Origin of the sequence: Micromonospora sp. NPDC049175 (assembly GCF_043197345.1) — a bacterium.
GTDB lineage: Bacteria > Actinomycetota > Actinomycetes > Mycobacteriales > Micromonosporaceae > Micromonospora.
The window spans coordinates 1-49,370 of the sequence record NZ_JBICSY010000017.1; the positions used below are offsets into that span (position 1 = coordinate 1).

The 49,370-nt window shown below is 73.2% G+C and carries 44 protein-coding genes and 5 tRNA genes; 22 read left to right on the forward strand and 27 right to left on the reverse strand.

Features of this window, described 5'->3' with window-relative positions:
• Positions 1–377 precede the first annotated feature (377 nt).
• Entirely contained in the window at positions 378–2,876 is a 2,499-nt protein-coding gene (locus ACGFH8_RS34735) for a non-reducing end alpha-L-arabinofuranosidase family hydrolase (protein WP_393375854.1), read from the forward strand.
• Positions 2,877–2,933: 57 nt separating this feature from the next.
• Here ACGFH8_RS34735 and ACGFH8_RS34740 read toward each other — a convergent pair whose 3' ends face one another.
• The 8 genes from ACGFH8_RS34740 to bioB form a co-directional block, all read right to left on the reverse strand.
• Positions 2,934–3,446: a GNAT family N-acetyltransferase gene (locus ACGFH8_RS34740; RefSeq protein ID WP_393375857.1), complete on the reverse strand. Its 513-nt coding sequence runs from the start codon at positions 3,444–3,446 to the stop codon at positions 2,934–2,936.
• Positions 3,443–3,850, reverse strand: coding sequence for a hypothetical protein (locus ACGFH8_RS34745; RefSeq protein WP_393375860.1), 408 nt, complete (start codon positions 3,848–3,850; stop codon positions 3,443–3,445). Before ACGFH8_RS34745 ends, ACGFH8_RS34740 begins: the two co-directional genes overlap by 4 nt.
• On the reverse strand, positions 3,847–4,419 hold the full coding sequence (locus ACGFH8_RS34750; protein WP_393375862.1) for a hypothetical protein: 573 nt from the start codon (positions 4,417–4,419) through the stop codon (positions 3,847–3,849). Before ACGFH8_RS34750 ends, ACGFH8_RS34745 begins: the two co-directional genes overlap by 4 nt.
• Positions 4,403–5,509 (reverse strand): WXG100 family type VII secretion target, encoded by a 1,107-nt coding sequence (locus tag ACGFH8_RS34755; RefSeq protein WP_393375864.1) that lies wholly within the window; start codon positions 5,507–5,509, stop codon positions 4,403–4,405. The genes ACGFH8_RS34750 and ACGFH8_RS34755 overlap by 17 nt, the downstream gene beginning before the upstream one ends.
• Positions 5,506–5,835, reverse strand: coding sequence for a hypothetical protein (locus ACGFH8_RS34760; protein WP_393375867.1), 330 nt, complete (start codon positions 5,833–5,835; stop codon positions 5,506–5,508). Before ACGFH8_RS34760 ends, ACGFH8_RS34755 begins: the two co-directional genes overlap by 4 nt.
• Positions 5,828–6,550, reverse strand: a complete 723-nt coding sequence (locus ACGFH8_RS34765) for a YbaB/EbfC family nucleoid-associated protein (RefSeq protein ID WP_393375870.1) — start codon at positions 6,548–6,550, stop codon at positions 5,828–5,830. Before ACGFH8_RS34765 ends, ACGFH8_RS34760 begins: the two co-directional genes overlap by 8 nt.
• Before the next feature lie 107 nt (positions 6,551–6,657).
• Complete coding sequence (locus tag ACGFH8_RS34770; RefSeq protein ID WP_393375873.1) at positions 6,658–6,846, reverse strand: hypothetical protein; 189 nt, start codon at positions 6,844–6,846, stop codon at positions 6,658–6,660.
• A 5-nt stretch (positions 6,847–6,851) separates the two neighbouring features.
• On the reverse strand, positions 6,852–7,847 hold the full coding sequence (gene bioB / locus ACGFH8_RS34775) for a biotin synthase BioB (RefSeq protein WP_393375876.1): 996 nt from the start codon (positions 7,845–7,847) through the stop codon (positions 6,852–6,854).
• Between the two features lie 155 nt (positions 7,848–8,002).
• Here bioB and ACGFH8_RS34780 point away from each other — a divergent pair, with 155 nt between their 5' ends.
• The 4 genes from ACGFH8_RS34780 (at position 8,003) to ACGFH8_RS34795 (ending at position 12,291) form a co-directional block, all read left to right on the forward strand.
• Positions 8,003–9,163: an 8-amino-7-oxononanoate synthase gene (locus tag ACGFH8_RS34780; RefSeq protein ID WP_393375879.1), complete on the forward strand. Its 1,161-nt coding sequence runs from the start codon at positions 8,003–8,005 to the stop codon at positions 9,161–9,163.
• Between the two features lie 114 nt (positions 9,164–9,277).
• Complete coding sequence (bioD, locus tag ACGFH8_RS34785; protein WP_393375882.1) at positions 9,278–10,003, forward strand: dethiobiotin synthase; 726 nt, start codon at positions 9,278–9,280, stop codon at positions 10,001–10,003.
• A gap of 54 nt (positions 10,004–10,057) precedes the next feature.
• Positions 10,058–11,614 carry a sensor histidine kinase gene (locus ACGFH8_RS34790; protein ID WP_393375884.1) on the forward strand — a complete coding sequence of 519 codons (1,557 nt, stop codon included), beginning with the start codon at positions 10,058–10,060 and terminating at the stop codon, positions 11,612–11,614.
• Complete coding sequence (locus ACGFH8_RS34795) at positions 11,614–12,291, forward strand: response regulator (RefSeq protein WP_393375886.1); 678 nt, start codon at positions 11,614–11,616, stop codon at positions 12,289–12,291. The genes ACGFH8_RS34790 and ACGFH8_RS34795 overlap by 1 nt, the downstream gene beginning before the upstream one ends.
• A 30-nt stretch (positions 12,292–12,321) precedes the next feature.
• Here the strand turns inward: ACGFH8_RS34795 and ACGFH8_RS34800 are convergent, their stop codons facing one another.
• The 5 genes from ACGFH8_RS34800 to ACGFH8_RS34820 all read right to left on the reverse strand — a co-directional run bounded on the left by ACGFH8_RS34800 (position 12,322) and on the right by ACGFH8_RS34820 (position 16,880).
• Entirely contained in the window at positions 12,322–13,143 is an 822-nt protein-coding gene (locus ACGFH8_RS34800; protein ID WP_393375888.1) for an ABC transporter permease subunit, read from the reverse strand.
• A complete protein-coding gene (locus ACGFH8_RS34805) occupies positions 13,140–14,072 on the reverse strand; it encodes an ATP-binding cassette domain-containing protein (RefSeq protein ID WP_393375889.1) in 933 nt (310 codons plus the stop codon). Before ACGFH8_RS34805 ends, ACGFH8_RS34800 begins: the two co-directional genes overlap by 4 nt.
• Before the next feature lie 78 nt (positions 14,073–14,150).
• A complete protein-coding gene (locus ACGFH8_RS34810; protein ID WP_393375891.1) occupies positions 14,151–14,999 on the reverse strand; it encodes a polysaccharide deacetylase family protein in 849 nt (282 codons plus the stop codon).
• Between the two features lie 24 nt (positions 15,000–15,023).
• Complete coding sequence (locus ACGFH8_RS34815; RefSeq protein WP_393375894.1) at positions 15,024–16,202, reverse strand: cytochrome P450; 1,179 nt, start codon at positions 16,200–16,202, stop codon at positions 15,024–15,026.
• 9 nt (positions 16,203–16,211) lie between these two features.
• The gene (locus tag ACGFH8_RS34820; RefSeq protein WP_393375897.1) at positions 16,212–16,880 is read right to left on the reverse strand and encodes a class I SAM-dependent methyltransferase; all 669 of its coding nucleotides are present in this window, start codon (positions 16,878–16,880) and stop codon (positions 16,212–16,214) included.
• A 162-nt stretch (positions 16,881–17,042) separates the two neighbouring features.
• Between ACGFH8_RS34820 and ACGFH8_RS34825 the strand changes: the two genes are divergently transcribed.
• Positions 17,043–17,912: a hypothetical protein gene (locus ACGFH8_RS34825; protein WP_393375899.1), complete on the forward strand. Its 870-nt coding sequence runs from the start codon at positions 17,043–17,045 to the stop codon at positions 17,910–17,912.
• Positions 17,913–17,958: 46 nt separating this feature from the next.
• Here ACGFH8_RS34825 and ACGFH8_RS34830 read toward each other — a convergent pair whose 3' ends face one another.
• The 3 genes from ACGFH8_RS34830 to ACGFH8_RS34840 form a co-directional block, all read right to left on the reverse strand.
• Entirely contained in the window at positions 17,959–20,862 is a 2,904-nt protein-coding gene (locus ACGFH8_RS34830) for a M36 family metallopeptidase (protein ID WP_393375902.1), read from the reverse strand.
• A gap of 235 nt (positions 20,863–21,097) precedes the next feature.
• A complete protein-coding gene (locus ACGFH8_RS34835; protein ID WP_393375903.1) occupies positions 21,098–21,679 on the reverse strand; it encodes a TIGR03086 family metal-binding protein in 582 nt (193 codons plus the stop codon).
• A gap of 80 nt (positions 21,680–21,759) precedes the next feature.
• Positions 21,760–22,362: a TetR/AcrR family transcriptional regulator gene (locus ACGFH8_RS34840; RefSeq protein WP_393375905.1), complete on the reverse strand. Its 603-nt coding sequence runs from the start codon at positions 22,360–22,362 to the stop codon at positions 21,760–21,762.
• 431 nt (positions 22,363–22,793) lie between these two features.
• Here ACGFH8_RS34840 and ACGFH8_RS34845 point away from each other — a divergent pair.
• The 5 genes from ACGFH8_RS34845 (at position 22,794) to ACGFH8_RS34865 (ending at position 24,942) form a co-directional block, all read left to right on the forward strand.
• Positions 22,794–22,866 (forward strand) — tRNA-Gly (locus ACGFH8_RS34845).
• A gap of 34 nt (positions 22,867–22,900) precedes the next feature.
• Positions 22,901–22,971: transfer RNA gene (locus ACGFH8_RS34850), tRNA-Cys, on the forward strand.
• Positions 22,972–22,984: 13 nt separating this feature from the next.
• Positions 22,985–23,056: transfer RNA gene (locus tag ACGFH8_RS34855), tRNA-Val, on the forward strand.
• A 195-nt stretch (positions 23,057–23,251) separates the two neighbouring features.
• Positions 23,252–24,223 (forward strand): glycosyltransferase, encoded by a 972-nt coding sequence (locus ACGFH8_RS34860; protein WP_393375908.1) that lies wholly within the window; start codon positions 23,252–23,254, stop codon positions 24,221–24,223.
• A gap of 137 nt (positions 24,224–24,360) precedes the next feature.
• On the forward strand, positions 24,361–24,942 hold the full coding sequence (locus tag ACGFH8_RS34865; RefSeq protein ID WP_393375910.1) for a TetR/AcrR family transcriptional regulator: 582 nt from the start codon (positions 24,361–24,363) through the stop codon (positions 24,940–24,942).
• 111 nt (positions 24,943–25,053) lie between these two features.
• Here the strand turns inward: ACGFH8_RS34865 and ACGFH8_RS34870 are convergent, their stop codons facing one another.
• Complete coding sequence (locus ACGFH8_RS34870) at positions 25,054–25,296, reverse strand: DUF6458 family protein (protein ID WP_357070106.1); 243 nt, start codon at positions 25,294–25,296, stop codon at positions 25,054–25,056.
• Between the two features lie 147 nt (positions 25,297–25,443).
• Between ACGFH8_RS34870 and ACGFH8_RS34875 the strand changes: the two genes are divergently transcribed.
• A tRNA-Gly gene (locus tag ACGFH8_RS34875) sits at positions 25,444–25,516 on the forward strand.
• Between the two features lie 26 nt (positions 25,517–25,542).
• A tRNA-Val gene (locus ACGFH8_RS34880) sits at positions 25,543–25,617 on the forward strand.
• Positions 25,618–25,701: 84 nt separating this feature from the next.
• Here the strand turns inward: ACGFH8_RS34880 and ACGFH8_RS34885 are convergent.
• From ACGFH8_RS34885 to ACGFH8_RS34900, 4 genes are read right to left on the reverse strand one after another with little or no spacing between them, the layout of a single operon-like run.
• Positions 25,702–28,449 carry an FtsX-like permease family protein gene (locus ACGFH8_RS34885; RefSeq protein WP_393375913.1) on the reverse strand — a complete coding sequence of 916 codons (2,748 nt, stop codon included), beginning with the start codon at positions 28,447–28,449 and terminating at the stop codon, positions 25,702–25,704.
• On the reverse strand, positions 28,446–31,613 hold the full coding sequence (locus ACGFH8_RS34890) for a permease (protein ID WP_393375915.1): 3,168 nt from the start codon (positions 31,611–31,613) through the stop codon (positions 28,446–28,448). The genes ACGFH8_RS34885 and ACGFH8_RS34890 overlap by 4 nt, the downstream gene beginning before the upstream one ends.
• Positions 31,614–31,620: 7 nt before the next feature.
• The gene (locus ACGFH8_RS34895; protein ID WP_393375918.1) at positions 31,621–32,343 is read right to left on the reverse strand and encodes an ABC transporter ATP-binding protein; all 723 of its coding nucleotides are present in this window, start codon (positions 32,341–32,343) and stop codon (positions 31,621–31,623) included.
• Entirely contained in the window at positions 32,340–33,272 is a 933-nt protein-coding gene (locus ACGFH8_RS34900) for an ABC transporter ATP-binding protein (RefSeq protein ID WP_393375921.1), read from the reverse strand. The genes ACGFH8_RS34895 and ACGFH8_RS34900 overlap by 4 nt, the downstream gene beginning before the upstream one ends.
• A gap of 308 nt (positions 33,273–33,580) precedes the next feature.
• On the opposite strand from ACGFH8_RS34900, the gene ACGFH8_RS34905 reads away from it, so the two are divergent.
• Positions 33,581–34,228, forward strand: coding sequence for a TOPRIM nucleotidyl transferase/hydrolase domain-containing protein (locus tag ACGFH8_RS34905; protein ID WP_393375923.1), 648 nt, complete (start codon positions 33,581–33,583; stop codon positions 34,226–34,228).
• A 10-nt stretch (positions 34,229–34,238) separates the two neighbouring features.
• Here ACGFH8_RS34905 and ACGFH8_RS34910 read toward each other — a convergent pair whose 3' ends face one another.
• From ACGFH8_RS34910 to ACGFH8_RS34920, 3 genes are read right to left on the reverse strand one after another with little or no spacing between them, the layout of a single operon-like run.
• Complete coding sequence (locus tag ACGFH8_RS34910; RefSeq protein ID WP_393375926.1) at positions 34,239–35,084, reverse strand: universal stress protein; 846 nt, start codon at positions 35,082–35,084, stop codon at positions 34,239–34,241.
• Positions 35,085–35,094: 10 nt separating this feature from the next.
• Complete coding sequence (locus ACGFH8_RS34915) at positions 35,095–37,488, reverse strand: phosphoketolase (RefSeq protein WP_393375929.1); 2,394 nt, start codon at positions 37,486–37,488, stop codon at positions 35,095–35,097.
• A 60-nt stretch (positions 37,489–37,548) separates the two neighbouring features.
• Positions 37,549–38,400 carry a universal stress protein gene (locus tag ACGFH8_RS34920; RefSeq protein WP_393375931.1) on the reverse strand — a complete coding sequence of 284 codons (852 nt, stop codon included), beginning with the start codon at positions 38,398–38,400 and terminating at the stop codon, positions 37,549–37,551.
• A 149-nt stretch (positions 38,401–38,549) separates the two neighbouring features.
• Here ACGFH8_RS34920 and ACGFH8_RS34925 point away from each other — a divergent pair, with 149 nt between their 5' ends.
• The 7 genes from ACGFH8_RS34925 to ACGFH8_RS34955 all read left to right on the forward strand — a co-directional run bounded on the left by ACGFH8_RS34925 (position 38,550) and on the right by ACGFH8_RS34955 (position 44,956).
• Positions 38,550–38,786 carry a helix-turn-helix domain-containing protein gene (locus ACGFH8_RS34925; protein ID WP_272616519.1) on the forward strand — a complete coding sequence of 79 codons (237 nt, stop codon included), beginning with the start codon at positions 38,550–38,552 and terminating at the stop codon, positions 38,784–38,786.
• The gene (locus ACGFH8_RS34930) at positions 38,786–39,364 is read left to right on the forward strand and encodes a Clp protease N-terminal domain-containing protein (RefSeq protein WP_393375956.1); all 579 of its coding nucleotides are present in this window, start codon (positions 38,786–38,788) and stop codon (positions 39,362–39,364) included. Before ACGFH8_RS34925 ends, ACGFH8_RS34930 begins: the two co-directional genes overlap by 1 nt.
• 94 nt (positions 39,365–39,458) lie before the next feature.
• On the forward strand, positions 39,459–40,463 hold the full coding sequence (locus ACGFH8_RS34935) for a diacylglycerol/lipid kinase family protein (protein ID WP_393375934.1): 1,005 nt from the start codon (positions 39,459–39,461) through the stop codon (positions 40,461–40,463).
• Positions 40,456–41,457, forward strand: coding sequence for a YihY/virulence factor BrkB family protein (locus tag ACGFH8_RS34940; protein ID WP_393375937.1), 1,002 nt, complete (start codon positions 40,456–40,458; stop codon positions 41,455–41,457). Before ACGFH8_RS34935 ends, ACGFH8_RS34940 begins: the two co-directional genes overlap by 8 nt.
• A 71-nt stretch (positions 41,458–41,528) precedes the next feature.
• The gene (locus ACGFH8_RS34945; RefSeq protein ID WP_393375939.1) at positions 41,529–43,019 is read left to right on the forward strand and encodes a phosphatase PAP2 family protein; all 1,491 of its coding nucleotides are present in this window, start codon (positions 41,529–41,531) and stop codon (positions 43,017–43,019) included.
• Positions 43,020–43,038: 19 nt separating this feature from the next.
• Entirely contained in the window at positions 43,039–43,848 is an 810-nt protein-coding gene (locus tag ACGFH8_RS34950; RefSeq protein WP_393375942.1) for an endonuclease/exonuclease/phosphatase family protein, read from the forward strand.
• Positions 43,849–43,879: 31 nt separating this feature from the next.
• Complete coding sequence (locus tag ACGFH8_RS34955) at positions 43,880–44,956, forward strand: hypothetical protein (RefSeq protein ID WP_393375945.1); 1,077 nt, start codon at positions 43,880–43,882, stop codon at positions 44,954–44,956.
• 178 nt (positions 44,957–45,134) lie between these two features.
• On the opposite strand, the gene ACGFH8_RS34960 is transcribed toward ACGFH8_RS34955, so the two are convergent.
• Together ACGFH8_RS34960 and ACGFH8_RS34965 are read right to left on the reverse strand one after the other, a co-directional pair.
• Complete coding sequence (locus tag ACGFH8_RS34960) at positions 45,135–45,974, reverse strand: alpha/beta fold hydrolase (RefSeq protein ID WP_393375947.1); 840 nt, start codon at positions 45,972–45,974, stop codon at positions 45,135–45,137.
• Positions 45,971–46,933 carry a TIGR03557 family F420-dependent LLM class oxidoreductase gene (locus ACGFH8_RS34965; protein ID WP_393375950.1) on the reverse strand — a complete coding sequence of 321 codons (963 nt, stop codon included), beginning with the start codon at positions 46,931–46,933 and terminating at the stop codon, positions 45,971–45,973. Before ACGFH8_RS34965 ends, ACGFH8_RS34960 begins: the two co-directional genes overlap by 4 nt.
• Positions 46,934–47,309: 376 nt before the next feature.
• On the opposite strand from ACGFH8_RS34965, the gene ACGFH8_RS34970 reads away from it, so the two are divergent.
• The gene (locus ACGFH8_RS34970) at positions 47,310–48,728 is read left to right on the forward strand and encodes a cellulase family glycosylhydrolase (RefSeq protein WP_393375953.1); all 1,419 of its coding nucleotides are present in this window, start codon (positions 47,310–47,312) and stop codon (positions 48,726–48,728) included.
• Between the two features lie 83 nt (positions 48,729–48,811).
• Here ACGFH8_RS34970 and ACGFH8_RS34975 read toward each other — a convergent pair whose 3' ends face one another.
• The gene (locus ACGFH8_RS34975) at positions 48,812–49,132 is read right to left on the reverse strand and encodes a multidrug efflux SMR transporter (RefSeq protein WP_234581628.1); all 321 of its coding nucleotides are present in this window, start codon (positions 49,130–49,132) and stop codon (positions 48,812–48,814) included.
• Positions 49,133–49,370 lie beyond the last annotated feature (238 nt).

Below are 49,370 nucleotides of genomic sequence, written 5' to 3' on the forward strand. Positions count from 1 at the left end.
CCGATCTGCTCCCGCTCCAGCGGGCTCAACCTCGACGCCATAACCACCCCAACGAAGATCACGGAAGGGTGTTGCAACCACCAGTTGAGCCCGCCTGCTGAACGGAAACTGTCCAAGATCTGTGACCGGAGTACGCGGATCGCCATACCGGTCAGCTCAGAAGGCGGCGGACATTGCCTTCACCGGCATCTTCAGCTCGTCGAGCAGGTCCAGGTCGGCGGTCGCCGGTCCGCCGAGCGTGGTTCCGAAACTTTTTCGAAACATCAGTGTCCGGACCCGCGCGTGTGCAAGCATCGACTGAGTTAGATTTCCCCCCCACCGAGACCTCCGGTCGTCCCGCCTCGACGGCCTGGGTGTTGGCCAATAAGGAGGCCGAGATGGCAATGAGCCCAACCGTTTGTCGCGGCGGGACTCGGCGACGGCGATCGCCCGCCGTCCGAGCGCTGCTCGCCGGCGCGTTCAGCGTCGTGACCGTAGCCGCCGTAGCGGTGATGATGCCCTCGGCGAACGCCGCCGCGACCACGCTCGGCGCGGCCGCCGCGCAGTCGGGCCGGTACTTCGGCACCGCCATCGCGGCTGGCCGGCTCGGCGACTCGACGTACAGCACGATCGCCGGGCGCGAGTTCAACATGATCACGGCCGAGAACGAGATGAAGCCGGACGCGACGGAGCCCCAGCGGGGCCAGTTCAACTTCAACTCCGGTGACCAGATCTACAACTGGGCGACCCAGCGCGGCCTGAAGGTCCGTGGGCACACCCTGGCCTGGCACGGGCAACAGCCGGGGTGGATGCAGAGCCTGAACGGCAGCAGCCTGCGGCAGGCGATGATCGACCACATCAACGGCGTGATGGGCCACTACCGGGGCAAGCTCGCCGCGTGGGACGTGGTGAACGAGGCGTTCAACGAGGACGGCAGCCGTCGTTCGTCGAACCTCCAGGGCACCGGCAACGACTGGATCGAGGTGGCGTTCCGCACCGCGCGGGCGGCCGACCCGTCGGTCAAGCTCTGCTACAACGACTACAACATCGAGAACTGGTCGTACGGCAAGACGCAGGGCGTCTACCGCATGATCCAGGACTTCAAGTCCCGTGGCGTGCCGATCGACTGCGTCGGGTTGCAGACCCACTTCACCGGCGGCAGCTCGCTGCCGAGCAACTTCCAGACCACGCTGTCCAGCTTCGCCGCGCTCGGCGTGGACGTGGCACTGACCGAGGTCGACGTCACCAACTCCTCCACCACCCAGTACGCCGGGCTGACCCAGGCCTGCCTGAACGTGCCGCGCTGCATCGGCATCACCGTCTGGGGCGTACGCGACAGCGACTCCTGGCGCTCCAACGAGAGCCCGCTGCTCTTCGACGGCGGCGGTAACAAGAAGGCCGCCTACAACTCCGTCCTCAACGCGCTCAACGCGGCCCCTCCGACCTCGGGGCCGACCGTGACCCCGACCGTGAGCCCGACCGTGACCCCGACCGTGACCCCGACCACGAGCCCGCCGCCGAGTGGCGGCTCCGGCCGGATCACCGGGGTGCAGTCGGGCCGTTGCATCGACGTGCCCAACTCCACGCAGACCAACGGCACCCGGGTCCAGCTCTACGACTGCAACGGTCAGTCGAACCAGCAGTGGACGTACACCACCGGCAAGCAGTTGCGGGTCTACGGCAGCAAGTGCCTGGACGCGAACGGCGCGGGCACCGCGAACGGCACCGGAGTCATCATCTGGGACTGCAACGGTCAGTCGAACCAGCAGTGGAACCTCAACTCCAACGGCACCATCAGCGGCGTCCAGTCGGGTCGGTGCCTGGACGTCTGGGGCACCGGCAACGGCCAGCAGGTCCAGCTGTACGACTGCCACGGGCAGACCAACCAGCAGTGGCGGACCGACTTCGGTGGCGGCACCACCACGCCGCCGCCGACCACCACGCCGCCGCCGACCACGCCGCCGCCGACCACCCCGCCGCCGGGCGGCTGCGCGCTCCCGTCGACCTACCGGTGGTCCTCGACCGGCGCGCTGACGAGCCCGCAGAACGGCTGGCTCTCGCTCAAGGACTTCACAAACGTGGTCTACAACGGCAAGCACCTGGTCTACGCGTCGAACGTCAACAGCAGCGGCTCGTACGGCTCGATGAACTTCAGCCTGTTCACCAACTGGTCCGACATGGCCTCGGCCGGCCAGACCGGAATGAGTCAGGGCACGGTGGCGCCGACGCTGCTGTACTTCGCCCCGAAGAACATCTGGGTGCTGGCGTACCAGTGGGGACCGACCTCGTTCAGTTACAAGACGTCGAGCGACCCGACCAACGCCAACGGCTGGTCCTCGGCACAGACGCTCTCCACCGCCAGCCTCCCCGACGCCCCGTACGGCGTGATCGACCAGACCCTCATCGGCGACGACCAGAACATGTACCTGTTCTTCGCGGGGGACAACGGCAAGATCTACCGGTCGAGCATGCCGCTCGGGAACTTCCCGGGCAGCTTCGGCTCGAGCTACACGACGGTCATGACCGACTCGACGAACAACCTGTTCGAGGGCGTCGAGGTCTACAAGGTGCAGGGCCAGAACCAGTACCTCATGATCGTCGAGGCGATCGGAAGCCAGGGGCAACGCTACTTCCGGTCGTTCACGTCCAGCAGCCTGGGCGGCTCGTGGGCCCCGCAGGCCGCCAGCGAGAGCAACCCCTTCGCCGGCAGGGCCAACAGCGGCGCGACGTGGACCAACGACATCAGCCACGGTGACCTGGTCCGCACCAACCCCGACCAGACCAAGACCGTCGACGCCTGCAACCTGCAGTTGCTGTACCAGGGCAAGGACCCCAACGCGAGCGGCGACTACAACCGGCTGCCGTGGCGGCCGGGTGTGCTGACCCTCCAGCGCTAGTTCGCGGAGAACCGGGGCGTGCCCGGCACCGTGCGGTGCCGGGCACGCTTGTCCGATTCAGCCGGGTAGGTCCTCGGCGAGCAGGTCCATCAGCAGGGCGTCGTGCCAGCGGCCGTCCTCGCCCCGCTCGTAGCGGCGCATGATGCCCACGGGACGGAAACCGACCTTCGCGTACGCCCGGATCGCGGCGCTGTTCGCCGCCGCCGGGTCGATGGTGAACCGGTGGTGGCCGTACTCGTCGATCAGGTGCCGGGCCAGGGTGCGGATCGCGTCGACGCCCAGCCCGGCGCCGCGCACCGCCGGGTCGAGGAAGACGTCCATGCTGGCGTGCCGGTAGTCCGGGTCCGGTTCGGCGTGCCACTGGATCGCGCCGATCACCCGGCCGTCGTGCTCGATGGCGTACAGGTGCAGGTCGCCGTCGCCGAGGTCGGCGCGGACGGAGTCGGCCAGGTCGTCGTCGCCACGCCACCAGCGGCGCACCTCGGGCGTGGCCCGGATGTCGGCCAACGCGGCGACGTCCGTCTCCTCGGCGGGGCGCAGCGTCACCACCCGGCCCGACAACGTGCTCACGAGCCGCTCCCCAGCGTCGCGCTGGTGTCCCAGCGCAGGACGTGCGTGTCGGTGTGGTCCTTGCGGATCGTGATCGCGGCCTCGTACCGCAACCGCGCCACACCGTCGACGACCACGTCGAGCTGCTGCCGTGCCGCCGCCGGTTCGCGGACCTCCACCTGGTGTGCGCCGACCGGCAGCGGATAGAACCAGCTCGACCAACTGGCCCGCGCGGGCGCACCGTCGATCAGCAGCACCGGCGGGGGGATCCAGATGTCCCAGTTGGGACGGTCGTCGACGAGCACGTCGCCACGGTACAGCTGGACCTGGCTGGTGAAGAAGAAGGTGAGCAGCACTCCGGCCTGCCCGCCCGGAGGCGTCGGCGGATCGGTGTCCGCTCCGACGAAGAGCGCCGCCGCGCTCACCGACGCCGCCTCGTGCGGCGCCGGAACACCAGGATGCCGACGACGATGCCCAGCACCGGCGGGACCAGCAGCAGCGCGGTCGGGGCGTCGTCCACCAGCAGGAACGGCAGGAACCCCAGGTACGCGGCACCCAGGCCGAGGACCAGGCTGAACGTCAACGCGGCGGCGATCGGCATCCGCCCGCCGGGTCGCTGCTCGCCGCGCCCCAACGCACCGGCGCCGAACGCCTCGTAGGAGGCGGCGTACTCCAGTGGCACGACCTCTCCCTCGCCCACGGTGACAAGTGCGCTGCGCTGCGGTGACACGTACTGCACCTCGACCAGTCGCTCGCCGACCGGCACCACGATGAGGGCGCGGCCGAAGCCGTAGGTCGCCGGCCGGCCGTCCACACCCACCATCGGGGCGAGCGTGAACCGCGCCGACTGCGGGGGGCACCAGGTGTGCACGGCGATCCCGCCGTGCCCCGGCGGCAGCTGTGGTGGCGGGCCGGTCGGGTCGTACCGCTCGATCTGGTACGCGCCCTGCGGGTGGGTGAGGTCACCGCCCGAGGGGTCATCGACCTGGGTCAAGGTATTGCTCCGTCCGGGAGTCGGAGAGCTCGGCGTCGTCGCCGAAGTAGTCGGTCGCCCGTTTGCCCTCGTTGGCGGCCGTCGCCGCGAGCTTGTCGGCCGGGCCCAGCCAGGTCCGGAAGTCCTTCGCCGAGTCGACGAGCACCGCCGACGAACCGCGCCAACCCGACGCGAACGTGCCGTTGGCCCCCCGAAGCTGGAACGACGCCTTGACCGAGGCCATCGTCCTCGGGTGCATCCTGGTGAGGACGGTGCGCAGCCGCTGGAGCAACGCGACGACCTTGCTGATGAACGTGGTCGCCCGGGTGGTGACCACCGCGCCCTGCACGGTCGTGGCCGCTCCCGCCGCGGCGGTGGACGCACCCATCGTCGGCACCGCGCTGGCCAACGCCGCCGTCCAGGTGAAGACCATCCACTCCACGAAGGTGGCGATCAGACCGAGCACGAAACCCTGCGCCACCTCCATCAGCAGCTTCGCCGCGTTCAGCGTCATCACCAGTTTTCGGGCGTCGTTGCCGAGACCGGCCACCCCCTGGGCGAACTCGTCCATCCGCTGGCGCGCGGCGTCGGCGGCCAGCCCCTGCCAGCCCACCAGCCCCTCCTGGACCGCCGCACGGATCTCCGCGGCCAGCGGGTCGAGCGCGTTGCCGACCCGCTCCCACTTGGCGATCTCCCCCTCCATCCGCTCGGCATTGCCGGTGACCAGCCCGAGCAGGTCCTCCAGCGGCTGCACCACGTCCACCAGAAACGTGAGCCCGGCGGAGATCAGGAAGTTGAGCGGGTCCACCGCGTAGGCGAAGACGTTGACACCCAGGTCGCCGACGCTGCCGGCGATGTTGAACAGCTCCGACCAGTCGCCGTCGCCGCCGGCCCACTTGGCGCCCGCCGAGACGGCCTGCGGGATTCCGGAGAGCCCCGGCACGTCCTTGACCGGGTCGAAACGGAGCACGTCGTAACCGCCGACGTCCACCGACCCGGCCCCGCCGTACCCGTCCCAGGTGGTGTCCGCGCCGACCGGGCCGGTCGCCCACTCCTGCCGGGTGACGTCGTTCGTGACGTCGCTGTCGGTGAGGTCGCGCTCGTCGCTCATTCGGGGTGGCCCTCGGCCAGCCGCTGATGCAACCTGCGCATCCGCTCGTCGATGTCCTGCTCGGTGCGCCGGTACGCCTCGGCGGTGCAGTCCAACGCCTCGACCCGGTCGGTGAGCGCCTCCCCCATCAGACCCAGGTGCTCGTAGAACTCACCGGCGAAGCGCCAGTACAGCGCGGCGAACGGCGCCCCCAGGGCACCCCAGATGTGCCACTCGGGGTTGGCGTCCTCGGCCAGGTCGGCGATCGCCGCCGCCCGCTGCTGGATGTCCGCCAGGCGCGTCCGGCAGGTCAGGATCTCGTCCACGTTCGCTTCGAAGTCAGCCACCTCGGCCCTCCTCGTCGTCGGTGTCGGACGGTCGATAGGCGGCCACCAACGACACCAGGTCCAGGCGGGGGCCGGCAACACGCTGGACCCGCTCGGCGAGCAGCGCGGCGGCGTCCGCGGTGGCCCGGCGGACGGTGTCGAGCACCAGCGCCGCCAGGTGGGTCGGGTCCAGGCGGGGCGCGGCGTCCGCCAGCTCGACCCGCCGCAGCTCGCCCGTGGCGCCCACCTCGGCGACGACCCCGCCCTGGGTCGCGTGGGCGGTGGCGGTCAGGTCGGCCACGTCGGCCCGCGTCGTCGCCCAGGCGTCAAGTTGCCGTCGCGCCTCGTCGCGCAGACGGCGTACGAGCGGGTCGGTCTCGTCGTCGGCGGTATCGTCGGCCGGGGGTGGGGGCGGCTCGGGCAGCGCGGTGGCGAGGGGGTCGGGCAGGTCGGCGCGGCCGGGCACCAACTCGCGGGCCCGTTCGGTGAGCAACTCGTCGGCCCGCTCGGTGGCAGCGCGCACGGTGGCGACCAGCAGCGCGCCGAGGGCTCGGCCGTCGTGGTGTCGGATCCGGCGGGTCAGCGTGAGGTCGAGCAGGGCGTTGCGCGGCCCGGCCGTCACCACCACCGCACCGTCCGGCGACTCGACGGTCGCCGTGGTCTCCCCGACCGCGACGCGCAGCTCGGCCGCCGTGCTCAGGATTCGCCGCTCCCGGGCGGCGCGGTCAGCGTCCACCTTGGTCCCCCCGCGGGTTGTCGCCCCAGCCGTGGGTCGGAACCTACCACCGCACCCGGCGTCGGCGGGGTCCCCGCCGACGCCGCCGGTGGGTCAGGTGGAGTGGATCAGCCCCGGATCTCGCCGTGCTCGACGCAGACCGCCGACCAGCCGACCGGCAGCACCTGCACCTTCATCCGGCGGCGGCACCTGTGGCAGAACCGGGGCGGCTCCAACTGGCGGGCCGAGGCGCAGCCCGGATGGGCGGCGGTCGCCGACTCACCGCACCTGTCGCACCACACCTCGGTCGTCGTCATCGTCGTCACAGCGTGGCGGAGAGGGCCTTGACCGGCATCTTCAGCTCGTCCAGCAGGTCGAGGTCCGCGGTCGCCGGGCGACCCAGCGTGGTCAGGTAGTTGCCGACGATCACCGCGTTGATGCCACCGAGCAGACCGTCCCGGGTGCCCAGGTCACCGAGGGTGATCTCCCGACCACCCGCGTACCGGAGGATGGTGCGGGGCATGGCCAGCCGGAACGCGGCGATGGCCCGCAGCGCGTCCTTGCCCTCCACCACCGGACGGTCGCCCAGCGGCGTGCCCGGTCGGGGGTTGAGGAAGTTGAGCGGCACCTCGTGCGGGTTCAGCTCGGCGAGCTGCGCGGCGAACTCGGCCCGCTGCTCGACGGTCTCGCCGAGGCCGAGGATGCCACCGCAGCACACCTCCATGCCGGAGTCGCGCACCATCCGCAGCGTCTCCCAGCGTTCCTCCCAGGAGTGCGTGGTGACCACGTTGGGGAAGTACGACCGGCAGGTCTCCAGGTTGTGGTTGTAGCGGTGCACACCCATGTCGACGAGGTCGTCGACCTGCTCCTGGGTGAGCATGCCCAGCGACGCGGCGACCTGGATCTCGACCTCGGCCTTGATCGCGGCGACGCCCTCGCGCATCTGCTTCATCAGGCGGGCGTCCGGGCCGCGCACGGCGGCGACGATGCAGAACTCCGTCGCCCCGGTCTTGGCGGTCTGCTTCGCCGCCTCGACAAGCGACGGGATGTCCAGCCAGACCGACCGCACCGGGGAGGTGAACAGGCCCGACTGGGAGCAGAAGTGGCAGTCCTCCGGGCAGCCGCCGGTCTTCAGCGAGACGATGCCCTCGACCTCGACCTCGGGACCGCACCAGCGCATCCGCACGTCGTGGGCGAGTTGCAGGGCGGCGGGCAGGTGCTCGTCGGGCAGGTTCAGCACCGCGAGGATGCCGGCCTGGTCGAGGCCGACACCGTCACCCAGCACCTGGGTCCGGGCCTGGTCGAGGATCTCTGGCATGGCTCGTACCCTACAAGGCCCCCCGTCAGCCGGAATGGCCTGGCAGCCCGGTGGGCGCTCGCGTCGAGTGGATCCGTCGGGCTGACGGTGGCGGGTGGTAATTTCGCCCGGCGGGTGTCGGGCTGACCGGCGCGGACGGCGGCGAAGGGGTGACGGTGGCGGACTGGCTGGCGGCACTCGACCGGCGCGCGCAGTTGCGGGCGAAGGCCGGGCTGACCCGGCGACTGCACCCGCGACCCGCCGGCGACGGGGTGACCGATCTGGCCGGCAACGACTACCTCGGCCTGGCCACCCACCCGGAGGTCACCGCCGCGGCCGTGGCGGCGCTGTCGGCGTACGGGCTGGGGGCCACCGGGTCGCGCCTCGTGCGGGGTTCCACCGACGCGCACCAGGCGCTGGAGGACGAGCTGGCGCAGTGGCTGGGCACCGATCGCGCACTGGTCTTCTCCTCCGGCTACCTGGCCAACCTCGGCGCGCTGCGGGCGCTCGTCCAACCTCGGACGCTGCTCGTCTCCGACGCGCACAACCACGCGTCCCTGATCGACGGCTGCCGGATCTCCGGTGCTGAGACGGTGGTCACCCCGCACGCTGACGTGGACGCCGTGGCCGCCGCGCTCGCGGCCGCTCCGGGCCGCCCGGCGGTGGTGGTGACCGAGTCGATCTTCTCGGTCGACGGTGACCTCGCGCCGCTGGCCCGGTTGCACGCGGTGGCCCGCCGGCACGGCGCGCTCCTGCTGATCGACGACGCGCACGCACTCGGCGTGACAGGTCCGGCCGGCGCGGGTGCGGTGGCCGCCGCAGGGCTCGCCGGCGAGCCGGACGTGGTGATCACCGCCACCCTGTCCAAGGCGCTCGGTGGCGCCGGCGGTGTGGTCGCGGGCCCGGCCGAGTTCGTCAGGCATCTGGTCGAGACCGGGCGTACGTTCATCTTCGACACGGCGCTGCCACCGGCGGTCGCCGCCGGCGTGCACGCCGCGCTGCGGCTGGCTCGGGCCGGTGACGACGGGCGCGCGGAGCTGTCCGACCGGGTGCGGGTGGCGGTCGGTCGACTGCGCGCGGCCGGGCTGACCGTCTCCGCGCCGGACGCGGCGGTGATCTCGGTGACCGCCCCCGGGCCGGAGGCGGCGACCGCCTGGGCCGCCGACTGCCGGGATCGGGGTGTCGCGGTGGGGTGCTTCCGGCCACCGTCCACCCCGGACAGCCGTTCCCGTCTGCGCCTCACGGTCAGTGCTGGGGTGCCCCGGGCGGATTTCGAGCGGGCCCTGGAGGTCATCGTGGAGTGTGCCCCGCAGTCGCGAGCAGAGGTGGCGCCGTGAGCGCGAGGAGTGAGCCGGGTTTGCGAGCCCCGCAGTCGCGAGCAGAGGTGACGCCGTGAGCGCGAGGAGTGAGCCGGGTTTGCGAGCCCCGCAGTCGCGAGCAGAGGTGACGCCGTGAGCGGGTGGGAGGGGTCGGTCCTGGTCACCGGGACCGACACCGAGGTCGGTAAGACGGTGGCGACGGCGGCGATCGCGGCGGCGGCGCAGGCCGCCGGGCTGCGGGTGGCGGTGGTCAAGCCGGCCCAGACGGGTACGGCCGGCGGTGAGCCGGGCGACGTGGACGCGGTGAACCGGCTGGCCGCCCCGTTGACCGGCCGCACCCTGGCCAGTTATCCCGATCCGCTCGCCCCGCTGGCGGCCGCCCGGGTGGCCGACCTGCCGCCGTTGGAGCTGTACGAGGCGGTGGACGCGGTCCGTGCGGAGGCGGACACACACGACCTGGTGTTGATCGAGGGCGCGGGTGGGTTGCTGGTTCCGATGGGGCTGCGTCCGTCGGGGGAGCCGTGGACGATGGCGGACCTGGCGGTGTCGCTCGGCGCGCCGGCGGTGGTGGTGGCCCGCGCCGGGTTGGGCACGCTCAACCACACCGCGCTGACCCTGGAGGCGCTCGACCGGCGGGCGGTGCCGGCCGGCGTGGTGATCGGGGCCTGGCCGAGCCGGCCGGAGCTGGTGCACTGGACCAATCTCACCGATCTGGTGCCGAATCTGCTCGGCGCGCTGCCCGACGGCGCCGGGGCGATGGACCCGGGCGTGTTCCGGCGTTCCGCGCCGGGCTGGCTCACCCCGGCCCTGCACGGTGTGCTCGACGACTGGCGGGTCTGGGCCGAGGAGAGCGGCTGACCACCTGACTTTCGTCGGTGTTCGCGCAGGTCGAGCGTAGGTAGCCTGGCCGCCGTGCGGATCCTCGACTTCGCGCTGCCAGGTCCGCTGGATCGGCGGCGTCGCCTGCTGCTGGACGCGCTGCTCTGGGCTGTGGTCGCGGCCCCGGTCGGCTACGCCGGGGTCAGCCCGCCCTACCCGCGGTACGCGGTGCCGCTGCTGGTCGGCAAGTTGTCGCTGCTCGGCGCGGCCGCGGTGGCGAGTCGACGCCGACCGTTGGTCGCCCTGGTGCTTGTGGTGCTCGGGTCGGTCGTCGATGGCAATTTCGTCTTCGCCATTCCGGTCTTCAGCTATCTCACCGGGCGGCGCAGCGTCTCGGCGGGCCCGGTGGCCGGGGTGTTCGTGCTGATCGTGGCCGGCGGGACGGCGCTCAACCTGGGTCTGCTCGGCACCGGCGAGGCCACCTGGTTCCTGCTGGCCTCGGTGTTGCTCTTCGCCGCGGTGTTCCCCTGGCTGGTGGGCCGGTACCGGCGTCAGCAGCAGGAGTTGGCCGCCGCGGGTCATCGTCACGTGGAGGCGCTGATCCGCGAGGAGCGGGGTGCCGCCGAGCGCATCCGGCTGCGGGAACGGGCCCGGATCGCGGGGGAGATGCACGACTCGCTGGGTCACGACCTCAGCCTCATCGCGTTGCGCGCCGCCGCGCTCGAGGTCGCCGCCGACCTCGACCACAGGCATCGGGTCGCGGCGGGGGAGCTGCGGGCGAGCGTCTCCGCCGCCACCGAGCGACTGCACGAGATCATCGGGGTGCTCCGCGAAGAGGGTGGCGCGTCGGTGCGTCCGAGTGGGGAGACGGTCGCCGACCTGGTCGACAACGCCCGGGAGGCGGGGATGGCGGTCCGGCTGGACGCCTCCTCGGTGGTGGCGGAGCTGCCGGCGATGACCGGCCACGCGGCCCACCGGGTGGTCCGTGAGGCGCTGACGAACGCGGCCCGGTACGCGCCGGGGGCCCCGGTCGACGTGCGTCTTACCCGCGACGGTGAACGGGTCGAGGTGTGCGTGGTCAACGGTGCTCCGCCGGTGGAGCCGCTCCCCGCGCCGCCGTCGCAGGGCAGCGGGTTGCTCGCGCTCGCCGAGCGGGTCCGCCTCGCCGGCGGGACGCTCGATGCCGGACCCCGTACCGGGGGCGGGTTCGTCGTCCGGGCGGTGTTGCCGGCGACCGCGCCGCCGGTGGAGGCGATCGAGAGCGACCCGGCGCCGTCCGGCGGCCGGCCCGGCCCGGTGGAGCGGCCGGTGGACGCGGCGCGGCGGCTGCACGACGCCCGCCGCCGAGTCCGGCGCAGTCTGCTGGTGGCACTCCTGGCGCCTGCCGGTTTCGCCCTGGTGCTCTCCCTCGTCTACTACCCGGTGGCGACCGCCGGGACGGTGCTGGACCGGGCCACCTTCGACAAGATGCGCGTCGGCGTGGCCAGGTCGGAGCTGGAGGGTCTGCCCCGGCGGCAGTTGGAAAGCCCCGTCGGCGTCGACCGGGCCGGTTGCGAGTACTACACCGACGGCAACTTTCCCCTGGCCGAGCCGACGTGGCGGCTCTGCTTCACCGACGGCCGGTTGGCCAGCAAGGAGTGGATCGCGTAGTGGACGCCGACAGGGCCGGGGCAGCTCCGGTGCGGGTGGTGCTGGCCGACGACGAGGCGATGATCCGGGCCGGTGTCCGGGCCATCCTCGCCAGCGACCCCGGCATCGAGGTGGTCGGCGAGGCCGGCGACGGGCACGCGGCGGTGGAGTTGGTACGCGCGCACCGACCTCGGGTCGCGCTGCTGGACATCCGGATGCCGCGGCTGGACGGGTTGGCCGCCGCCGCCGAGATCCGCCGGATCGTGCCGGAGACCGCGACGATCATGCTGACCACGTTCGGCGAGGACGACCATGTGGCCCGCGCGCTCGGGCACGGCGCCAACGGGTTCCTGCTCAAGGCCGGCGACCCGCGGGAGTTGATCGCCGGTGTGCACGCCGTCGCCGAGGGCGGCGCGTACCTGTCGCCGCGGGTGGCCCGTCGGGTGCTCGAGCTGGGTGCGGGGCGGTTGGCCCGCCGGCCCGCCGCGCGGGACCGTACGGCCGGGCTGACCGAGCGGGAACGGGAGGTGCTGGCCCTGGTCGGGGCGGGGCTGTCCAACGCCGAGATCGCCCGCCGACTGCACCTGGTGGAGGGCACCGTGAAGAGTTACCTGACGAGCATCTTCACCCGCCTGGACGTGCGGAACCGGGTGCAGGCGGCGATCCTCGCGTACGAGGCGGGGCTCGTCGACGGCTGAGCGGGGGCCGGGAAGCCCCCGCTCAGCTCGTCAGGCGTCGCGTCGGCGCAGTGCGCCCCGGCCCAGCAGCAGTGCGGCGCCGGCCCAGCCGGCGAGCAGGAGCAGCCCGACCAGACTCGGGTACGGCTCGGTGTCGCCGGCCAGGAAGTGCCCGCCGGCCACGCCGGGGAGCGCGTCGGCGATCCGGTTCAACACGTCGATGTCCGGGTTCTGCAGGGACAGCGGCACGATCATCAGGGTGGCGAGGAGCGCGGTGATCGTGAGCACCGCACTGCGCAGTGCCGCGCCGAGACCCAGGGCGAACACGCCGATCAGCGCCAGGTAGACCGCCACCGCCACGATGTCGCCGATCGTCTCGGCGGCCGGGGCGCTGCCCCACTCGCCGAGCACCGGCCGGGCGACCAGGGCGCCGACGCCGCCGAGCAGCAACCCGAGGGCGAAGGTGACCGCGCCGGTGACCACGGCCTTGGCCAGCAGCACGCGACCACGGGACGGGGTGCACTGCAACGTGGTCCGGATGGTGCCGCTCGTGAACTCGGCGGTGATCGCCAGCAGGCCGAGGGCGAGCACCACGAACTGGGTCAGCTCGACCGAGTCGATCAGCACGCTGCCGACGGTGACGATCCCCGGGTCGTCGGCGGGGTCGTCGTTGGTGTTGGCGTTCGCCGCGTAGATGGCGAGTTGGCCGGCGCTCGCGGCCATCACCAGCAGCCCGGCCAGCGCCGTCCACCAGGTGCTGCGCACCGAGGAGAGCTTGGTCCACTCGGCGGCCACCGCCCCTCGGAGGGTGGCCGGCGCACCGGCGGCCGGCGTGCTGGCGGGGCGGGTGCCCGCGTCGGTCCGGATGCTCATCGTTGCCCACCTTCGGTCGGGCCGCCGGCGTACTCGACGCTGTCGGCGGTCAGCTCCATGAACGCCTGTTCCAGGGTCGCGGCCTGCGCGGTCAGCTCGTGCAGCCGTACCCCCAGCTCGTAGGCCAGGTCACCGACCCGGTCCGCGGTGACGCCGGTGACGGTCAGCTCGTCGCGGTCGGCCGCCACCACGCTCGCCCCGGTGGCCGTGAGGCGCTCGGCCAGGGCGGCCAGCCCGTCGGAGTGCGGGCTGCGCACCCGGACGGCGACAGTGCTGCCGGCGATCACGTCGCCGATCGGCGCGTCGGCGAGCAGTCGGCCCCGCCCGATCACCACGAGTTGGTCGGCGGTGAGCTGCATCTCGCTCATCAGGTGGCTGGAGACGAAGACGGTCCGCCCCTGGTCGGCGAGCGAGCGCGTCAGGTGTCGTACCCAGCGCACCCCGTCCGGGTCGAGGCCGTTCACCGGCTCGTCGAACATCAGCACCGGCGGGTCGCCGAGCAGCGCGCCGGCGATGCCGAGCCGCTGGCCCATGCCCAGGGAGAGGGTCCGACCCGGTTTGCCGGCGGCCCGCGCGTCCAGCCCGACGGTGTCCAGCACCTCGTCGACGCGGCGGGCGGGAATGCCGTTGCTGCGGGCCATGGCCAGCAGGTGTGCCCGGCCGGACCGGGCCGGGTGGATGGCGCGGGCGTCGAGCAGCGCGCCCACCTCGTGCAGCGGGCGGCGCAGGTCCCGGTACGCGCGCCCGCCGATGAGGGCCTGTCCGGCGGTGGGGCGGTCCAGCCCGAGGATCATCCGCATGGTGGTGGACTTGCCGGCGCCGTTGGGGCCGAGGAAGCCGGTGACCCGGCCGGGCGCGACGTCGACGGTCAGCGCGTCGACCGCGACGGTCGCCCCGAACCGTTTCGTCAACCCACGTAATGTGATCATGCGCTGACGCTAGGCGCGCAGCCCGCTGCTCCACCGCGCCCGAAGGGCAGCACCGGGCCCTGACTTTCGTCAGGTCGGTCAGCGGACGTAGTCCTCCAGCAGCGCCGGCGTGAGCCCGGCCCGGTGGATCGCCTTGAGCGCGGCGAGCAGGTCGTCCATCAGCGCCGGCCGGAAGTGCATCAGCAGCACGTCGCCGGGCCGCACCACCTTCTCCGGGGTCTGGTAGCGCACCTTCCCCTCGTGCACGGTCTCGGTCCAGTGCAGGACCGCCTTCGCGCCGCAGTCGTGCGCCGCCTTCAACGTGGTGCTGTCATGTTCGCCGAACGGTGGCCGGAACAGGGTCGGTCGCTTGCCGTACAGCGCCTCAAGCGTGTCCGCCGCCCCGCAGATCTCGTGCTTCTGTCGGTCGTACGACCGGCCGGCCAGCGAGGTGTGCGTGATGGTGTGGTTCTCGACGACCCCGCCCGCCACCATGATCTGCCGGAAGTAGTCGGTGTGCTCCTCCGCCGCCGGTGAGTTGAGGAACATGGTGACCGGGATGTGCGCCCGCCAGACGAAGTCGGCGACCTCGGGCGGTCGGGCCAACCCACCGTCGTCGATGGTGATGAAGGCGACCTTCTGGTCGGTCGGCAGGCGGTGCCAGAACTGGGCCGCGCCGGTCGCGGGCAGCGGCACCGGTTGCGGGGGCGGCGCCTCGGGGAAGGTCGGCACCTGGGACACGTACCAGTCCAGACTTCCCGGTCTGGGCCGCACCGTCACCGACGGCGAGACCGACGGTGCGGCCGACGGCGAGGCGGACGGGACCGGCTGGTGGGCCACGGTGATCTGCCGTGCGTGCGGCGTGCGCCCGGCTGTGCAGGCGCTCAGCACCAGCAGGGCCACAACTGGTACGACGGCGAGGATCCGACGTGCGGGGGTCGCTGACACGCCCGGAAACCTACCGAAGCGAGATCAGGATTTCGTCAGGCCGGTGCCCCGGACCACGAAGGCGTCCGGCATCCGGAAGGTGAGATTGTCCGGGCACCAGGGCGGGCGGACGACAGTCACCCCGTCCAGCAGCGGCGCTGCCTCCGCGACGACCACTGCCGCCTCCATCCGGGCCAGCACGTCACCGACACAGCGGTGGGCGCCCGCCCCGAACGACAGGTGGCGGCGGGATCCACGCTGGCCCGGCCGGAACTCGTCGGGCGTCTCGACGACCGCCGGGTCGCGGCCGGCGCGACCCAGCCAGAGCACGAGGCTGCTGCCCGCCGGCACCGCCGTACCGCCGAGGGTGCTGTCCGCCGCCGCCACCCGCCGCCAGGTGACGATCGGCGGCTCCAGCCGCAACCCCTCCTCCACCACGTCGGCCACCGCGACCTCGCCGGTGCGCAGGCCGGCCCGCACCGCCGGCTCGCCGGCCAGCCGGTGCAGCAGCAGGGTGAGGAACTGCGAGGTGGTCTCCTGGCCGGCGACCAGCAGGAAGAAGAGCGCGCCGACCACCACGTCCGACGAGTGACCGGCCGCGCGCAACTCGCCGGCCAACCCGCCGCCGGTGGCCGCGAAGTCGCGCAGGACGCGGTGGAACCGGCCCACCTCGGCGGCGAGCGCCAGTTGCCGATCGGTGTCCAGCGGCGCCCAGAACAACTCCAGCGCGGCGCGGGCGAACTCCTTCACCGCGCCGACGGGCGTGTCCGGCAGCTCGACCAGCCGGGCCAGCACCAGCAGCGGGAGGTCGGCGGCGAGGTCCGCGTACAGGTCGACCGGCTCGCCGGTGTCGAGGCGGGCGCCGAGCCGGGCGACCCGGTCCCGGACCAGCGCGGTGAGCCAGGGCCGCTGCGCGGCGACCCGCTCGGGGCGCAACGCCGCCGCGACGATCGCCCGGATCTCCGGATGGCTGGCGCCCGAGTTGTTGGCCAGGGTCGGCGGCAGCCGGAACCGGTGCCCGGCGAGCACCCGCAGGGCGGTCACCGGCATCGGTGTCACCGCGTCCAGGGCGTTGTCCGGTGGATAGGTGACCGGGTCGGCCAGGACCTGACGGACCAGCGCGTGCCGGGTGACGACCAGGTGGCGTACGCCGACGTGGTCGCTCACCTCGGCGACGTCCGGCCAGGGTGCCTGGACCGCGGACCCCCAGCTGGAGAACAGCACGTCGACACGCTAGCGGGCGGCTCCCGGCAGCCCGGCGCGCAACTGCCAGACGGTGGTGCGCTTCACCCGTACGCTCTCCAGCGCCTCCGGCACCGGCACGTCGTACGCGGCCAGCTCGTCGAAGCGGTCGCGGGGCAGGAACGCCCGGCCGGGGTCACCGACGAGCGCCGGCGCGCCGGCCCGGGCGGCGCGGAGCAGGAACCGCAGCACCCGGCGGGCCATCGCGTCGCTGTAGAAGACGTCGCCGGCGAGCACCACCTCGGCGTCGCCCGCGTCGGAGTCGAGGATGTCGCCGAACTCGGCGTCGACGCGTACCCCGTTGGCCTCGGCGTTGAGCGCGACGGCCGCCACCGCCAGCTCGTCCACCTCGACGGCCCGTACCGACGCGGCGCCGGCATGGGCGGCGGCGATGGCCACCAGGCCGGAGCCGGAGGCGAGGTCGAGCACCCGGCGGCCGGCGACCAGCTCCGGGTGGTCGGTCACGTAGCGGGCGAGGGCCTGACCGCCGGCCCAGGCGAACGCCCAGAACGGCGGCGGCCGGTCGGTGGAGAACTCGCCCTCGGTCAGCTCCCACAGCCCGATCGGCTCGTCGGCCTGGTGCAGCCGCACCTCGGGGACGAAGGGGACCGGGGCCAGCCGGGCGTGCAGCCGGACGAACGTGCTGGAGAGCTCGGACACCCGCCGATTCTCGCGTACCGGCGATCCCCGGCGACGCGGGGAGGTGGACCGGTACGGGTGAGGGGTTCACCACTGTCGGTGAAATCACCACCCGTCCTTGGCGTCCGGTGCGAAGACACCCCTCTGCCCGACCCGCCCGTTTCCTCCTAGCGTTTCCCGGGAGTGACGAGAAGAGGCGAGGTGGTGGTGATCGTGTGGCGGTACGTGCTGCGGTTCGGGGCGTTGGTTGCCGGCGTGACCGGGGCGGTGCTGACCCTGGCCGCGCCGGCGCAGGCGGCCTTCGCCACCGAGATGAGCGGCCTGCCGGCCCGGTTCACCGCCGGGGATCAGGTGCGGACGATCTCCGCGGTGGTGTCCCAGACGGATCGGCGCGGCGGTTGCGTGAAGGTGCGCTGGTCGATGGTGCTCAGCGTGCAGGGCATCCGACTCGACCAGGTGAAGATGGACCGGGTGGAGGAGACCGGGGACTTTCCCCTGCAGATCCAGACCGAGGGTGACGTGGCCCGGCTGACCGACCGGCAGCTCGACCCGGGCACGCTCTGCCCGGGCCGCACGGTCACGGCGCGCTACCGGGTGGCCTTCGCCGAGGACGTCACCCAGGGGCGGGTCACCCTCGCCGCCGAGGCGTACGACGCCAACGCGCGCCTGCTGGCCCGGCAGACGGCCACCCGCTCGGTGCGGGGTGCGGGCGCCACCCCGACCGGTACGCCGACGCCGAGCGCCACCCCGGCGCGGCCCAGCGAGCCGGCGAGCGCGCCGGCCGAGGAGGACACGTCCGGGGTGGAGCCGGCGGGGGACTATCCGGCCGACGCCGCACCACCGGCCGGCCGCCCGGTCTCGCGGACCGGCGGGTTCGGTGTGGTGCAGGCCGCCTTCGTGCTCGGCGGGTTGCTGCTCTTCCTCGGGATGGGCCTGCTGCTGCGGCTGCGACACCTGACCCGGGCCCCGGCCGACGAGGCCGAGGACCCGCAGGTGGACCGGACCTGGGAGCGGCCGGCCCCGGCCGACCGCTGGCGGCCGGCCCGCCGCTGATCGGGGGACGTGGGGGCCGGCGGGCAGTCCGCCGGCCCCCACGGCGTCACCCCGAGAACGCCTGGAACTCGGCGATCCTGACCTGCGTCCGAGCCGGGCTGGCGGTGGCGCAGTCCGTCGTCGTGACCGGGTCGTCGTCCTGCTCGCCCGCGTACCGCGGGCCGCCTGTGCACTGGCTCGCCAGCACCTCGAGGCGGAGGTGGGTGGCGAGGGTGCTGGGCACCGCGAACGTCCGGAGGTTGATGTCCCGGCTGTACGCCCGGTACGCCCCGCCGGGGAACGCGTCGCCCGCGCTGGTGTAGATCCGCTGCCAGCGCGCCGGGTCCGCGCAGTCGGTGGTCGTCGCGTTGCAGGCGGACACCGCGAACGAGCGCAGCGCGCTGAGCGCGTTCTGACTGCCGGTGTCGGCGTCGCCGGTGATCGCCGGGCGCAGCATCGCGCTGACGTTCACCCGCTTGACGGTCTGCGGGGCGTCCCCGGGCAACGCCACGGTGAGCTGCCGGCCGGCGACCCCGTCCAGGGAGGCCCAGTTCGTCGCCTCGGTGTCGTCGGCGACCCGGTCCAGGTTGACCCCGTCGCCGGTGATCGTCGCCCCGGACGCGGTGGACGCCAGGTTGCGGCTCATCCGCAGGTCCACGAACCCGTCCTGGTCGGCCTTGGCGACCACACCGAGCCGTTGGTGGCCGAAGCCGGGGGCCACGGCGAGCAGGTCGTACGAGCCGGCCACCAGCTCCACGGTGTCCGGGATCGGCGTCGCCGGGTCGGTGTCCGCGATCGGCGTGGCCCGCGCCTCGTACGCCCCGACGTACACCCGGATCGGCGCGTCGGCGCTGTCCCCGCGCGGGCGCAGGGTGAGCGTCGCGTTGCCGCCGCGCGGCGAGGCGAAGCTGGGCGTCGGGTCGGTGTCGCCGGCGCCGTTGGTGGCGGCGTCGCGACCCATCCCGGAGCGGGCGAACTCCGCCCAGATCAGGTCCTGGTTGGCGCCGCCGAAGCGGAGCAGGTCGGCGGTGAGCATGTTGTCCCGCATGTCGAGCATGCTGACCTGGCTGGCGGCCTGGAGCAGGAACGAGTCGAAGACCAACTGCGACCAGCGCCGGTTGCCGGGACACGTGTCGGCGGCGACCTTCCCCTGTGCGCAGTCGAGCTGCCGCTGCGGAGTGCCGAGGCCGTACCGCTTGACCAGCGCGGCGCGGACCCGGAAGTTGGTGGCGCCCCAGATCTCCCCGTCGGCGTGCACGGCGGGACCGCCGGTGTTGTAGCCGATGTCGGAGTAGTTGAGCGGGCTGCGGCTGAGGTCGTAGTTGCGGATGCCGCTGACCAGGTTGCCGGTGACGTAGCCGCCGGTGACGAAGGGCGTCTCCCCGGGCGCGCGCAGCCCGTTCTGGAAGAGGTACTCGGCGGCGAGCAGGTCGCCCCACGACTCGCCCATCGCGCCGCCCTGGTGGCCGCCGATCCCGCTGTCCGGGCCGGCGATCATCCGGTTGGTGATCGCGTGGGTGTACTCGTGGCCGATCACCGTCATGTCGTAGTCGCCGTCCACACACGGTGGGTACGGGCCACCTGCCTGCGGCTGCCACAGGTACATGTTGGTGGTCGGCGGCTGCCCGTCGCGCCCGGTGCCCTGGTTGGCGTTGTTCCGGTTGCCGGTCAGCGCCCCCTGCTGGGCGCGGCCCTGCTCGGCGTCACCGCCCAGCCCGGCCGGGCTGAGGTTGACCGCCTGGAGGTTCCACGCCGACTCGGTGAAGCCCAACCGGTACGACCAGTCGTGCATCCGGTTGTGCATGGCGAAGAGGTTGGCGATCGACGCGTCCGCGTCGTTGCGCTGGGCGGAGGTGAACACCTCCGGGTTGCACTTCGCCTGGTGCCACTGGTCGGTGAACGGGTACTCGTAGCGGCGCTCCGGGCTGGCGGTGGCCGGGACGATCGGGGTGCCCGCACCCCAGGAGAGCACCGTGTTGGCCGAGTTGCCGCGCGAGGTGAAGGTGGGTGTGCCGGTGGCCGCGTCGACGTCCCAGGGTTGGCCGGTGGCCGGGTCGCGGAGGGCGGCCTGGCAACCGGGTGCGGGGTCGGCGCACCAGCGCACCCGGGGGTCCTGCCCGGGGTCGAGGTCGCGGGGCGGGGTGGCCGGGAAGACCGCCCAGCTCGGGTTGTCGGAGTCGAAGTCGACGAGGTCCTCACGGACCAGGACCTGCCCGGTGCCGCCGTCCACGTAGCTGGTGAACGCGGCCGGCTCGTCGGTGTCCGCGCCGATCATGGTGATCTCATAGGCGGCCCGTGGCCCGTCCAGCGGGGTCGGTACGGCCACCTGCCGGATGGTGTGGCTGGCCACCGCGGCGGCGGTCAGCCCGGCGTCGGCGAGCGCGGCGGCGTACGCCTGCTCGGCGGTGCGGGTGGCCGGCGCGGGCGTGCCGGTGTCGCGGGCCAGCGAGGAGCTGACCGAGAGCACCGTGCCGTTGGCGACCGCGAGGGTGACGAGACCGTCCGGGCCGGCGGGCAGGTCGCCGAAGCGTTGCCGGAGGGTGACCACGGCGCCGCTGCCGATCGGCCGGACCAGCACCCGTTCCATGCTGGCCACCGCGTCGGCGTCCAGGCCGAACAGGTCGCGGTTGGCCCGCAGGTAGGCGCGGGCGGCGGCCTCCGGGTCGGCGGGGAGCCCGGTGGCGAGCGGGGTGCGGCCGGGGCCGAGGGCCTGCGGGGTGCCGAGGCGGTTCCACCTGACGTCGGGGTCGGCGGCGCGGGCCAGGCCGCGCTGGCGGGCGTCGGGTGCCGCCGTACCGGTGCGGTTGTCGGCGTCGGCGGGCTCGTGCCCCTCGCTGAACGGTCCGGACCGGCGTTCGGCGGACGCCGCGCTGCCGGTGGGGGCCGCGGTGCTCACGCCGGTGGGGAGCAACGCGGCGACCGTGGCCGTCGTCGCCAGGACGGCGATGAGCCGGCGTCGCCGCCGGCTCATCGGGGGTGACCATTCGGGTAGTGGCACAGGACCTCCTCGTGGGAGCGGAGGGCCGGTTGTCACCGGCCGTCGATGCGCGATGACGCATGTGCATTTGTGAATATCAGTCGGTTGTGGCGGCGGCAAGGCCCGGGGCCGCCCGACCCGCCTATTGATCGAAATCAGTCGACATGCGGCGACCGGCGGCGAGCGGGCGCACGCCCACTCGCACCGCCGGAGGTGCCACCGCGCCGGGTCAGTCGCCAGGCGTCCAGTCGGGGTCGCGGCCGAAGGCGGCCAGCAGGCGGTCCTGCTCGTCGGCGTCGTCGGGCACCCGTACGCCGGTCTGGACCAGGTTGTCGCGGCGGTAGTCGTCGATCTGGCCGGCGAACCACCGGGCGGCCACGTGCACCGCGTCCGGGTCGAGCCGAGGCTGCGCGCCGATCGCCACGGCCACGTCCCAGCCGTGGACGAGGTGCTCGGCGAGGAGTTGCTGGAGGTATTCCGTGGCCGGGGTCTCGCCGGCGGAGAGGTGCACGGCGCGGTCGAGCGTGCCCGGATGGGTGGCGGCGATCTCGGCCTGCGCGGCCGTCTCCCGCGCCGCCGCGATCGGGTCGTCGCCGAGCTGGTCGCCGTCGAGTCGGTCGCCGACCTCGTCGACGGTCCGGCCGGCGAGCAGCGGGACGCTCCAGCGGCCCTCACTCACCACGTGGTTGACGAGCGTGCGGACGTCCCAGTCGGAGCAGGGCGTCGGGTCGGACCACTGGCCGGGCTCGACCTGGTCCACCCGGTCGACGAATTCGGCCAGGCTCCGGCGGTACGCCTCCAGCAGATCCATGCTGCCGATTGTTCCGGTCGGCGGGGCGGGCCGAGCCGTTTTGCCCGCCCTGGTGACGGCGACCGCGTCGGCCGCCCGGCTCAGTCCAGGTCGGTGAGGTCCAGGCCGAGCTCCCGGGCGGTGACCAGTCGGACCCACTCGCCGAACTGCCGACGGGAGATCACCCGGTCGTGCACCGCGAGTTGGACGGCCAGGCCGTCCATCACCGCGCTGATCCGCCAGGCGGCCCCGTCCGGGTCGGCGCACTGGAACGTGCCGTCGGCCACCCCGGCGGAGATCACCGCGGCCAGGTCCTGCCGCCAGCGCAGGTCGAGCCGGCGGGACACCTTCTCCAACTCGGGGGTGCGCAGCGACTCGGACCAGCCGTCGATCCACATCGACCAGGAGGTCGCCCGGCCGGCCGGCGTGTAGAGCTTGAGGATCCGGCGGAGCTTGGTCAGCGGGGGGGCCGAGGAGCGGGTCACCGCGTCCAGTCGGGCCAGATCCTGCTCGACCGCGTACGCGAAGGCCTGTGCGAGCAGGCGATCCTTCGTGGCGAAGTGGTAGAAAACAAGTGCCTGACTCACGCCGGCGGCCTGCGCCACGTCGGCCGTCCGGGTGTTGGCCAGACCGCGCTCCACGATCACGTCACAGGCGGTGCGCAGCAGGGCATCCAGGCGGATCTCGGCCGCACGTCTCGTCACGACCGTTACCGTAGCCCATCCGACTGAACACGAACAGTTACCGCTGCGGCCGGATCCGCGATGCGACAGTCGGAAGCCGGACACTTCCCTGGGGTGCCGTCAGTCGTTCCTGTGCGAGCGTTCACCGAGGTCCGCCGCGAGTGGATGACGCGCGAAGTGCCTGGTCGCCGGCGTGCGGCGCACTGATGGCCATCATCGTCCCCGGGCACCCGAGTGTGACGGTCGGTGGCGGCCGGCAGTATCAGGCCAGCCCCCTAGGAAGCCCTGCGGGTGGCGGACCCCTCTCCCGCCCGCGGTGTTCTCCGACGCAGCCCGGGGGGTCTTCGACGCGACCCGGAAGGGAGGGGACGCGCCGGGGTGACCCCGAGTTGGCAGTCTCTCGCCGGCTCGGCTAAAGTTCTCATCCGTCACCCGGGAACGTCCGGGGGCGTGCGGACGTAGCGCAGCTGGTAGCGCATCACCTTGCCAAGGTGAGGGTCGCGGGTTCGAATCCCGTCGTCCGCTCGGAGCTGCCGCCACGCGTGACGGGGGCAACCTCGGTGGGGTGGCCGAGAGGCGAGGCAACGGCCTGCAAAGCCGTCCACGCGGGTTCAAATCCCGTCCCCACCTCGGCAACAAGCACGGGCGATTGGCGCAGTGGGAGCGCGCTTCCTTGACACGGAAGAGGTCACTGGTTCAAACCCAGTATCGCCCACAGGATATTCAGGCAGTTGAGCGCCCGTTACCGGAAAGCCGGTAACGGGCTTTCTGCCGTCCAGGCCTCATCAGCCGGCACCAGCCCTGCCGGCCGAGGCGCTCGACGAACGCACGACGCGGGACAGCGCCGATGCGGCCTCGCATGGCACGCTTCCCGCGCGACGATCCATCGACCCTGGGGCGGGGGCGGACCATGGCCGGGGCGGCTGCACCATCCGACAGCGCCGGAGCGGGTCCGGCCCGCGCGCCGACGGTGTCGATCGTCGTGCCGGTGCACAACGAGGAGGAGGCCATCGGGCCGTGCCTCGACGCGGCTCTCCGGCAGACGACGCCGGCAGACGAGATCATCGTGGTGGACAACGCCTCCACGGACGCGACGCGGGCCCGGCTGGCCGGGTACGCCGACCGGGTCGTGCTGCTCACCGAACCGCGGCTGGGCGTGTTGGCCGCCCGCAACCGGGGCCTGATGGCGGCCACCGGTGACGTCATCGGCCGGATCGACGCGGACACCAGGCTGCCGCCGTACTGGGTGGAGGAGGTCCGCCGGGTCTTCGCGGACGGCACGGTCGCGGCGGTGACCGGTCCGGTGACCTACTACGACATCCGCTTTCCGTTGGCCCTCAACGCGGTGGACCTGACGCTGCGCCGGGCGTGGACGCTGCCGAGCCGGCGGCGGCTCGACTGGCTGTTCGGTGCGAACATGGCGGTCCGGGCCCGGGCCTGGCACGCCATCCGGACCGACCTCTGCGACGATCGCCGCTACCACGAGGATCTCGACCTCGGCATCCACCTGCGGCGGGCCGGCCACCGGGTGGTCTTCGCCGCCGGGCTCCGGGCCAGCACCTCGGCGCGCCGTTTCCGGAACGACCCGGCCGACTTCTGGGCGTACCTGCGGATGATCGACGCCTCCTACGCCAGCCACTCGCGGGGACGGGCCGGTAGCGCCAGCTACTGGCGGGCCTGGTTGACCAGCCGGCTGATCATGCTCTTCTACCTGCCGTTCCGGGCGCTGCACCGAACCCACCCGGCCTACCGCGCCGCCGCCCCGGCCCGGAAGAACCCGATGGCGGCGGCGCCGTCGCCCGTCGCCCTAGAAGGTGAGGATGCGGAACTCGGCCACCTGCCGGAAGCCGAGGCCGCGGTAGACCGGCTCACCGATCGGTGACGAGGTGAGGGCGGCGGTGTGGGCGCCGCGCTCGCCGGCGGCCCCCTGACCGCGCTCACCTGCGCAAAGAGGTCGATTCGACGACTGTGACAGACGAAACTTTGTCGATCGTTCCAGATTGCGGGTAGCGTTCGCCCATGGCCCGTACTCGCGAATTCGACCTCGACGCCGCGGTCGACGCCGCCATGGACGTGTTCCGGCGCAAGGGTTACGAGGGCGCCTCCATACGCGACCTCGCCGAGGCGACCGGCTTGGGCAGTGGCTCGATCTACGCCGCCTTCGGCAGCAAGGACGGCCTCTACCTGGCGGTGCTCGACCTCTACCGGCAGCGTTACGCCGCGCCGATGGTCGAGCTGCTGCGCTCCGGCAACGACGCGCGGGCGGTCATCCGCGAGGTGTTCGTCAGCGCGGTGGACGACATCACCGGCGACGGCCGGCACCTGTCCTGCCTGATCGTCGGGGCGTCGATGGAACGGGCACACCAGGACATGCGGGTCGCCGAGCGGCTCCGCTCCACCACCCAGTCCCTGGAGTTGGCGCTCTTCGACCTGCTCGCCGAGGCGCAGTTGCGGGGCCAGATCACGTCCGACCGCAGCGCCAGCGACCTGGCCGGGTTCCTGGTGACCAGCCTGCAGGGTCTACGGGTGATGGGCGCCATCAGCCCGGACCGGGCGGCGTTGACACGGTACGCCGAGGTCGCGCTCACCTGCCTGGACTGACCACCGGACGAGGTGGGCGGCCCGGTGTGCCGGGCCGGCTGCCCTCGTCGAGGCGGCCGGCCCGGGCAACATCTGGTCCGTCGACTGTGCCGGCGGTGGAGTGGGGTCGGGTCACAGCGGCGGGGCGATGTCCCGCCGCTCCTCGACCCGCTGGTATTCCACCGGCTGTTCGGTGGTGGTGACGACCTCGCGGCGGCGGCCCCAGATCAGCGTGGTCATGATCAGGCCGAGGACGCCGGCCCCCATCAGGATCCAGCCGACCACGTCGAGGTTGATGCCGCCGACGCTCGCGTCAAGTGCGAAGGTGAGGATCGCGCCGAGCGCGATCAGGAAGATGCTGGTGCCGATACCCACGACAGCCTCCTTAAGGGGGTGTGGTGCGCTGTCGAGCCCCTCAGTACCCCGGCGGGGACCAGCGCAACCGCGACCGGGCAGGGTGCCGTGCCAAGCGATCTTGGCATCGGGTAGAGTTCACCTGTCGCCGGCGCTTGCCGGGGACGTGCGGACGTAGCGCAGCTGGTAGCGCATCACCTTGCCAAGGTGAGGGTCGCGGGTTCGAATCCCGTCGTCCGCTCGCGATGCGCCCCACGGGGCCGCCACGGGCGATTGGCGCAGTGGGAGCGCGCTTCCTTGACACGGAAGAGGTCACTGGTTCAAACCCAGTATCGCCCACCAGCTATACAAGCGGTTCGATGACCCGTTACCGGAAATCCGGTGACGGGTCTCGGCGTTTCTGCTCCCCGCAGGGGAGTCGGTCGACTACTCGCCGGCGCGGAGCACCTCGCTCAGCCGGTCGCGTCGCCGCAGCGCCGACTCCACGGGTACGACAGTGGCGGCCGCCGCGATCAGCGCCACGCCCAGCAGACCCAGCAGCCACCACGGCAGGACCGCCGCCGGATCGACGGCCTGGCCGGTGAGCAGCCGCAGGTCGAGCGGGCCGAGCGTCAGGCGCGCGAGCAGGGCCCCGAGCAGTGGGCCGCACACCGCGACGACCACGACCGGCGGCAGCAGCTCACCGGCGGCGACCCAGCGGGCGTCGCGTGGCCGCAGACCGAGGGTCCGTAGCCGGGTCAGGGTCTGCCACCGCTGGGCCGCACCGGAGGCGGCGGCGAGCGCGAGGCCGAGCAACCCCAGCGCCAGCAGCACCGCGGCGGCCGTCCACGCCAGCCGGAGCAGGCCCGTGGTCAACGGAGCCGCCCGCTGCGCCCGCAGGACGTCCGTGCGCAGCACGACGTCGGCGGGGACGCCGGTGTTCGCCACGGCCCGCGCCGCGCCGGGGCCGGTCACCCAGACGGTGTTCGGAACGGCGGGCAGCCCGGCGTCGGCGAGGGCCGCGGCGTCCACGATGACGACGTCGTCGGCGCCGCCGACGGAGGGAGCGGTACCGACCACGGTGAGACCGATCGCCGGGGCGCGTTCCCGGGGTAGCTGCAGCCGCGTGCCGGTCGGTAGCTTGCCGTCGCCCGATCGGACCAGCGCGGGGACGCCCCCGGGACCGGGCGCCGTGAGCCGGGCCAGCGCCGGCGCGTCGGGCAGCGGAGTGGTGGCCAGCAGGCGTTGGAACGCGGCGGCGTCCACGATGACCAGGCGTGGGGTGAGCAGCCCCGACTCGGTGGAGAGGCGTGCCGAGTCGGTCACCTGCGCGACGACGACCTGCCCCACCCCGGGTGCGGCGGCGATGCGCTCGGCGAGTGCGGGTGTGGCGGCCTCGGCGCCGACGTCGAGGCGGGCGTCCGCCCCGACGGTGCTCCACGCGCCGTCGGCCAGACCCCGGGTGACGGTCGCGCCGAGGATGAGCGCGAACGACGCGAGCGCCGTGGTGCTGACCAGCACCAGCAGCGGCAGCGCGCGGCCGGCGGTTGTGGCCGCCTGGGAGGCGCCGAACACGGCCAGCGGGCGGCGCGAGCGCAGGGCCCCTCGGAGCGCGAACCGCGCCCCGAGGGGCAGGAGCCGCAGCAGGACGAGCGCGCCGACGAGCGCGCCCAGAGCGAGCGCGCTGATCGGCAGGACCAGGTCGCCGGTCAGCTCACCGGTGTCGCCGTCGGAGGCGACGGACAGCAGCCCGCGCTGGTGCAGTGTGACGAAGGCGGCGACCGCGGCGATCAGGACGGCGGCCTCCACGGCGGCGCGGCGCAGCTGGCCGGTGGCCCGGATCCAGCGTCGGGCGGCCCGGTTGGCGGGTTGGCGTCGGTCGCGGCTGGCGCGGGCGGCGGCGAGGGTGCCGAACGCCGGCCCGGCGACGGCACCGGCCAGCACCACGGGCACGGCCCAGGTCCAGGAGACGCCCGGGGCGGCCGCGCGGGCGAGCGCGAGCCCGACGGCGGCGGCCGACAGGGACACGACCGTGGACTCGAGGACCAGTTCCGCACCGAGGCCGGGTAGCGCAGCCCCGCGGTGCCGGGCGGCGCTCAGCGCCGGGGTACGGCGGCGGACCAGCAGGTCGGCGGCGAGGAGCAGGACCAGCACCGTGGCGGTCAGGACCCCGGTGAGCAGGACGGAGGCCTGTGCGGCAACCGCGCTGTTGCGGGCGCGGGCGTCGCGCAGCGCCGTGTCCAGCTGCGATTCCCACTTCAGCGACTCGTCGCGGGCGATCGACGAGCCGGAGGCTGCCTTGAGCTTGACCACCTTGCCGGCGAGCGCGGCGGTGTCGTCCCAGGTGAGCGCGTCGGGAACGGGTGCGAAGTGGACGGTGCGCCGCAGTTGGTCCTCGTCGACGGCGAGCCGGGCGTCCGGTAACGACTCGCGCGACAGCAGGCCGCCGAACCGGGTGGTCCCCACGCCGTCTGCGCCGGGCACGGGGCGCAGTAGTGACGGGGCGAGTCGCCAGGCGGGGTCGGCGCTGTCCGCGGGTCGGTAGATCCCGCTGATCCGGACGTTCGGGCTGCGACCCTGACCGTCCGTGACCGGGATGCGGTCGCCGGGCCCGAGGTGGAGTGCGGCGGAGTCCACCTCGGAGAGGCCGACCTGCACCGGCCAGGGCGGTCCGTCGTACGGGGTCTCGACGTAGTCGTCGGCGACGGCGGCGCCGGGCGGGTTGCCGGCGATCCAGGTCACGGCCGGGCCGCCGAGGTCACCGGCCAGGTAGGTGAACTGGAAGGTACGCGGCACGCTGCCGTCGGTGATGGTGAGGATCGGGCCGTTGACGACGGCGACGGGCGGGAGCAGCGCGGCGTCCAGTTCGGGTCCGAGCGCGTTCTCCGCCCGGGTCCGGAAGCTGTCGATCTCCTTGGCGAGGCGGGGCATCCGGACCCGCCCGCCGGTCGGCCCGTCGTCGCGTTCCCAGTTGGCGTGCACGAGGACGTTCGCGTCGGGTCCGGCGCGGCGGACGGTGTCCTGGACGGCGTCGTCGGCGGCGGCTCCGAGCAGCGCCGGCACGGCCCCGGCGAGGAGCGCGACGGCCGCGATGACGGCGGCGGTGAGCAGCAGCGGTCCGGCGTCGGTACGGCCACGGCCGCGGACGCTGGGCCAGTGCGGCGCCGGCCACCGGCGGGTCAGCCACCGGTTCACGGCGCCACCCGCAGGTGCGCGGCGTCGGCCCGGCGGACCTGGACGGTGACCACGACGGTGACCGCCAGCAGGCATCCGGCCAGCAGCACGGCGAGCAGCGCGGCCTCGGCTGGCCACGGCCAGTGGGGCTGGGTGGCCGGGACGGGTGCGGCGCCGGTGTCGGAGCGGACGAGCAGGGGAGCGACGACGCGGGTGGCGAGCGCGCCGACGGCCGCGCCCGCCGCGAGCAGGGGCAGCAGAACGCCGGCGTGCTGGCCGAGCAGCACGGCCCGGATGCCGCGCCGGGACATCCCCAGGCCGCGCAGCCGCGTCACCTCGACGGCGCGGACCTGTAGGTCACAGGTGACGTGCAGGACGACGCCGGCGAGCAGCAGCAGGGCCGCGGCCGGGACGAGGAGCCGCAGCGCGGCCGGCAGCCCGGCGCGCAGCGGGCCGCTGGTGAGTCGGGCGGTCTCCGCCTCGCGGGACGCGACGGTGCCCAGGTGCAGGGCGGTGGCCCGCTCGGCGGCACCGGGGTCGGCTGGGTGGCCGACCCACCAGGCGTCGACCGGGAACGTCAGGTCGCCGGTGACGGCGCGTGCGCGCGACAGCGTGTCCACGTCCGCCAGGACGGCGACGGCGCCGGGGGCGGACGGTACGGTCGGCACGACCTCGGCGACGACGATCGGGACGGGCGTGATGCCGACCGTGACGCTGAGCTTGCTGCCGTTCTCGGCGCCGACCTCGCTGGCGAAGCGGGCGGAGACGGCGACGGGCACCGGGCCGGGGTCCGGGAAGGCGGTGGCGACGAGGGTCCGGGCCGCGTCCTCGGCGGCGCCGAGGTCGACGGTCGCGGCCATCCGCAGCGCGGTTCCCGCTGGCGTGGCGGACACCCCGACGGTCAGGTCGCTCAGCTTGCTCGGGATCGGCGGCGCGGAGGTGGCGGTCCAGTCCGATCCGTCCGTGGCCCTCTCCACCGACCCGGTGGGCGGCACGGTGAGCGTGACGGCGACGGCGACGGGTCCGCCGACCCCGTCGGTGGTGACCGGCAGGGCGACGGCGACGAGGCGCTGCCCGTCGGCCGTCGCGCAGGCGGGCAGCCGAACCTCCCGGCCGTCGAGCGCTACGGCGGGTCCGGTGCAGGACGTGCGCAGGCCGCTGGCGTCCTGCAGCAGCAGCCGGGGCGTCACGGTGAGCGGGGTGCCGCCGGTGGTGGTCCCGCTCAGGACCAGCGGGGCGCCGGTCGGGATGGCGAGGCCGGTGACCCGGGTGCGTGGTGCCAGCGTGGCGCCGACGTCCGCCCAACCGCGGTCGCCGTCCAGCCGCCCGCGCAGCAGCGCGTCGGCGCGGGTGGTGTCGACGGCGACCAGGCGCGGCGCGACGCCCGCGGTGCCGAGCCACTGACCGACCGTGGTGCCACGGTCGAGGACCGGACTCACGGCCCCCGCGGTGGCCGCGCCGACGACCGCGCCCTCACCGGCCACCGGCGCCGTGCCGAGGGTGAGAGCCAGGTCGGTGCCGACGGAGAGCGCGGCCTGGTCGCGCTGCGACTGGTGCCAGGTGCTGTCGAAGGCGAGGCCGAAGGTTCCGGCCGCGCAGGCCAGTCCGACGAGCAGCCCGGCGGCGACCGCCTGTGGCCGGCGGGCGGCCTCGGCGACCGCGAGCGGAAGCGCCAGCCCGCGGGCGCGGTACGCCAGCCGGTCGGCGCCGCGGAGGGCGGGCAGTACCACCCGGAGGGCCAGGGCGGCGCCCGCGGTGAGCAGCAGCGCCGGTGCGAGCACCCGGACCACGTCGGCGCGTGCGCTGGCGGCGGTGGGCTGCGCGTACAGCTGCCACCAGCCGGCGGCGGCGAATACCGCGAGCATCAGGTCGGCGCCGGATCGGGCCAGCAGTTCGCGGCGGGTGCGCTGGCCGCCGGCCGCCGGGACGGGCCGGATCGCCAGGACGGTGAGGACAGCGGCGAGCACCAGCGCGCCGCCGGTGACCGCGAGGACCTGGGCGCCGGCGATGGCCGGCCGGACGGTCAGGCCGGCGCCGTCCAGCGGCGGCAGGTGGGTCAGGCCGGCGTGCAGGGCCGACGAGGCCGGTATCGCGAGCGCGGCGGCGACGGCGGCGACGAGCCCGGCCTCGAGTGTCGCGGTGGCGGCGAGTTGGCGGCGGCTGGTGCCCAGGGCGGACCGCAGGGCGGTCTCGTCGGCGCGGATGCCCGTGGTGAGCCGGCCGGCGAGGACGAGCGCCGTCGCGGCCAGGACACCGCCGAGGACGGCGATGGCGAGTACGACGGCGGCGGTGACGTGCTGTTGGTCGTCGGCGGACCGCAGGGTCAGCGGGAGTTCGGAGGAGACACGTGCGAGCCGGACGCGGTCGCCGAGGGTGCCCGCCAGCCGGTCGTCGGCATCGCGGACGGCCCCGGCCGCGGTCTCCAGGTCGTGGCGGTTGGGGTGGGACAGGTCCGGGTGGGCGGTGACCTCCATCCGGTCGACGGTGGCGCCGGTGGTGACCAGGTCGGCGAGGTCGACGAGGAACGGGCCGTAGGCGTTGACCGGCTGCAGGAAGCGGCCGTCCAGGTAGCCGGTGGCGGAGCCGGCCGCGGCCAGCGGGTCGCGGTCCCAGCCGCGTCCCGGCAGCGGGCGGACCACACCGACGACGATCACGTCGATGGCCGGGACGGGCGCGTGGGCCAGCTCGGTGCCGAGGCGCACCCGGCTACCGGGGGTGAGGCCGAGCAGGTGGGCGGTGGACTCCAGCAGCACCGCGTCGCCAGGGTGCTGTGGCCAGCGCCCGGTGAGCAGTTCGGCTCGGGTCGGCAGGTCGTCCAGCCCCGACAGGTACGCCTGGGCTCCGACGCTTGTGCCCTTGGCGAGCGTGGGCGGCAGCGCCCGCAGCACCGTCGACGCCCGCGCGGTTGTCGTCACCGGGAACGGCGCCAGTGCGGAGGCCACCACGGTACGGGTGTCGGTGGCGACGGACGACGTGTCCGGGCCTTCGATGGCGCCGGTGTAGACGGTCACGTCGACGGCGGCGGGGGCGGCGCGGGTCACGGCGACCTCCAGCGCCCGCTCGGCGGTGCGGGTGATCAGCAGGGTGCAGGTGCCCAGCAGGGTGGCACCGATCGTGACGACCCCGAGGAGGGCTGCCAGTAGCGGCCACTGCGCGCGGGCGCGCCGGCTGACCAGCCTCAGCATCGTTGCGTCACCCGGCGTCCGGCGCGGGCGCGTACGGCCGCCCGGCGGCCTGGTCGTCGAGGTGCCCGTCGTGGATGCGGATCACCCGGTCGGCGAGGGCCATCATCACCGCGTCGTGCGTCGACACCAGCACGGTGACGCCCTCGGATTCCACTATCCCGCGCAGCAGGGCCATCACCGAGAGGCCTGTCTCGGCGTCCAGTTGCCCGGTGGGCTCGTCGGCGAGCAGAAGCTGGGGCGAGGCGGCCAGCGCGCGGGCGATCGCCACCCGCTGCTGCTGGCCGCCGGACAGCTCGGCCGGCCGCTGCCGGGCGTGGTCGGACAGGCCGATCAGGTCCAGCAGCAATTCGACCCGTCGCTCGCGTTCGGCGGGGGCGACGCGGGCCATCCGCAGCGGGGCCGCGACGTTTTCCGCGGCCGACAGCACCGGGATCAACCCGAAGCTCTGGAAGACGTACGACACCTTCTCGCGCCGCAGCAGGGACAGGCCGTCCTCGTCGAGCGCGGTGACGTCGGTGCCGTCGACGTGGACGGTGCCGGCGTCCGGGCGGTCCAAGCCGCCGATGACGTTGAGCAGGGTGGTCTTGCCCGAGCCGGAGCGGCCGACGAGCGCCACCATCGAACCGGCGGCCACGTCGAACGACACGCCGCGCAGGGCGTGTACGACGGTCGGCCCGGTGCGGAAGCGCCGCTCGACGCCGCGCACGCGCAGCAGCGGCTCGCCGCTCATTCGTCGCTCCCCGAGTCGGGGTGGATCGTGATGTGGTCGGGTTCCAGGGCCAGCCGGACCCGTCGGGTCAGCGCCAGCGCCTCGCGGAACTCGCGGGGCACCTGGACCCGCCCGGCCCGGTCCATCACGGCGTACTCCTCGGCGGTCACGTGGGTGTCACCCTCCGCGTCGGTGGTGGCGCGGCGCAGCACCTCGCTGCTGGTACGCCCGTCCCGGATCGCGACGGTCCGTTCGACCTGGCCGCTGACCTCCGGATCGTGGGTCACCACGACAACCGTGACGCCGTAGCGCCGGTTGACGTCCCGCAGCACGCCGAAGACCTCCGCGGACGTGGCGGCGTCCAGCTCGCCGGTCGGCTCGTCGGCGAACAGGACCCGCGGCTGGTTGGCAAGCGCCACCGCGATCGCGACACGCATCTGTTGCCCTCCGGAGAGTTGCCCGGGGCGGCGGTCGGCGCAGTCGGCGACACCGAGGCTGTCCAGCAGCTCGGCCGCGCGCTCCCGGCGCTCCTCCTTCGGGGTACGGGCCGCCGTCATCGGCAGGTCCACCATCTCCCGTGCGGTCAGGTAGGGGATCAGGTTGCTCGCCGTCTGCTGCCGTACGAACCCGACGGTGCGCCGCCGGTAGTCCACCCGGTCCGCGCGGGACATCGTCAGCAGGTTCCACCTGTCGACCCGGACCCGCCCGGCGGTGGGGGCGTCGATGCCGGCCAGGATGGAGAGCAGTGTCGACTTGCCGGACCCGGAGGCGCCGACGATGGCGACCAGCTCACCGCTCTCCACGGTCAGGTCCAGCCCCTGTAGCGCCTGCACCTCGATCGAACCGGTCTGGTAGATCCGTACCAGGTTCTCGCAGACGATGAGCGCGTCCCGGCCGAACTCGGGCGCCCGCGCGGTTGGCTGCGGCAGGGACAGCGGTGTGCGGGGCATCCCCTTCTCCGTCCGGTTCGTGCCGACGTCGAGCCAGCCTCGGGTAGCGGTCGGGCCCACCGGTCGGGCGCGTGCTGTCACCCGGTCGGCACGCACGGTCACGCAGGCGTCGCGCGCCTCGATTGCCCGTGCTGACGCAGATTGAAGCAGATTCGCGGTAGGCGGCTTCGCCGACCATGCCCGGGGCCCGTTTTCCCGGGTGCGGGACGAGGATCCGCCGGTGCACGTCCGGCGTAGGGGTCGGTGACGAGCCGGTCCCGCGCCCAATCCGGTGGCGGTCGCCAGCGCAGGTTGCGAGACTCTGGCGTGTGCGAGAGGCGGACCGTTTCCGAGGTGCCGTGCAGGTGTGGGCGGCCGGCGGTGCGGACGCCGCGGCAGCCGCCACAGTGGCCCGTGCGGTGGCCGGCGACCTGAGCACCGTCGTGCTCGTCGAGGGCTTCAGCGATCGGTGCGCGGTGGAGACGCTGGCCGAGCGGCGGGGCCGCGACCTGGCCGGCGAGGGCGTGCTCGTCCTGCCGATCGGCGGCGCGATGAGTGTCGCCCGCTACCTGCGGCTCTTCGGCGCGCAGGGGTTGGCGGTGACCGTACGGGGGCTCTGCGACGAGGCCGAGGAGGGTTTCTTCCGGCGGGGGTTGGAGCAGGCCGGCTTCGGCGGCGGCCTGACCCGCTCGGCCATGGAGGCGCTCGGCTTCCAGGTGTGCGTGACCGACCTGGAGGACGAGCTGATCCGCGCGCTCGGTAGTGCCGTTGTCGAGCGGGTCATCGACGCCGAGGGGGATCTGGCCCGGTTCCGGGTCTTCCAGAACCAGCCCGCGCAGCGCGGGCGGACGATCGAGCGGCAACTGCGCCGCTTCATGGGCACGATGAGCGGCCGCAAGGCGCGCTACGCCCGCGCGCTCGTCCGCGCCCTCGATCCGGACGCCATCCCACGACCACTGGATCGGCTGCTCGGCTGACTCCGCGCGGTCAGCGTTCCCGGACCACCGCGACCGGGCAGCCGGCGTGCTGGATCACCTGCTGGCTGACCGAGCCGAGCAGCATCCCGGCCAGCCCGCCCCGACCCCGGCTGCCGACCACCACCGCCTGCGCGGACCGGCTCGCCTCGATCAGCATCGCCGCCGGGCTGCCCGAGATCAGGTCGACCGTCACGTTCAGCTGGGGATAGGTACGCCGCCACGGCTCCAGTGCCTGCTCCACCGCGGCCCGCTCGTCGGGCACCCCGGCCGCCCCGCCGGGGCCCGGGGTCCAGGCGTGCAGCACGCGCAACGGCACCTGCCGTCGCGCCGCCCGTTCGACCGCGAAGCCGAGCGCCACGAGCGACGGCGCCGAACCGTCCACCCCGACCGCCACCGGGTCGTCCGGTCCGCCGGCCGTCCCGTCCCGGACCACGACCACCGGGCAGTGTGCGTGGGCGGCCACCGACACGGCCGTGGACCCGGCCAGCAGGCCACCGAACCCGCCGTGACCCCGGCTGCCGAGCACCAGCATGCCGGCCTCGGCCGAGCGTTCCTGCAACACCAGGGCGGGTGGTCCGTCGTACACCTCGCCGGTGATCGTCAGCCCGGGGTGGGCGGCGGCGGCCTCCGCCGCGGCCTTGCGGACCAGGTCCTCGACCTGCCGGCGGGCGGTCTCGTCCGGCCAGACCCCGGGCGCTACGCCCGGACCGACCCAACCGGCCACGGTGAGCCATTCGAAGACGTACGCCAGCCGCACCGGTTGGCCGCTGTGCCGAGCCTCCTCCAGCGCCCACTCCAGCGCCGTCGAGGCGTCGGTGGAGCCGTCGTAGCCGACCAGGATCTCCGCGTCGCGCACGTCGTCCTCCTCAGGGGTTCGTCGGGTCGGTTTCGCGGACCCAGCGCCACTCGGCGACCTCGGGGTCGTCCTCGCCGTAGCGGCGGGTGTAGTCGCGGGCCGCCTGCCGGGCGTCGACCATCCGCTGCCGCAGGTGCGCGGCGCGGGCGGCCAGCCCGGGTACCCGGTCGATGACGTCGATGACCAGGTGGAAGCGGTCCAGGTCGTTGAGCATCACCATGTCGAACGGGGTGGTGGTGGTGCCCTCCTCCTTGTAACCGCGGACGTGCAGGTTCTCGTGGTTGTTGCGGCGGTAGGTCAGCCGGTGGATCAACCAGGGATAACCGTGGTACGCGAAGATGACGGGCCGGTCCTGGGTGAAGATGGTGTCGAACTCGTTGTCGGTCAGACCGTGCGGGTGCTCGGTGTCCGTCTGCAGGCGCATCAGGTCGACCACGTTCACCAGTCTCACCCGCAGGTTTGGGAGGTGCTGGCGGAGCAGCTCGACGGCGGCCAACGTCTCCAGGGTGGGCACGTCCCCGCAGCAGGCCAGCACCACGTCCGGTTCGATGCCCCCGTCGTTGCTGGCCCACTCCCAGATCCCCAGGCCGCGTCGGGTGTGCTGGATCGCCTCGGTCATCGTCAACCAGTTCGGCGCTGGCTGCTTGCCGGCCACCACCACGTTTATGTAGTGCCGGCTGCGCAGGCAGTGGTCCATCGTGGCGAGCAGGGTGTTGGCGTCCGGCGGCAGGTAGACCCGGACCACCTCGGCCTTCTTGTTGACCACGTGGTCGATGAAGCCGGGATCCTGGTGGGAGAAGCCGTTGTGGTCCTGCCGCCAGACGTGGCTGGACAGCAGGTAGTTCAACGAGGCGATCGGCTGCCGCCAGGGGATGGCCCTGGTCACCTTCAGCCACTTGGCGTGCTGGTTGAGCATCGAGTCGACGATGTGGATGAACGCCTCGTAGCTGGTGAAGACACCGTGCCGGCCGGTCAGGAGGTAACCCTCCAGCCAGCCCTGGCACAGGTGCTCGGAGAGCACCTCCATGACCCGGCCGTCGGGGGAGAGGTGGTCGTCGCCGGGCACGGTGGCGGCGACCCAGGCCCGGCCGGTCACCTCGAACGCCGCGCCCAACCGGTTGGAGGCGACCTCGTCCGGGCCGAACAGTCGGAACGTCTCCGGGTTGGCGCTGATGACGTCACGGATCCACGGGCCGAGCACCCCCGTCGCACCGGCCATCGGCTGGCCCGGTTCTTCGACGACCACGCCGTAGTCGCGGAAGTCGGGCAGGGCCAGGTCGCGCAGCACCACGCCACCGTTGGTGACCGGGTTGGCGCTCATCCGCCGGTCTCCGCGCGGCGGCAGCGTCCGCAACTCGTCCACCGGGGCGCCGGTGGCGTCGAACAGCTCCTCGGGCCGGTAGCTGCGCAGCCAGCGCTCCAACTCGGCCAGGTGGGCCGGGTTGTCGCGGACCCCCGACAGCGGCACCTGGTGGGCGCGGTACGTGCCCTCCACCTGGACGCCGTCCACCTCGTTCGGGCCGGTCCAACCCTTCGGTGTCCGCAGGATGATCATTGGCCAGCGGGGACGTTCGGCGGCGCCGCCGGAACGGGCCCGCCGCTGGATCTCGGCGATCTCGTCGAGCGCCCGGTCCATCGTCGCGGCGAGCGTACGGTGCACCACGGCCGGGTCGTCGCCGGCCACCACGTACGGCTGGTAGCCCGACCCGCGCATCAGGTCGAGCAGGTCGGCCTCGGGGATCCGGGCCAGCACGGTCGGGTTGGCGATCTTGTAGCCGTTGAGGTGCAGGATGGGCAGCACCGCGCCGTCGCGCGCCGGGTTGAGGAACACGTTGGAGAGCCAGCTGCCGGCAAGTGGCCCGGTTTCCGCCTCGCCGTCGCCGACCACGCAGGCCACCACGAGATCCGGGTGGTCGAACGCGGCGCCGTAGGCGTGGCTCAGCGCGTACCCCAGCTCGCCGCCCTCGTGGATCGAGCCCGGCACGTCCGCCGCCACGTGGCTGGGGATGCCGCCCGGGAAGGAGAACTGGCGGAACAGCTTGGCCATCCCGACCTCGTCGCGCGCCACGTCGTGGTAGCGCTCGGACCAGGTGCCCTCCAACCAGGTGTTGGCCACGATGGCCGGGCCGCCGTGCCCGGGGCCGGTGACCAGCATGGCGTCGAGGTCACGCGCCACGATCACCCGGTTGAGGTGGGCGTAGACGAGGTTGAGCCCGGGGCTGGTGCCCCAGTGCCCGAGCAGCCGGGGCTTGATGTCGTCGGTGGTCAGCGGCTCCCGCAGCAGCGGGTTGCCCAGCAGGTAGATCTGCCCGACGGTGAGGTAGTTCGCGGCGCGCCAGTAGGCGTCCAGCCGGCGTAGCTCGTCGTCGGTGAGGGCGTGTCGCACGTCGAGAGCGGTGTCCATCAGGCTGCCTCTCGCGGGTAGGAGTGGGGCGTTCGGCTGCGCCGCCGCGCAACGCCGGGGTCAGGGCCGTTGGCGCCGGGGGTCCGGGCCGGTCAGCGGCGCCTCGGTCAGGCCACGGACGACGACCACCGGTGCGGGGGAGTGGTAGAGCAGGGACTGGGCGACCGCGCCCAGCATCGCTCGCCCCGGTTCGTCGCCCCGGGCGGCGACGAGCGCCAGCTGCGACGTGCGGGACGTGTCGACAAGCACCTCACCGGGATCGCCGCGCACGACGCGGCACTCGGTGGGCACCGAACCGTTGTGGCCGGCATGCCGGGCCAGCGCCTCGCTGAGCTGCTCGGCGACCGCGTCGGTGTCCTCGTCCTGCTCGACCACCCGCAGCGCGAGCAGTCGGGCGTCCCGCCGTGCCGCGCACTCCACCGCCCACTGCAGCGCGAGGTGCGAGCTGGGCGAGCCGTCCACCCCGACCAGCACCGGGCCCTGCGGTGGCGGCTCGCGACGGACCACCAGCAGCGGGCAACCGGCCCGCGCGGCCAACTGCACGGCGAGCGTCTCGGCCGGGACGCACTGGCCGCTGCCGGCCATCCCGCTGTCGCCGACCGCCAGCAGGAAGGCCGTCTCCGAGCGTCGGATGAGGGTGGCCAGCGTGGCGCTCTCGACGATCTCGCTGCCCACGGTCAGGCCGGGTTCGGCCTGGTGGGCGAGTTGCGCGGCCCGGATGAGCAGTTCCTCGGCCCGGTCGCGGGGCGCGGCGACGCTGTCGGCGGCGAACGCCGCGTGCCAGTCGAAGGTGTGCAGCAGGTGCAGCGCACGGCCGTGCCCGGCGGCTTCCTGCGCGGCCTGTTCGACGACCGGAAGGTCGAGATCCGAGCCGAGGCCGACGAGCACCGCCGCGTCGGTGGCTGCGGCCATCGGTATCACCTCCCGGGCGTCGCGCCCGGCACGACCACACTGTCCCTGACCGAGGGTAGTCGGGTGCTCGCTGCGGCGGGCCGGTTCGGGCACCACCCGCTCGTCAACTGGGGTTGACAACAGCGGTGTTGTCAACGTATGTTGACGGCATGAGTCAGGCGACAGAACTCGCGGCGGCAGCCGGCAGCACCGACCCCCGGGTCGGGCTGCGCGCCGTCCGCGCACTGCGCCGGCTGCTCGAGCGGCTCGAGGTGGTCCAGGTCGACAACGCCCGTCGACAGGGCTGGTCCTGGCAGGACATCGCCGACGCGCTCGAGGTCAGCCGGCAGGCGGTGCACAAGAAGCACGCCGGGCGACCGGCGGTCAACTCATCCTGGGAGGCGTGATGTTCGAACGGTTCACCGACCGGGCGCGCGGCGTGGTGCGCCGGGCGCTGGAGGAGGCGCGGGTCGAGGGTCAGCGGCCGGTCGGCACCGAGCACCTGCTGCTCGCCCTGCTCGACGACGACGCCGGCCTGGCCAGCCGGGTGCTCGCCGACGCCGGCGTCCGCGCCGACGACCTGCGCGAGCGCGTCCGCCGGCACACCGCCAGCGGTGGCGCCGGCCTCGGCGACGCGGACGCGGCGGCCCTGCGGGAGATCGGCATCGACCTGGCCGCGATCGTCGCCCGCATCGAGCAGTCCTTCGGCCCGGACGCGCTGCGCGAGGCCGTGCCGGCGCCGCGTCGCCGGTGGAGGCGCAGGCGCTACCTCGGCGGGCCGTTCTCACCCCGGTCCAAGAAGGCGCTGGAGTTGTCCCTACGCGAGGCGCTGCGCCTGCGTCACAAACACATCGGCACCGAGCACATCCTGCTCGGGGTGCTCCGGGAGGGGCACGGTCTGGGCGCGCTGGTGCTCACCGAGGCCGGCATCGACCTCGACGATCTGCGCCGACGGGTGGAGAGCGCGCTACGGGCGGCGGCCTGACAGGGGCACTCGCGTTGAAACGTGTCTGTGGCACTTTCGACGCGAGACCCCCGCTGGGTCGCTGAAGGTGCCCCGGTGCTGCACACTGGCGCCCGTGGATGCTGGACAGGACAGGCGACCCTCGGGCGGCGACGGTGGGCTGCGCTCCGCCGTGGTCGTCAACCCGGTGAAGGTCGACGATCTCGACGAGCTGCGCCGTACCGTGAACGACGCACTCAGCGCGGCGGGCTGGCCCGAGCCGCAATGGTACGAAACGACAGTCGACGACCCGGGCCGCGGTCAGGCCGAGCAAGCCGTCAAGTCCGGCGTCGACCTGGTCTTCGCCTGCGGTGGCGACGGCACCGTGATGTCCTGCGTCAGCGCGCTTGTCGGCACCGACGTGGCCCTCGCCGTGCTGCCGCAGGGCACCGGCAACCTGCTCGCCGCCAACCTCGGTCTCTCCACCGACCTGGCCGCCGGGCTGCAGGTCGCCATCGAACGGGGTCGGCGGCTGCTGGACGTCGGCGCCGTGGAAGACCGGTACTTCACCGTGATGGCCGGCATGGGCTTCGACGCCCAGATGCTCGACGCCACCTCCGAGACCACCAAGGCCCGCATCGGCTGGCCGGCGTACGTCATGGGCGCCGCCCGCCACCTGCGGGACCGGCCGATGCGGGTGAAGATCCGCATCGACGACCGCCCGCCGGTACGCCGCCGGGCCCGCTCGGTCCTGATCGCCAACGTCGGCCGGCTCCAGGGCGGGGTGACCCTGCTCACCGAGGCCGAGCCGGACGACGGCTGGCTCGACGTCGCCGTTCTCACCCCCCGCAACCTGCGGCACTGGCTGGCGCTCGGCTGGGCGGTGGTCCGCCGCAGCGGCCAGGTGCCGCGGATGGAGGTCTTCCGGGGCCGACGCGTGGTGGTCAGCAGCAACCGGGCCCAGCCCAGGGAACTGGACGGCGACCTCATCGCCCCGGGCCGCCAGCTACGGGCGGACATCCGCACCCAGGCGCTGTGGCTCTGCGTCCCCCAACCCGAGGACGCCCCCGACCTGGCCGTCGACGCGCAGGGCGCCGGGGAGCGGGGCGAGCAGCTGATCGAGGACGCACGCCGTGAGTAGCACCCGGATCGTGCCGGAGACCCGGCTGATGGCCGACGAGGAGTTGTCCGCCGACGACGCCTGGCACACGCTGCGCCGGCAGAACACCTGGCACCTGCTGCGGGACGCCTTCATCCGGTTCCGCTACGGCGACGGGTTCAGCCACTCCCGTGCGTTCGCCCTGCAACTCTGCCTCGCCGTGGTGCCGTTCCTGATCGCCCTCACCGGCCTGATCAGCGAGCTGGGCGTCGAGGAGGGCGGTCAGGTCGTCGCCGACACCGTCCTGGCGCTCACCCCCGGCCAGAGCGCGCAGATGGTCGGCGAGCTGCTGGGCGAGGGTGAGCGCGTCGAGGACGCGGGCGAACTCGCGCTCGCCCTCGGCCTGCTCACCGGCCTGTTCGCGCTGACCACCACCATGGCCCAGATCGAACGGGGCGCCAACCGCATCTACGGCGTCGAACGGGACCGGCCCGCGCTGCGGAAGTACCTCCGCGCCGCGGTGCTGGCCGTCACCGCCGGCCTGCCCGCGCTCGCCGGTTTCCTGATCCTGGTCGGTGGCGGCGCGATGGGCGACTCGGTACGCAAGCACTACGAGTGGGGTGCGCTCGCCAACGGCATCTGGGACGTGGTCCGCTTCCCCCTGAGCCTCGGCCTGACCGTCCTCGCCGTCGCCGTGCTGTTCCGGCACGCGCCACGACGCAACCAGCCCGGCCTGTCCTGGCTGTTCTTCGGCGCCGGCATCGCCACCGTCCTCTGGTGGATGGCCAGCCTGCTGCTCGCCGCGTACGTGCGGTTCAGCGACGGCTTCGGGCAGACCTACGGCGCGTTGACCGGCATGATGGCGCTGCTGCTCTGGGCCAACCTGACCGGCATGGCGCTCTTCGGCGGGCTGGCCTTCGCCGCCCAGTTGGAGGCGCTGCGCATCGGCGCCCGGGAGCCGGCCCAACCCGACCTGTGGGAGCCCGACACCGACCGTGCCGAGCTGCTCGACACCGGGGACATGAGCGCGCTCTAGCAGCACCGGCGTGTACGGCGAACGCGGATCGGGTAATGCGGCCCCGCCAGAGCCGAACAAGGAGGTGCGGGGTGACCGCGGTCAAGGAGATGGCGCGACGTCCGATCGGCCACTTCGCCGAGCGGAGCATCGCGGGTCTGGCGGCCGTCACCGGCGCCGGGGTGGCCTTCGGGCTGCTGTTGCTGCTCGTCCGGGTGCGGTGGAGCCCGTTGCAGGACGCCGACCACGCCGCCGCCGAGTGGTTCAACGGGCTCGTCGCCCCGCACCACGCCCTCGTCACCGTCCTGGAGGCGGTGACCGACCTGGGCGGCCGACCGATCTACATCTGGCTGGTGAGCGTCGCCGTGATCGGGCTGCTGATCCGCAAACAGCCACGGCTGGCCGTCTACCTGATCGTCACCGGGGTCGGTGGCCTGATCCTCGACCCGTCGCTGAAGACGCTCGTCGGTCGGCTCCGCCCGGTGGTGGACGTGCCGATCGCCAGCGCACCGGGCAACAGCTTCCCGAGCGGGCACGCGCTGGGCTCGATCGTCGCGTACGGGGCTCTGCTGCTGGTGTTCCTGCCGGCCATGGCACCGCGCTGGCGCAAGCCGGCGATCGTCGGCTTCAGCCTGCTGGTGGCGGTGATCGGCCTGACCCGGATCGCGTTGGGCGTGCACTACATCTCCGACGTGCTGGCCGGCTGGCTGCTCGGCGCGGCCTGGTTGGGCGTCACCGCGTACGCCTTCCGGCTGTGGCGTCGTGAGCGCGGGCGGCCGGTGCCGTCGCTGAGCGAGGGCCTGGAGCCGGAGGCCGGGCACGACATCGCCGCCGCCCCGGCCGAGGAGCACGTGCTGGCGCACCCCCGCTCGGCGGTGGCCGAGCTGTTGGTCGGGTGGGTGCTCGTGTTCGGGGCGCTCTACGGCTTCGGCACGTACGTCAGCTATCACGCCAAGGGCACCGTCTTCGACACTCTCGACACCGATGTGCCGCGGTGGTTCGCCGCCCGGCACACCGACGTGTTGACCGACGTGAGCTGGTGGTGGAGCAAGTTCGGTGACACCCACGCCATCTTGATCATCTCGCTGGTGTTCTGCCCACTGGTCCTGGCGGTCTGGCGGCGTTGGCGTCCGGTGCTCTTCCTGGCGTTGGCGATGGTGGGTGAGCTGACCCTGTTCCTCGCCTCGGCCCGCGCCGTCGACCGACCGCGCCCGGCGGTGGAGAACCTCGACGGGCAGATGCCCACCTCGTCGTTCCCGTCGGGGCACATCGCGGCCACCATCTGCGTCTGGCTGGCCATCACGGTCATCGTGTTCCCGCGTACCGACAGGTGGTGGCGTTGGATCTTCGTGGCGCTGGCCGTGATCATGCCGGTCGGGGTCGCCACCTCCCGGATGTACCGGGGCATGCACCACCCGACCGACTTCATGGGCGCGATCGTGCTCTCCGCGCTCTGGATCGGGCTGCTCTACCTCGTCATCCGCCCGAACGCCGACCTGAAGGAGGGCAACCAGCCGGCCATCGAGTCGGAGGACGTGGACACCCTCGACGACGAGCTGGCGCGCGCCGGCCGAGCCGACTGAGCGCCACGTGCTGCGGTTGATGACCTGGAACATCCGTACCGGCGGTCGGGATCGCGGCGGCGCCGACCGGCTGGACCAGGTGGTCCGGGTCATCGACGAGCAGACGCCGGACGTGCTGGCCCTCCAGGAGTTGCGCGGCTTCGACCGCGACGGGCTGATGGCAACCGTGGCGGGTCGGGTGGGCATGACGCCGCACCTGGCCCGCTCCTGCGTCGGGCAGCCGGTGGCGGTGCTGGTCCGGCCGCCGTACCAGGTCGTCGAGGCGGGGACGCTGCGTCGGCCGTTCCACCACGCCGCCGCTCGCGTCGTGGTGGCGACCACCGCCGGCCCGCTCACCGTGCTCGGCACCCACCTCTACCCGTACTCCGGTGGGCGGCGGCGGATGGAGGCCGACTGGCTGGCCCGGGCGGTGCGACGGGCCCGGGGACCGATGACAGTCGTCACCGGCGACCTCAACTCGCTCGACCCGAGCGTCGACCACACCGAGCGGCTGGCCGGAATGCCCGCTCTCTACCGGCGGCGGCATCTGCGCCGTTTCGGTGGCGACGTGGACACCCGGGCGATCGCCCGGCTGCTCGCCGCCGACCTGGTCGATCTCTGGCCGTCGTGCAACGTCGGGGCGCCCGAGGCCGACGGCCACACCGTGCCCACAGGCTTCGGCGGAGCCGAGTTCGCCGGAATGCGGCTCGACTACCTGCTCGGCACGCGCGACGTGGCGCGGCGGACGCGGGAGTGCCGCGTGCTGCGGGGCGGAGCGGCCGATCGGGCCTCGGATCACTATCCGCTGCTCACCACACTCGACCTCGGCCCGGTCGCGACCGGCGGCTGAGGCCTGGCGCGGGCCGGTTACCGTGCCCACCGTGACCGACCGTCGGCCTGCCCGCTCGCCGCTGCCCGGCCCGCCGACCGGGCACCCCGGCCCAGCGTCGGCGGCGCGTCCGGCACCGTCGACCGCGGACCCGGCAGAGCCGGCCGCCGTCGCGCTCCCGCTCGTCGCGGCCGTCGCGCGCGGTGTGGCGTTGGTCGTGGTGCTGCCGGTACGCCTGCTCTGGGAGCTGATCGCGGCTGCCGGCCGGATGGCGTACCGAAGCCTGCTCAGCCCCGCCGGCCGGTTCCTGCGTCGCTGGGTGCTGTCCCCGCTGTCCTGGGCGCTGCACCGACTCCTCTGGCTTCCGCTTGTGTGGTGCGCCCGCAACCTGCTCTGGGTGCCGCTGGTGTGGCTGGGGAGGGGCCTCGGGTGGGTGGGCCGCACGCTGATCCGACGCCCGCTGATCTGGCTGGCGTACGCCATCGTCTGGGTTGTCCGCACGGTGCTCTGGACGCCGCTGGTCTGGTGCGGTGGCGTGCTGGCCGCGATGGGATCGGCAGTGGGGCGGGCGGCTCGGCGGCTGCTCTGGGCACCGCTTGTCTGGCTGGCCCGCCACGGGCTGCGTCCACCTCTCGTCGCGCTGGGACGCGCGCTGGTGTGGCTCGCCGAGCACCTGGTCGTGCGGCCGCTGCGCTGGCTGGGCGCGGCGGTCACCCCCGCGGGGCGGCTGCTGTGGCGTGGCGTCGGCGCGCTCGCCGGGGCGGTGGGTGCCGCGATCGTCGGGTCGGCCCGGGGGATCTGGTGGGTCGTCGTGGGGTTCGTCCGGCTGCTCGTCGCCGTGGTGGTCGGCGCGTGGTGGGCGGCCGGATGGGTGCTGCGACTGCTCTACCGCCTGCTGCTGCGCCCGCTCGGGCACGGGCTGCGCTGGGTGTGGCGGCACGCCGTGCGCCCGCTGCTCCGGGGAGCCCGGTGGGTCTGGTCGGTGACTGTCGTGCCGGTCGCGCACGGCGTCCGGGCGGCCTGGCGGACCACCGTCACGCCCGCGGCCCGGTGGACCCGCCGGTCGGTGCTCGACCCGGCCCGGCTGGCCTCCCGTGAGGTGCTCAGCGTCCTGGGCCTACGCCGCTGACCGGAGCGGGCGGATCGCGGTAGTGGTCGCCGCCGAAGGCGGATGACGCTGCCGTCACAGCACCAGGTTGAGCAGGACGGTGAGCACCACCGAGGCGAGGACCGAGAAGAGGATCATCAGGAGGCAGCCGAGGCCACCGCCGAGCGGGCGGATCTCCGTGTTGCCGAAGCGCATGGCGTCACCTGTCCGAGAGCGCGGGTTGCGGGGCGAGCAGGCGGCGGCAGGCGTCCGCGACCTGCGTCGGGGCGGTCGTGACCACGTTGTGCGCGACGCCGGGGACGACCACCAGGCTCGCGTCCGGCACGAGCCGGGTCGCCTCGTCGCGCCAGGGCGCCGGTACGACCGGGTCACGACCACCTGTCACGACGAGGGTTGGCGCGCTGACGCGGACGAGGTCCCGCTCGATCGGGTTGCGCACCGAGTGCGACACCGTCGCGAAGACCCGCCAGGGCCGGGCGTTCCAGACGTCGCGGACCAGGATCGGGGCCTGCAACGGCGCTTCGCGCAGGCAGTCCACGAGCCACCTGCCGAACAGGCCCCGGCGCGACCGGGCGGACGGGTCACTTGTCGGCCCGGCCAGCACCAGCGCGCGTACCGCGTCCGGGTGGTTCGCGGCGAGCGCGGCGGCCACCTCCGCGCCGAACGAGTGTCCGAGCAGGCAGACCGGCGGCAGCCGGTACGCGGCCAGCCAGGCGGCCAGGTGCGCGGCGTGCCGGTGGACGTCGTACGCGCCGTCGGGGTGTTCGGTCAGTCCGAAGCCGGGCAGGTCCGGCACGTACACCGGGTGGGTGGTGGCGAGCGCGACGGCCAGCGGGGTGAGGTAGCGGTGGGAGACGGCCAGGCCGTGCACCAGCACCACGGGCGGCGCCCCGGTCCCCGGGGTCGTACTGCGCCGGGTGTGGGTGCGCAGCCCGTCGACGAGCCGCCACTCGCTCGTCAGCCCTGCGGCCGGCCGGGGCGCGGCCATGGCGAGCCGTAGCTCGGCCGGACCGAAGTGGCCGCCGGGCAGTAGCCTCACAACGCCCGCAGCCGGGGCAGCAGCTGCTCCTGCGCCCAGTCCAGGAACATCGGCTGGGTCTCCCCACCGACCTGGATGATCGCCACGTGGGTGAAGCCGGCGTCGACGAACTGCCGGAACGCCTCGACGTGCGCGTCGATGTCCGGGCCGCAGGGGACGCCCTCGGCGACGTCCTCCTCCCGCACGAACTGGGTGGCGGCGGCGAAGGACTCCGGGCCGGGAAGGTCGGCGTTCACCTTCCAACCCATGCCGAACCAGCGGAACTGGTCGTGCACGATCTTGCGGCACTCGGCCTCGTCGGGGCCGTAGCAGATGGCCACCTGCCCGTACCGGGGCTGGCCGGCGCCGCCGGCGTCGTCGTACATCTCGATGATGTGCCGGTCGGGTTCGGTGGAGATGATGCCGTTGCCGTACTCGGCGGCCAACGTCGCGGACTGCCGGCCGGACGCGGCGACGGCCATCGGCACCGGCCGTTCCGGGCGGTCCCAGACATAGGCGTCGGGCACGTCGAAGTGGTTGCCGGAGAAGGTGAGCGTCTCCCCGTTGAGCAGCGGCCGGATGATCTGCAGCGCCTCCTCGAACATCTCGTGCCGCTGCTGCACGTGTGGCCAGCCACCGACCACGTGCTCGTTCAGGTTCTCCCCGGCGCCCAGACCGAGGGTGAACCGGCCGTCCGAGAGCGCTCCGATGGTGCTGGCCTTCTGCGCGACCACGGCCGGGTGGTAGCGGCGGATCGGGCAGGTCACGAACGACATCAGCTCCGCGCGGGAGGTCGCGTGGGCGACCGCGCCGAGCACCGACCAGGCGTACGGCGAGTGGCCCTGGGAGTCCAGCCAGGGGTAGTAGTGGTCGGACATCACCAGTTGGTCGAAGCCGGCCGCCTCGGCCCGGACCGCGTGGTCGACCAACTGCTTGGGACCTGCCTGTTCGCCCATCAGGGTGTAGCCGACGCTGACCATCCTGGTATCCCCTCTCACTGACCGATCGTTCCCCGGATACCCCGGTCGGCCGCCGTCAACCCTCTCGTCCGGTTCTCAGATGGCAGTGCTTGACGGATGGCCGGTGACCTGCCTACCGTCGGTCTTAACCGGTTAAGACCCGGAGGCGGCGCACATCCTGTGGTGGGGATGATCGCCCCGTGACGGCCCGCGTTCGCGTGGGCCGTTGCGGCTGTCCGGGGTGTGCGTCTGCCAACTGAACCGGTTGCGAGGGCCAATCCATCGCCCTACGCTGATGCGTGCGCTCCGGAGTCGGGCGCGGCTGCCGGGCTGCAGCCGCCTTCCCCTGTCACGTCCCACCCCTGTCGGGCATCGGGGGTCCTCCCTGAGGAAGGCCATGAAGACTCGACTCACCGCCGCCGGCGCGGCTCTGCTCGCGTTGCTCGTCGCCGTGCTGGCGTTCGGTCAGCCGGCGCGGGCCGCGGCTGGTTTCTCCGTTGCGGGCGGCAAGCTGTACGACGCCAACGGCACCGAATTCGTTCTGCGCGGGGTGAACCACGCGCACACCTGGTACCCGCAGCAGACCAACTCCTTCGCCGACGTCAAGGCGCTCGGCGCGAACACCGTGCGAGTGGTGCTCTCCAGCGGAGACCGGTGGACCCGCAACACGAACGCCGACGTCGCCAACGTCATCTCGACGTGCAAGGCCAACCGGCTGATCTGCGTACTCGAGGTGCACGACACCACCGGGTACGGCGAGCAGAGCGGGGCCATCACCCTCGACCGGGCCGTCGACTACTGGCTCAGCCTCGCCGACGTCCTCGTCGGGCAGGAAAGATACGTCATCGTCAACATCGGCAACGAGCCGTACGGCAACCAGAACTACGGCTCGTGGGCCACCGACAACGCCCACGCGATCGCACGCCTGCGCAACGGCGGGCTGACCCACACGATCATGGTGGACGCGCCGAACTGGGGTCAGGACTGGTCCTTCACCATGCGGGACAACGCCGCGTCGGTATTCGCCGCCGACCCGGCCCGCAACACCGTCTTCTCCGTCCACATGTACGGGGTCTTCGACACCGCCGCCGAGATCAGCGACTATCTGGGTCGGTTCCGTTCCGCCGGGCTGCCGATCGTGGTCGGTGAGTTCGGCTTCAACCACTCCGACGGGAACCCGGACGAGGAAACCATCCTCGCCTACAGCCAGGCCAACGGGATCGGCTGGTTGGGCTGGTCGTGGAGCGGTAATGGCGGAGGGGTGGAATACCTCGACCTCGCCACCAACTTCAACCCGGCCAGCCTGACCACCTGGGGTCAGCGGCTCTTCAACGGCGCCAACGGCATCCGGCAGACCGCGCGGGAGGCCAGCGTCTTCGGTGGTACCCAGCCCACGACGCCCCCGCCCACGACGCCCCCGCCCACGACGCCCCCGCCCACGACGCCCCCGCCGACCACGCCCCCGCCGACCACGCCTCCGCCCACGACGCCCCCGCCGACCACCCCGCCGCCCGCAGGCGGTTGCACGGCGTCGTACACGGTGACGAACCAGTGGCAGGGCGGCTTCCAGGGCGAGATCCGCGTGACGGCCGGCGCGACGGCGATCGCCGGCTGGACCGCCCGGTGGACCCTCGCCAACGGCCAGAGCGTCACCCAGTCCTGGAACGCGACGGTGACCAGCAGCGGATCCACGGTGACCGCGCGCAACGTGGACTACAACGGCCGACTGGCGGCCGGTGCCAGCGTCAGCTTCGGCTTCCTCGGCGGCTGGACCGGCAGCAACCCCACGCCGGAGGTGAGCTGCACGGCAGGCTGACCGACGCCAGGTGGCCGGGCCCGCACCGGGCCCGGCCACCGCGTCCGGCCTGCATCGCGTCCGGCTATCGCGTCGGGCTGCGGTCAGTGCTCCCCGGTCAGGTTCACGATGACCACCCCCGCGATGATCAGAGCGATCCCGGCGAGCTTGACCAGCCCGACCGACTCGCCCAGGAACACCGCGCCGATCGCCACGATCGCCGCGGTGCCCAGACCCGACCAGAGGGCGTACGCGACACCGACCGGAATCTCCTTCACGGCCTGGGCCAGCAGGAGGAACGCCAGCGCGTAGCCGGTGAGGCAACCAAGCGTCGGCCAGAGACGGCTGAACCCGGCGGTGCTCTTGATCAGGCTGGTCGCCAGAACCTCGGCGAGGATGGCGATCCCCAGCAGCACGTACGCCATACGGCTCCCTGGTGTTCGATGCTCGATGAACGCGTCGCTGCTGAGGTTAGTGCCGGCGGTGTCCCCGACCAGCCGACCAACCGGCACGACGGCCCCCCGGTGCGGGCTGACCGGCTAGATCTTGGACAGTTTCCGTTAGCGCCTAACTATTCAGTCCCATGACATCTGTCAGTGTTGAAGTCCCGATACATGTGTCACTCGGTAGGGATCTTGGGCGTGCTGGTTCATGGTGCCGGGT

Bases quoted from the DNA above. Each gene is read 5' to 3' on its own strand.
- ACGFH8_RS34735 (WP_393375854.1), top strand. From the start codon at position 378: ATGGCAATGAGCCCAACCGTTTGTCGCGGCGGGACTCGGCGACGGCGA.
- ACGFH8_RS34755 (WP_393375864.1), bottom strand. From the start codon at position 5,509: ATGAGCGACGAGCGCGACCTCACCGACAGCGACGTCACGAACGACGTC.
- ACGFH8_RS34770 (WP_393375873.1), bottom strand. From the start codon at position 6,846: ATGACGACGACCGAGGTGTGGTGCGACAGGTGCGGTGAGTCGGCGACC.
- bioB (WP_393375876.1), bottom strand. From the start codon at position 7,847: ATGCCAGAGATCCTCGACCAGGCCCGGACCCAGGTGCTGGGTGACGGT.
- ACGFH8_RS34800 (WP_393375888.1), bottom strand. From the start codon at position 13,143: ATGAGCATCCGGACCGACGCGGGCACCCGCCCCGCCAGCACGCCGGCC.
- ACGFH8_RS34805 (WP_393375889.1), bottom strand. From the start codon at position 14,072: ATGATCACATTACGTGGGTTGACGAAACGGTTCGGGGCGACCGTCGCG.
- ACGFH8_RS34830 (WP_393375902.1), bottom strand. From the start codon at position 20,862: ATGAGCCGGCGGCGACGCCGGCTCATCGCCGTCCTGGCGACGACGGCC.
- ACGFH8_RS34835 (WP_393375903.1), bottom strand. From the start codon at position 21,679: ATGGATCTGCTGGAGGCGTACCGCCGGAGCCTGGCCGAATTCGTCGAC.
- ACGFH8_RS34860 (WP_393375908.1), top strand. From the start codon at position 23,252: ATGGCCGGGGCGGCTGCACCATCCGACAGCGCCGGAGCGGGTCCGGCC.
- ACGFH8_RS34865 (WP_393375910.1), top strand. From the start codon at position 24,361: ATGGCCCGTACTCGCGAATTCGACCTCGACGCCGCGGTCGACGCCGCC.
- ACGFH8_RS34890 (WP_393375915.1), bottom strand. From the start codon at position 31,613: ATGCTGAGGCTGGTCAGCCGGCGCGCCCGCGCGCAGTGGCCGCTACTG.
- ACGFH8_RS34895 (WP_393375918.1), bottom strand. From the start codon at position 32,343: ATGAGCGGCGAGCCGCTGCTGCGCGTGCGCGGCGTCGAGCGGCGCTTC.
- ACGFH8_RS34900 (WP_393375921.1), bottom strand. From the start codon at position 33,272: ATGCCCCGCACACCGCTGTCCCTGCCGCAGCCAACCGCGCGGGCGCCC.
- ACGFH8_RS34915 (WP_393375929.1), bottom strand. From the start codon at position 37,488: ATGGACACCGCTCTCGACGTGCGACACGCCCTCACCGACGACGAGCTA.
- ACGFH8_RS34920 (WP_393375931.1), bottom strand. From the start codon at position 38,400: ATGGCCGCAGCCACCGACGCGGCGGTGCTCGTCGGCCTCGGCTCGGAT.
- ACGFH8_RS34925 (WP_272616519.1), top strand. From the start codon at position 38,550: ATGAGTCAGGCGACAGAACTCGCGGCGGCAGCCGGCAGCACCGACCCC.
- ACGFH8_RS34930 (WP_393375956.1), top strand. From the start codon at position 38,786: ATGTTCGAACGGTTCACCGACCGGGCGCGCGGCGTGGTGCGCCGGGCG.
- ACGFH8_RS34950 (WP_393375942.1), top strand. From the start codon at position 43,039: ATGACCTGGAACATCCGTACCGGCGGTCGGGATCGCGGCGGCGCCGAC.
- ACGFH8_RS34965 (WP_393375950.1), bottom strand. From the start codon at position 46,933: ATGGTCAGCGTCGGCTACACCCTGATGGGCGAACAGGCAGGTCCCAAG.
- ACGFH8_RS34970 (WP_393375953.1), top strand. From the start codon at position 47,310: ATGAAGACTCGACTCACCGCCGCCGGCGCGGCTCTGCTCGCGTTGCTC.
- ACGFH8_RS34975 (WP_234581628.1), bottom strand. From the start codon at position 49,132: ATGGCGTACGTGCTGCTGGGGATCGCCATCCTCGCCGAGGTTCTGGCG.